A 57,671-nucleotide genomic window follows, 5' to 3' on the forward strand; every position below is an offset into this window, starting at 1 on the left:
GCTCAATCTGGGCTTACAGCAGGACTGCATACTTTTACTGTAACCGATGCCAACAATTGTTCTACAACAGTTGAGGTAACTATCAATGAACCGGATGCATTAAGTGCAGCTGCTTCAAATCTGGTTGACGCAAAATGTAAAGGAGACAATAACGGATCGGTTACCATCACGCCAAACGGAGGAACTGCGCCTTATAACATAACTCCTGCTCAAACAAGTTTAGCGGCAGGGTCGTATACTTTTACAGTAACAGATGCCAATAATTGTAAAACAACGGTTCCTGTTACAATCAGTGAACCTGCTGCATTAGAGGTTCAAGTAACAGGGACTATCATGCCTGAATTCTGTAGTGGAGATAAAAATGGAGCTTTTACTCTTGAAATTTCAGGTGGAAGTAAACCTTACAGTTATAGTTTAAATAAACAAAACGGAACTTTTATTGAAGGTACCTCTGATCAATCTTTATTTGATTTTACAGATCTTACCGGAGGCAAGTATATTGTTTATATTAAAGATGCTATAGGCTGTAGTTCTCAATTAGAAGTTGTTATACCAGCAGGAATCGTAATCAACCCTGTTGCGGAGGTTAATTATTCTTGTATGAACAATACATCGGAAAATTCAGTTGTTATAAGCATTGATTCTAGTAATACAAATCCTGTAGATCTGGATTATTCTCTTGATGGAGCCGCTTTTCAATCGGACAATGTTTTTATAAACGTAGCGCCAGGAAACCATATCGTTACCGCGAGGCATACAAATGGTTGCGAACAATCAACAAGCTCATTTGTTGTTAATCAAATTGATCCGCTGTCCTTAACCTTAGCTGATGGTGAACTAAACGAAATTGTTGCTACCACCACTGGCGGTATTAGAGGATATGAATACACATTTGAAGGACAGTCTTACAATTCAACGAACAAATTTATCATTTATAAATCAGGAACTTATACCGTTACTGTAACAGATAAAAAAGGATGTACAGCTACTGTATCAAAATACTTTGAATATATCGATGTCTGCATTCCAAATTACTTTACACCAAATGGTGATGGTATTAGCGACGAGTGGGGTCCCGATTGTACCATAAATTACAAAAATCTAACCTATACCATCTTTGATCGATACGGCCGCATAATTGGCAAATATAAATTAGGCCAAAAATGGGACGGAAAATACAATGGTGTAGAGTTGACATCTGGTGACTATTGGTACGTATTAAAACTTAATGATCCTAAAGACAACAGAGAATTTGTTGGACATTTCACTCTTTACAGATAAACTCTAAAGAGATAATTATGACATTTAAAATATATAATCTCATGAAAAAAATTATCATATCATTTCTACTCTTAGCTGTAACTTCAGGTTACAGCCAAGAGTTAAATTTGCCCGTTTTTACACAATATTTAGCAGATAATCCTTTTGTTATTTCCCCTACCTATGCCGGTATTGGAGACAACTTAAGAATACGAGCAAATGGTTTAACCCAATGGGTTGGCATCAAAGACGCACCCAACAACCAATCTCTTTACGCTGATTTTAGAATCTTTGATCGCTCAGGGGTGGGAATTTCTCTTTATAACGACAGTAATGGAAACACAAGCCAAACCGGTGCTAAAGTTTCTTTTGCCCATCATTTAATACTGGACTATTATTCAAAACAATATTTATCATTTGGAATCTCATACAATATCAATAATTTTAAAATTGATATCAATAAATTTAACTCTGCAACTGGTATGCCAAGTTCATCAGATCCTGGAATTACTAATAATAGATCTATATCTAATAGTAATTTTGATGTGGGGCTTTTATACCGAAACAATGATTTTTATTTAAGCTTAAATGTCGGCAATCTTTTAAACAAGAATATTGATAAATTTTATGGAATAGAACCTAATTTACTTCGAAATTATCAAGTATACACAGGTTACGTTTTCAGAGGAGCTGAAAACGATAGAGTCGAATTTGAGCCTTCTGTTTATTTCCAGCAATTTGCAAGTGACAAGCGTTCAAGTACTGACCTTAATTTTAAATATCGTCAATATAATAAATATGAGGATTATTTCTGGGTAGGTGCTTCGTATCGTTTCCTAAACGATCAGTTTTTAGAGCCTTTAATGATTGGTCCAATGGCTGGATTTAAAAAATCTAATTTTTACTTTGGGTACTCCTATCAGGCATCATTAAATCAGATTGGAGCCTATAACTCAGGAACTCATGTTGTTACTATTGGGCTTGATTTTCTTAGAGGAATCAGTAATTGTCCTTGTACACAAAGTCCAATCCGTCATTAAATAAAAAATTTTTATGTTTCCTTTACTGTGATAATTTTCACGGGACAAGCCTTTGCTGCTAATTCAAAACTTTCAACAATAGCATGATTTGGAGATTTTAAAGTAAAAAAACCCTTTGCATTTACGGAATGAATCAAAACCGATTTTCCATCTTTTTTAGACATTTGAAAATGCACCGGATCCATTTCTACACAGTAGTTACAGCCGATGCATTTGTCTCTTTGTAAAGTTATAATAACCATTATACCTCAACAATTTTATATAGTTTATCTGACATTCTTATTCTGAAGGGTAATTTAAAGGTGCAGTCGTCACCTTTTGTTGCTTTTTCAGAAACCATATCATTAACAAACATTTCATCGATTATCATTTCTTGGGCACCAGTACTAGGACCCGTTACCAAAATTCTATCTCCAATTTTGATATCGTAAGCTTCGATTTTAAATTGTCCAACTTCTGCTTTAGGGAAATAATGCGTTCCTTTACCAACGTAAACTTTCTTTTGTGTTGCAGCAGAACCTGGAATATCACTCCACTCACCTAATTCCTGACCAAGATAATACCCAGACCAAAAACCACGATTGTAAACTGTATTCAAAGCTTCCATCCAAACAGTAACTTTTTCTTTCGAAAATGAACTTTCATAATAAGCATCAATAGCTTCCCGATATGTTTTTATTACTGTTGCCACATATTCCGGTGCACGGCCGCGACCTTCGATTTTCAATACCTGAATTCCAGAATCAATTACCTGATTCAGAAAATCAATCGTACATAAATCTTTAGGTGACATCATATATTCATTATCCAATTCGATTTCAAAACCCGTTTCCTGATCGATAACCGTATATTTTTTACGACAATTTTGTTTGCAGGCACCACGATTTGCAGATGAATTATGTGAATGTAAACTCAAATAACATTTTCCCGAAACTGCCATACACAAAGCACCATGTCCAAAAATCTCGATTTCTACTAAATTTCCATTTGGACCTTTTATTTGTTCTTTCGCAATTTGATCTGTAATGTTTTTTACCTGCCGTAAACTTAGTTCCCTGCTCAAAACCATAGTATCAGCAAATAAACTGTAGAATTTTATGGTTTCAATATTCGTTACATTTAACTGAGTTGAAATATGCACCTCCATACCAATTGCTCTTGCCATTGCAATTACAGCTTGATCAGAGGCTATTACTGCAGTAATATTAGCTTCTTTAGCTTTGTTCAACAACGTCTTTACAACAGATAAATCGTGATCGTAAATAATTGTGTTTAAAGTCAGGTAACTACGAACATACTTAGCCTCACATCGATTGGCGATTTCCTGTAAATCGTCCATAGTGAAATTAACTGTCGAACGTGCACGCATGTTAAGTTGTTCTACACCAAAATAGATAGAATCTGCGCCATTATCAAGAGCAGCCTGAAGTGACTCAAAACTCCCGGCAGGAGCCATAAGTTCAATTTTATTATTTGTTGTCATTTTTATTTGTATTGACTCCTAACGGTCGAAACCATTGGTAATGTTGTTTTTGAATTGTATTATCTAATCATATCGTCACCCAAGGTTGAAACCTTGGGATACGCAACGTTAAGGATTTTGGTTTACTACCAACATTTGAAACCGTTGACAATTTTTGTGGTATTCTGTATAAATTCAGTTTCTAATACAGCCCAAGGTTGAAACCTTGGGAAACTTGGAGAATATTCTTAATCATTGATCATTCCCCAACCGATGCAATTTTACAAATTCGTCAAATTCCTCTTGTCCGTTTTTCTTAAGGTGATGTTGCTTTTGATTTTTTATATAATTATAAACAACCGCTAATTGAGACTCACTAACAGAGAAAGACGCATAGCCTGTTTGCCAGGCAAATTTTTCAAGGATAAGTTCTTCTCTATTCATAAAATGAGAAGAACTTCCTTTTATTTGCTTTATTAAGTCTGAGATAGATTTTTGTGGATTTTGTAAAAATAAAACATGCACATGATCAGGCATTCCATTAATAATTCTAACGGGGACATCCTAGTTCATTTAGTTCCTCTCGAATACAATCATACAATTGCTTCTCAATTGCATAATCAATTAATTCCTGACGATTTTTGGTTTCCAAAATTGTATGAATCCATAATTTGGTAAAGGAATGTGACATATGTAAATTAGCATAAAATTTCCGCTAATTTACAATTTTATACAACTTATCTGACAAACGAATACGAAACGGAACTTCAAAAGTAACTTTATCTCCAATTTTTGCTGTAGTAGTTTCAGCTCCGTCGACAACCATTTTATCTAAAATTAATTCCTGATTACCTGTAGTTGGTCCCGAAATTAAGATTTTATCACCAATGGTTAACTCTTGGTTTTCGATAGTAAATTGCCCAACTTGTGCTTTCACATAATAATGTTCTGCTTTTCCAAGAAGTACTTTTTTTACTTTTATTTTTTGGCGAATATCCGCAGGTTTTTCGGAAGTAGCTAAAGCAGTATTTGGCAAGTCTCCTGAGTGTTTGAATTTTAAATTTTCAGATTTTCCTTTTCTAAAAACTTTATTTCCAACTTGTTTTCCGGTTCTCAAACGAACTTGGTCAACTAAAGGCATGTGAACAATTTCAAGACATTCTGCAGAACAACAGTTTTCCATTGCTGTTTTACATTCATCACATTGAATAAATAATAAATGGCAACCATCATTTTCGCAGTTTGTGTGATTGTCGCAAGGTTTTCCACATTGGTGACATTGAGAGATAATATCATCCGTGATTCTTTCACCAAGACGATTATCAAACACAAAGTTTTTTCCAATGAATTTACTTTCTAAACCTTCTGCTTCAATTTGTTTAGCATAATTGATAATTCCGCCTTCTAATTGATAAACATTTTTGAAACCCTGGTGTTTAAAATACGCACTTGCTTTCTCACAACGAATTCCTCCGGTGCAATACATAACAAGGTTTTTATCTTCTTTGTGATTTTGAAGCTGATCATTGATGATCGGTAAACTTTCTCTAAAAGTTTCAACATCCGGAGTAATTGCACCTTTAAAATGTCCGACTTCACTTTCGTAATGATTTCTAAAATCAACTACAATAGTATTTGGATTGTCAAGAATTTCGTTGAATTCCTTGGCTTTCAAGTGAACGCCTATGTTGGTAACATCAAAAGTTTCGTCGTTAAGACCGTCGGCAACGATTTTATCACGAACTTTAATGGTTAATTTTAAAAATGAATGGTCATCATGTTCTACAGCTTCATTCAATCGTATGCCTTTCATGAAATCATAAACTTCAAGAGTTGCTCTAAAAACCTCCAGATTTTCTTCAGGAATACTCATTTGAGCATTTATTCCTTCGGTGGCAACATAAATTCGGCCTAAAGCATCGAGCTTATTCCAGGCTAAAAATAAATCATCACGAAATTTTTTGGGATCTTGAATTTTGGCATACGCATAGAAAGACAACGTTAGTCGTTGTTTACCGGCATCATCTATCATGATGGCTCTTTCTTCTGCGCTTAAAGTGTTGTACAGTTGCATGCTATAAACTAATTTAAGTTGAGAAATAAATATGTAGTGAATTCTATTTTCCTAGTGAATTCGGGCGCAAAGGTAAGCCTTTATATTCAATTTTAAAACAGACAAAAGTTAAACTCTGTTAATTATGTAAGAAAATGAATCTAAATATGACTTTATCTCTCACAAATTCACAAGAATGGTTAAAACTGAACCTACACCACTTAAAACAACAATAAAACCTTACAAAATCAAAAAACAATACCTGTTTAACAGACTGTTACAAAAATTCAGTATATTTATGTTAACTAATTTTAACATTTATGCTTATGAATGCTTTAAAACTACCAAAATTCCTCCTTCCCCTTATCTTAGTTTTGACAACTTTTATTTCCTGCAAAAAAGAACAAAAGCAAGCACCTCCACCCATACAGGCGCCTTTTGTTGTGGTTAAAACTGAAGATGTCCCTATCTATAAAGACTTTGCGGGACAGACTTTTGGAGATTTAGACATTGAGTTAATCGCCCGAGTAGACGGAATATTGACCGGAGTGTATTTTAAAGAAGGTCAAAAAGTCAAAAAAGGACAACTACTTTATACCATTGATCCATTGGAATATGAAACGAAAGTCGAGCAGGCACGAGGACAAGTTGCGGTAGCTCAAAGTAGTTTAGTAAATGCTAATGAAGAATTAAAAAGGATTCGACCACTTGCTGATATGAATGCTGTGAGTAAAAGAGAATTAGATGCCGCTGTTGCGAAAGACAAAGCCGCAAGATCTAATTATGCCAGCATGCAGGCGAGTTTAAAAAATCAGGAAATCGAAAGAAGTTATTGCAATATAAAATCACCAATAGATGGCGTCATCGGACTTTCGAATGCAAGATTAGGAGATTATATCACCAAAATAGGCAATGCTTCAAGATTAAACATGGTTTCGAAACTCGAAAAAGTACGCGTACAATTTACAGTGAGTGAATCTGATTTTCTAAAATACCAGAAAAGCACTAAACAAGGTGAAAAAATTACAGATCTTCAATTAATATTATCCGACGGAAGTATTCATCCTCAAAAAGGGACTCTTAATTTTTCTGATACTAAAATAGACCCCACAACCGGGACCGTAACAATTGAAGCACAATTTCCAAATCCTGACGGGACTTTACGCTCAGGACAATTTGGAAAAGTTCGCGTTCTTATCCGTACAGCAAAAAATGCAATCGTAATTCCCCAAAAAGCTGTTACCGAAATTCAGGGACTTTTTCAAGTTTCTATAATTGACGATAAAAACACGATTCAAAACCGAATGGTAGAAGTGGGCCAGAAAACAGGTGTTGACTGGATTATTACAAAAGGATTAAAACCTAATGAGAAAGTAGCCATAATTGGTAATCAGTTTATTCAGCCCGGATCAACTGTCGCTCCCGTTCCTTATGTAGCCGATAAAAAACAGATTGCATCATCTCAAAACGACTAAATTATGGATAATTTTTTTGTAAGAAGACCGATAGTCGCCATCGTGCTATCTGTATTTATCGTTATTATTGGAGGACTTTCTATACTTGGAACTCCTATTGCGCAATATCCCGAAATTGCTCCACCTCTCGTACAAGTTTCAACCAGTTATAGAGGTGCTAACGCTTTAAATGTGGAACAAGCTGTTGCTACACCAATCGAACAAAAGGTAAACGGGGTCGAAAACATGCTCTACATGCAATCGACTAATACTGGTGATGGAAGTATGACGCTTAATATTACATTCGATATGGGAACTGATTTGGATATTGCAACAATGCTAACCCAAAACAGAGTAAACGAAGCCACTAATAAACTCCCAAACGATGTTAAAACTACGGGGGTTACGACCAAAAAGTCACTTTCGATGCCTTTGCTGATTTTGTCTTTGTATTCTCCCAACAAAACATTCGATAATAACTTCCTGACCAATTATGCCAACATCAATATTGTCGATGCATTGGCCCGTATTAAAGGAGTTGGAGAAGTTACGCTCTATGGAGGAAGTAATTATGCAATGCGAATTTGGGTCAAGCCCGATATCATGTCCAAGTACAACTTGACGGTTCCCGATATTATTCAGGCGATTAAAGAACAAAATGCGATTTCGCCCGGAGGAAAATTTGGAGCACCACCCGCAACAGACAACAACGAGTTTACGTATAATGTAACCCTAAAAGATCGCCTCGTAAATCCAGAAGATTTTGAAAACATCATTCTAAAATCAAACATCAACAACCAACAAGTTCGCTTGAAAGATGTTGGAACCGTAACTTTAGGAACAGAAAGTTATGCTTCAGTTGCACGACTAAACGGAAGTCCTGCAGGAACCATCGGGATTAAACAAATGCCAGGTTCTAATGCTTTGGAAGTTGCTGATAATGTCAAAAAAACCATTGCACAGTTAAGCAAACGTTTCCCTCAGGATTTAAAATACAGTGTTTCATTAGATACCACTTTAGCCATTTCTGAAGGAATTAATGAAATCATGCACACACTATTCGAAGCGATTATACTGGTAATTATAGTAGTTTTTATCTTTTTGCAAAACTGGCGTGCAACGCTTATTCCGTTAGTAACCGTTCCCGTTTCTTTAATTGGAGTTTTCATGCTTTTCCCATTACTGGGCTTTTCAGTAAACGTACTTTCACTTTTAGGATTAGTACTTGCCATTGGTATTGTGGTCGATGATGCCATTGTCGTCGTCGAGGCCGTAATGCATCATATCGAGCAAGGCATGTCACCAAAAGAAGCCACGAATCAAGCGATGAAAGAAGTGTCTGGTCCCGTAATTGCCATCGCTATTGTACTGACCGCCGTATTTATTCCGGTTGCCTTAACGCCCGGAATTACAGGACGACTCTATCAACAATTTGCCATTACGATCGCCATCTCGGTAATATTCTCCGCTTTAAGCGCCTTAACTTTAAGTCCCGCTTTATGTTCGTTATTATTAAAACCGAATCAGGAAGCAAAAGGCTGGCTGGGAAAATTCTTTGCCGCCTTTAACCGAAAATTTTCTGCCTTTACAGATAAATACACCGGGTTTTCAGGTTATTTAATCAAGAAAATGGCGCGAAGTTTTATTTTCATCGGAATTCTGATTGGAGCTATTATTCTCTTGGGAGGAAAAATTCCGGGTGGATTCGTTCCCGAAGAAGATCAGGGTTATATGTTTGTGAATATCGAATTGCCCGGTGCTTCATCGTTAGAACGAACCAACAAAGTCATCCAGAAAATCGAGCATATTTTAGCTAAAAATGATGGAGTTGAATATTATACCTCTGTCGCCGGATTTAGTTTGATTAAAAACTCAGTGGCAACCAATAACGGATTTTTCTTTGTCGCCTTAAAAGAGTGGAAAGAACGCAAACAAGATGTTTTTCAGATTCTAAAGGAAGTAAACGGAAAAGTAGTTTTTGGGATTCCCGAAGCTACCGTCTTTGCTTTTGGTCCTCCGCCAATTACCGGAATTGGTAACGCCGCCGGATTCTCGATGATGCTTCAGGACAAAGAAGGAAATACGCCTCAATATCTTTTCGAAAACGCACAACGATTTATGGCCGAAGCCAAAAAGAGACCAGAAATAGGAACCATCCGAACGACCTTTAATCCTAATGTGCCTCAAATTAGTTTAGATATTGATAGGGAAAAAGTCACCGAACTTGGGCTTTCCTTATCAGATGTAAATCTTGCTATTGGTGCCAGTTTGGGAGGTCAATACATTAATGAGTTTAACAAATTTGGACGTCAATACATTGTATTACTTCAGGCAGATCCAAATTTTACGGTAAATCCCGAAGACATTAATAAGATTTTTGTTCGAAGTAAAAGCAACAAAATGATTCCGATTTCGAGTATTGCCACTATTCGAAAAGAAAGCGGTCCGGAATTTACGACCCGATTCAATTTGTATCGCGCTGCCGAAATTGGAGGAACACCCGCTCCCGGATTTACTTCGGCGCAAGCCATGAATGCTTTACAGGAAACTGCCGAAAAAACTTTACCGGCAGCAATGAGCTACGAATGGGCAAATATGAGCTATCAGGAAAAACAAGCCGAAGGAAAAGGAAACACAGTATTCTTAATGGCTTTGCTTTTTGTGTTCTTAATTCTTGCCGCACAATACGAAAGTTGGAAACTTCCCTTTAGTGTACTACTAGGAACGCCTTTTGCCGTTTTTGGTGCTTTCTTAGGACTATACATCTGTCGATTCTTTAGTCCGGATTATGTCAACAATGTCTTCGCACAAATTGGGCTTGTAATGCTTATTGGTCTTGCCGCCAAAAATGCCATTCTGATTGTAGAATTTGCCAAAGAACAATATGAAAAAGGGATGCCGGTTAAAGAAGCCGCTTTATACGCTGCCAAACTTCGTTTCCGCCCTATTTTAATGACTGCTTTTGCTTTTATCCTCGGAGTTGTACCGCTTTTAACCGCAAGCGGAGCCGGAGCACAAGCCAGAAAAGTTATGGGATTAACCGTTTTTAGCGGTATGCTCGTCGCCACCATTTTAGGAGTATGTTTGATTCCGGTGTTATTTGTATTTATCGAAAGTTTTGGGAAAAAACCTTCAGAGGAAATTGATGAAACTAAAAAGGAGGAACCATGAAAAATCTAAAATTAGCCGTAGCAGTACTTTTGATAGCCATTTTTCCTTTTGGATGTATGGTTGGACCAAAATACGTGCAGCCAGAACAGCCTAAACCGGAAAGTTTTCTGCATGGAGATCATACTACTGACACAACAAATACAGTACGAACCATAAAGTGGTCAACGATATTTAATGATCCTGTTTTAATTGGATTAATAGAAAAAGGGCTTCAAAACAACTTCGATTTAAAGATCGCTATTGCGCGATTAGAGCAGGCACGTGCTAATCTTGGAATTGCTAAAGCCGATTTATATCCTGCATTTCAATATTCTGGACAAGTAAATAGTGCTGAAACGTTTGCACAGCCAAATTCTGCATTTGCAAATATGTCATGGGAGTTGGATTTTTGGGGGAAATACCGCCATCAGAATAAAGCACTTCAAAACGAACTTTTGGCAACAGATGAAGCCCGAAAAGTGGTGCTTTCAAACATTGTCAGTAATATTGCCACTTCGTATTTTGAATTGCGAGATTTTGACAATCAGTTAGAAATAACCATTCATACATTAGAAACCAGACAAAAGGCATACGACATTATAAACGAACGTTTTAAAAGTGGTTATGTTGCCGAATTAGATAAAGTTCAAATCGAACAGCAAGTTGCCATTGCCGAGGCCAATATTCCGGCTATTAAAAGGCAAATTACTGCCCTCGAAAACTCAATTTCTATTTTAATCGGACAAGTTCCACAACCTATAGAAAGAGGAAAAACCAATAGTGAGTTATTGATTCTAGCGACTTTTCCAACCTCGGTTCCATCTGCCTTACTTGAAAACCGACCTGATGTAAAAGCCACTGAGCTTTTGTACCGATCAGCAAACGAAAGAATTGGTGTTGCTCAAGCCATGCGTTATCCATCTTTTAATATTGCAGCGCTTGCAGGTTTTACAAGTATTATGGTAGCAGATTTATTTAACGATGCTTCTTATTTGCAAAACGTTGGTGCCGGAGTAACGGGTCCAATTTTCAATTTCGGAAAAAACAAACGTCGTGTTGAAGTCAATCGTCAAATCGCCGAAGAGCGCAAACTAAACTTCCAAAAAACTTATTTAACAGCAATTTCTGAAGTAGAAAATTCACTTCAAAATGTTGCGATGTATAAAGAAGAATGGATAGCCAGAAACAAACAAGTTGTAGCCGCTCAAACCAATTATGATTTATCAAACGCCAGATATTATAATGGTTACGTTTCGTATCTGGAAGTTCTTGATGCACAAAGATCTTTATTTGAAGCGCAACTTAGCCTTTCTCAATTAACTCAAAAACAATTAACCTCAATGATCCAATTGTATAAAGCGCTTGGCGGAGGGTGGAATTAGTCTTTTTTGAGGTTCAAAGATTCAGAGTTACAAAGGTTCAAAGGCTTTAATAACAAACTAAAGTAAAAACAAAAAAGCACTATTTTCATAGCGCTTTTTTAATCTTTGTACCTCTGTACCTTTGCTTCTTTGAATCTAATTAGCAGAATTCATTAAACGCATCTTGCAAGTTCTCAGCAATTAGTTCCGCTGGACGACCTTCGATATGGTGACGCTCTAACATGTGAACCAATTCTCCGTTTTTGAACAAAGCCATAGATGGCGATGATGGAGGAAAAGGAAACATGTGTTGTCTTGCAGCATCAACAGCTTCTTTGTCAACACCTGCAAAAACAGTGATTAAGTGATCTGGCTTTTTAGCTCCTTCTAAACTCATTTTTGCTCCCGGACGTGCATTTCTTGCAGCACAACCACAAACAGAGTTTACAACAACTAAAGTGGTACCTTCGGCTTTGATAGCATTCTCTACAGCTTCGGCACTATGTAAATCTTGAAAACCTGCAGCAGTAAGTTCTGCTTGCATTGGTTTTACCATTTCTTCTGGATACATATTTTTATTTTTTAAATTTTACTTTCGAACTGCAAAGTTACAAAGTTTACTCGCAACTACTTAATTTGAAGTATAAAGTTTTATTATAGTACCATAAAAGGTTTTAAATAGAACATAATAGTCTAAAATTATGTCCTTTTACTATTTTAATAAATAGAATTCTCAATAATTAAAGCGCTTGTTTTATTCTTCTATCCGGAAATTGATAATTGTATTGTTTCAAATGGTTTTTTCTTCCTATCAATTTGTGCCTAGTTGCTGAAACTGTTGACTTACTTTGTTCCGGAATTTCGATTGTCGAAAGGTAACTGCTCAAATATTTTTTAAGCATTTGAATATTGTCAACTTCAATAGAATAGATCGTTTTCTTTCCGATGTTTTCAATATTTACCAAATTTGCTTTTTTTAACTCCAGTAAATGCTTTGATATAGTTGATTGTGCCAATGGAATTAACTCCACAATTTCACCACAAGTTCTATTGTTTCTTTTCCACAACAGCGTCATAATCTGAATTCGCGTTGGATGCCCGAGGGCTTTGCAAATTTTTCCTATTGCTTTCGTTTCTATATCAAAATTCAAGTATTTTGTAACTCCCATAATTTTGCTCATTAATTCATTATCGTAAATCGACGATTACACAAGATTTACATTGTTTTCAATCGGCAAATCTAGATGTTAAATGACTTTTCAATCACCTCTAGAAGTTCTTAAAACAAAAATATAAGACATTTTTATACAGACAAATTTAGATTTTAAAGGTATCCACTATTTTTTACGATAATAGAATTTTCTCTTATCAAAGCACATATAAAAGCTTCAAGAGTTTGAGAAAATTGCACGCAGATTTTACAGATTTAAGCGGATAAACACAGATTTTATTTAAGTTTCTATAAATAAAACAGATCCGAACAAATCTGCTTAAATCTGTAAAATCTGCGTGAAAAAACTTTTTATCTCAATATTACTCGAAACAAAGCTTTGATAAATGGAATTTTAGGGCATTTTAAAATCACTCTAAAATCCTCAATTAAAGTAGTTTCTTCATTCAAAAACTTAAAGATCAAAGCTGGTTTTCCTTTTCTGAATAGAGAAGAGAAAATAGTACTTCCCAATTCATTATGACAGTACAAAATATCCAAAAGCAGTAAATCATAAAACCAAAATCTGCTTTTCTGATAAAAAGAAGACATTTTAAAAGTATCTTTCTGAAGAAATTCTACTAATTGAGATGTTTTTTTATCGGAATTTCTAAATGTAAATCCTGTACTTGCTTTTGTCCATCCGCCTGCGGTTCCAATATTCAAGACTCTTTTGGTGTTTTTCTTCCAAAAAGGATAAGACGTCATTGGGATACTTCCCTGCTCCTTTTCCTGAATTTCAAATTTCTGTATTCCAAGTTTTTCTAAGTAAAGCTGAATCTCATTTTCGTATTCTTCTTTTGGAAGAAGACTTTCAGAAAACAAAGTATATTCGACCAAAGCTTCGGTTTTAGAAGTTGGCAAAACATACATGAAACGGGTATTTCCTTTTTGTTTTACCGAAAAATCCATGAAAGTAGCTTCTTCTGGATTGAAGACTTCGCTTTCAGTTTTCACAAACCAACCTACAAAATGTTGTTGCAAAACCGGATATTTAGTCTGGCTTAAAGCAAAAACTTTAGTATAAATACTGTTGAATAAATGATTGCAAGTATATCTGTTCTCTTCCGTTCCAACAAAAACATGCGTTTCAAGTTCATTAATATCCGTTACTTTTTCCTTTAGAAACGTAATATTTGAATGTTTAGAAAACGCTTCAAAAACAAAATTATAAAAGTCTAAACCTCGAATTTGGCTGTATTGATAAGGTTTAAACGCCAAATCACGTTTAAAATCTTTATTGGCAAATAAAGCTAAATCCCATTTTTTGGAGATAATAGAATTCCAGATTGTTTCCTCTTCGGCCCAAAAACACCATGTTCTGTCGTTAGTTTTCTTTGCATCCTGATCTAAAAGTAAAATTGTCTTATCTTTAAATTTTCCAGACAATACCATTTTATAAACAGTCATCAAAGCAGATAAACCTGTTCCGGTAAAAATGTAGTTGAAGTGTTTTATTTGCGAAGAAGTCATTTTCAAAAATAAGAAATTTTATTCTTTCAATTTTTCTAAAAGCACTTTAAAATCTTTCGGATTGAGATAATTGTTGTACTGCAGAATGATTTCGTTTTTCTCATTCAAAACACATAAAACAGGATAAACAATTTGGTTATTCACGGTTCCTAATTGCAAAGCCAGTTCATGAACACCAACATTATTTCCCGTAGGCTGGTATTTAAAAACCTGATTATTAAACGATATATTTCGTTTTTCTTCGGCATTGAAATCAATAAAATAAAAATTGGAGTTCAGACTCTCGATAATGTCTTGATTTTTGAAAGTTGTATTTTTCATTCTTTGGCAAAACTGACACCAATCAGTATGAATAAAAACGACTGTTTTTCGCTTTTGAAGTTGCTGCAAACTATCAATCGCCTCAAAAGTTCTGCTCTGTAGTTGACAGAAACCTGTTGAAGTAATTCCAAGAAAGAAGATAATTAATGCTAGCTTTTTCATTTGTTTTTATTTTTTAACCACTCCCGATAGCTATCGGGATTCACAGATTAAAAGGATTATTTTAAAAGATGGTTTGCCACGAATTTCACTAATTTACACAAATTAAATTCGAGACAATTCGTGCAATTCGTGGCGAAAAAATCTTTTTAATCTGCAGCATACAATTTTACCTCAAAGTATATCGCAATCCAAAAAATCCGCGGATTGTCTGATTTTGTCCGTAAACATAAGTCGTGTCAAATGTCAAACCATAAGGATTATCTAGTGTATCTAATATCTGACCTTTTGGAACTACTTTACCATGAATACCGACTGCGGTTCCATCTGAAGTTTGCACATTTTTATCAAAAGGATCATTGGTTCTCGAAATCAAAAACGGATTATTCTGCTTTGGTGTAAAGTTGAGTAAATTTTTGATTCCGCCATAAAGTTCAAAATTCTTCCAGCCCGTAAAAGTAAATTGAATATTCTGAATGCTATACCAAGGCGATTTCGGACTTCTTGGATCGTATTCGCTTAGCAAAGGCAGATTCATTGGGCTGTAAACATTTCCTGTATAATCAAGTAATAAATTCCAAGGCTCTATTTTATACGAAACGCTCCAGGTTGCCGTGAAATTCTCTGTTAAAAATGGTCTTTCCGAAACTCCGTTTTCTACATTTTTGTTGTCTAAAATAGTTGCTCCCAAAATCATTTTTAATCCTGTTGGAAAATTAACATCAATATTGGTACTGATTCCCTGGCTTATCGCATATCCGTTAATGTTATCGTAGATGATTTTATTTGGATCAGTTTCATAATCCGAGATGATTTTATTACTGAATCGAGTATAAAAAGCAGTAGTTTCAATCCCGATAAAAGTTCCGTTTCCAAAATTTATTTTCTGGATATAATTCAGATTTGCATTTATTGATTGTTCCGGTTTCAGATTGCTTTTCAGCACAACGTCTCTAGAACCGGTAAGCGCAGCATGATCTTCGGTAAATAAATTCACCACACGAAAACCTGTTCCTGCATTGAATCTAAAAATAGTGTTATCACTTTTCTTCCATCGATAAGCAACTCTTGGTGTAAAAATAGAACCGTGAATGGAGTTGTAATCGTATCGCATTCCTAATAAAACCTGACTCTTTTGCGAAAGCGTAATTTCGTCCTGCACAAAAATTCCGGGTAACCACGTACTTTCTGCTTCCTTTGTAGCCGTGGTATTATCATCATAATACGAATAACGGTTCGCAATTCCCGCAAGGAAATCATTTCTACCTATTTTTTTATCCCAAGTCAATTGCAAAAACCCAATTTTCTGATTGGCAATAAACGATGTTGTTCCGTAACGGCTATCTTGATAATGCACATTTCCGGAAAACGAAAGCATCAGTTTTTCTTCAAAAGGCAACTGATAACTTCCAATCAATTCCCCTCTTTTAGTATAAATACTTTCGCCGTAAATTTCGTCGCCGCCACGGTATTTTTTCTCCCAACGCACATCTCCGCCCCAACGATCTTCATACATTCCACGTGCTGCGATCGTAAACAAGCGATTATCATTTCTCAAAAAACTCCATTTATTAAATACTGAAATTCTCTTAGACAAAGTCACATCTGTAAAATTGTCTTTGTCTTTATCGATAACCTGATTGTAGTCAAAATAATTAATTCCTAAAAGCGTCGTCGATTTCTTTGTCGGATTAAATTTCATTCCCAAATCGACATTCGTTTCTAAGTAAGTCGTTGTAAAAACATCTGCCGAAAACAATGGCGCATTCGTTGGATTTTTAGTAATAATATTGATTAAACCTCCAACTGCCTCACTTCCGTATAAGGACGAAGCCGGTCCTTTTACAATTTCTATTCGCTCAACCAATGAATTCGGAATTCCGGATAAACCATAAACTGTCGAAAGACTACTTACAATTGGCATTCCGTCAATCAAAACCAAGGTATAAGGTCCTTCTAAACCATTAATATGAATATCTCCCGTGTTACAAACGCCACAATTAAGCTGAGGCCGAACGCCGTTGATATTTTGAAGCGCTTCATAAATACTTGGAGTTGGATTTTTCTTGAAGAAAACCGGGGAATAAACCTCAACAGGAACAGCACTTTCTAATCGTTTTACAGGTTTTAAAGTTCCCGAAACTACAACTTCGTTAAGTTGATTTTCATTATCAGTTAATTCAAAATCATAAGACTGAATTGAATCTTTCACAACTTCAATTTTCTTCTTTAAAGTCTGGAAACCCATTTGAGAAATCTGAATGGTATAATTTCCAACTGCCACATTTTCTAACTTATAATATCCTAAACTATCCGTAACCGTTTTATGTTTTGTTCCCAATAAGTGAACGTTTACCAACTGTAATTTCTGCCCTTCGCCTGATATAAATCCGGATACAGAAGTGGTTTCCTGCGCAAACGAGAATTGTAAACTAAACAAAAGTAATATCAAAAATAGTTTTTTCATTATTATAAAATTAATTTTAGGCAAAACTAAAAATTAAATTTGACAAATATAGATTCTGAGCTTAAAAAAATTTAACTCTATTTAATACAATATGTTATATTTTTCTAAACACATAGAAACGATGAACGTTTCAGGTTTTAAATTAAGATTAAGCACTATACCATTTAACCGCAGAATGTGCTAAGATTTAGTTTTACTACGCATAGAAAACACAAAGTTCACAAAGCTAGATCAGCACAAAGCTTTGCGAACTTTTTGTTTTTACAAAACCTCGCTTATAAAAAAACTTTGTGCACTTGTGGTAAAAAATGATTAAGCAAACGACTCCTCTATAAATTCTTTATTAATAGATGCTCCGGCAAAAGACCCCGAAGAAACTGCCATTGCAACAGATCTTGCCTGAATAACACTATCGCCACTCGCGAAAACTCCCGGAATATTGGTTTTCTGAAAAGCATCTATCTTTATCAAACCTTGTTGAGTCAATTCGCAGCCTAAAGCTTCCGGTAAATGGCAATGCTGCTCAAAAGGTGGTCTGGCGTAAATAGCTTTTACGGAAATCTTTGATTGATTTTTAAAGATAATATTCTGAATATTTCCGTTTTCATGTTCAAAAGAATCAATTTCATCTTCAAGAATCTCGATTTTATGTTGCTGTAAGATCTTTATTTCTTCTTCGGTTAAAGTAGATTTTCCATTGGTCAGTAATCTTAAATCTTTGGTCCAATTAGAGATTAGTTTAGCAAATTCAAATCCCATTTCTCCATTGGCAATAATCGCTGTTTTCTCTTTTTTGACTTCATAACCATGACAATACGGGCAATGCAAAACCGAAATTCCCCAACATTCTGCAAAACCTTTTATATCCGGAAGCAGATCTTTTACTCCAGTCGCAAACAATACTTTCCTTGAAGTAAAAGTTAATCCGGACTCTGTTTTAATTTCAAATCCGTTTTCCGTTTTAATAGCACTTATTGCTAATCCGTTATAAAACTGAACTGTAGTATAAAAGTCAACTTGCAGTTTGGCTTTCGCCGAAATAACAGCGGGTTTTTCACCATCGTGCGTGATGAAATTATGAGAATGTGGTGTTTGTCTGTTGCAAGGCACACCACTATCAATAACCAAAACTTGTCGTAAAGAACGACCTAAACTCATTGCAGCCGAAAGTCCGCTATAACTTCCGCCAACAATAATAACTTCGAAGTCTTTTTGTTCTGTCATAACTATACTATTTTAATGATTTTGTTTCATATGTGATTTATAATTTAAAAGATGTCCGATGATCATTCCGGTTCCTCCAATGAATATCAGGTCGAGATGAATGTCCAGAAAAAGCTCGCTCAAAACGCTAATCCAAATCAAAGACATTGAAACAATAAGAATACTTGCCACTAAAAGATTTGAATTATTTATAATTTTAAAAATGGCAAAAAGCCCAATCACGGCAAAAAACAAATCGATAAAAGGATTATGACTCAACCCTAAAGGCAGAATCGTTAAAAGCGGAAAAATCAAACAATGCACCAAACAAACGGTGGCGCTCGAGATTCCTAAAATATCGTAAATAGATGTTGTAGTTTTCTTCATTTTCTGTACATTTGCTTAATGCAATTTTGTTGCAAATATACACATAAAAATCAATTGCAACATTGTTGCGTTATTTTTTTTAATCCCATATAAAATGAAAACAACACGTAATACCGCAGCAAAGACGGCCGTTTTAGAGATTTTTGGAAAATCTAAGACTGCGCTGTCACACACCGAAATTCAAAAACAAATAGGAGATTTATGCGATCGCGTCACGATTTACAGAATCTTAGATCGCCTGGTAAATGATGATATTGTGCATAAAATTGTCAATCTTGACGGAACGGTAAAGTATGCAAAATGCCATCATAATGCACAGCGGGTACACATTCATAATCACGCTCACTTTAGTTGTGAAAAATGTTTGGAGGTAACTTGTCTCGAAAATGTGAAGCCGAGTTACATCCTTCCGCACAATTATAAAGTCAACGATATAAACTTTACATTATCAGGATTATGCCCAAAATGTTTGAATTCTAACATTTAAGTTTTAGACAAGCCTAAAAATATTGTTACGCGAATATGATTTTTGTATATATTTGCTAAAACAACATTTTTACAATGGGTAAATCCTTAGAAGAAGTTCATCAATCGGTTGCGACACAGCATAAAAAAACAGGATTCAGGAAAATATTAGCCTTTTTAGGTCCGGCATATTTAGTAAGCGTAGGTTATATGGACCCGGGAAACTGGGCGACAGACATTGCCGGAGGTAGTCAGTTTGGATACTCATTGCTTTGGGTTTTGTTAATGAGCAACTTAATGGCTTTGCTGCTTCAAAGCTTAAGTGCAAGACTCGGAATCGTAACGCAACGCGATTTGGCGCAAGCCTCACGAGAAACATACTCGAGATTTATCAACTACATTCTATACTTTTTGGCCGAAATTGCCATCGCGGCTTGTGATTTGGCCGAAGTTCTGGGAATGGCAATTGGAATCAATTTACTTTTTGATATTCCATTAATTGAGGGTGTTTTGATTACCGTTTTAGATACTTTCCTACTGTTGTTTTTGATAAATAAAGGTATCCGAAAAATGGAGGCTTTTATTATAGTTTTGGTTGCAATCATCGGGTTTTCTTTCATTTTCGAAATGATTTTTGCCGAACCAGAGCTAGACAAAGTAATCTACGGATTGGTTCCTTCAATTCCAAGTTCAGCAGCTTTATACATCGCAATCGGGATTATTGGTGCTACAGTAATGCCACACAACTTGTATTTACACTCCTCTTTAGTGCAAACCCGTAAATTCGACAGAACTCCAGCAGGAATTAAACAAGCTCTGAAATATAACTTCATCGATTCGACAATTGCTTTAAACTTAGCCTTTTTTGTAAACGCCGCCATTTTAATTTTGGCTGCAGCCACATTTTACAAAAACGGAATGTTTGAAGTTGCCGAAATTCAGGATGCCCATAAATTTCTGGAACCTTTATTAGGAACTAAATGGGCACCTATACTATTTGCCGTTGCATTGATTGCTGCCGGGCAAAGTTCCACTGTAACAGGAACTTTAGCCGGACAAATCGTAATGGAAGGTTATCTGAATTTACGTATTCAGCCTTGGGTTCGTCGTATTATCACACGTTTAATTGCCATTGTTCCCGCGGTTATCGTGATCTTAATTTATGGCGAAAGCGTAACGGGAAAACTTTTAATCCTGAGTCAGGTTATTTTGAGTTTACAATTAGGTTTCGCGATTATTCCGCTGATTCATTTTGTGAGTGATAAAACCAAAATGAAAGGGTTTCATATCTCGCGAACCACTCAAATTGCGGCCTGGATAATTGCTACGATCATTGTTTCTCTTAATGCCAAATTGGTTTACGATGAAATCAGTTCTTGGTTAGAAACCTCAAGTAATCCAACTGTGCTTTGGCTGACAGTTGTTCCGCTTGCTTTTAGCTTCCTTGCTTTATTGTTATACATCATTGCAAAACCTTTTATTGCAAGAGCAAAATCGAATATCGAAAACCACTCTCCTCATCATTTAAAACTGCAATACACTCCAAAGGAAAGTTACAGCAAGAAAAATATAGCGATTTCTGTAGATTTCTCTAAAGCCGACGAAGCTGCGCTAAACAATGCCTTAGAACTTGGCGGAATCGACGCGCAATACACCTTAATTCACATTGTAGAAACTGTTGGCGCATTAGTCTACGGAGAGAATATTGAAGACCATGAAACTACAATCGACGAAAAATTATTATTAGAATATAAAAATATGCTTTCGCAGAAGGGCTTCAAAATCGAAACTGAACTTGGTTTTGGAAAACCTAACACAGTGATTCCGAAGATTATCAATCTTGGAAATTTTGATATTCTCGTAATGGGAACTCACGGTCACACGGGCTTAAAAGATATTTTGTTTGGTACAACAGTTGACAAATTGAGACATAAAATTTCAATACCTTTGTTGATTGTTAAATAAAGGCTCTTTTAGAGGGGCAAAGGTTCAGAGGTGCAAAGCGACAAAGGTTTGAAAACTCTGAAGCTTTGTGACTTTGTAGCTTTGAGCCTCAAAAATAAAAAAAATGACTTTCTCAGAAGAAAATTATCTAAAATCAATATATCACCTTACGGCATCGAATGATGCTGAAGTGAGCACCAATGCTATTGCCGAAATGATGGAAACTAAAGCTTCATCGGTTACAGATATGCTTAAAAAGCTATCGGAAAAAGATTTGGTGAATTATAAAAAATACCAAGGTGTTTCTTTGACCGAAAATGGCAAACTAGCGGCTAAAATGATTGTTAGAAAACATCGTTTATGGGAAGTATTTTTGGTTGAAAAATTGAATTTTAGCTGGGATGAAGTTCACGATATTGCTGAGCAATTAGAACACATCAAATCAGAACAATTGATTAATCGTCTGGATGATTTTCTTGGAAATCCTACGGAAGATCCGCATGGAGATCCAATTCCGGATGCAAATGGAAGAATCGTTAAAATCGAAAAACACTTGCTTTCTGAATTAATCGAAAATCAAACTGGTGTTTGCGTGGGTGTAAAAGACACTTCATCAGAATTCCTGAAATATCTCGACAAACAAGAAATTGCTTTAGGTTCTAAAATCGAGTTTTTGTCTAAAGAAAGCTTCGATTTATCTGTCAAGATTAAAGTTGATGGAAGAGAATTGTCTATTTCTAATAAGATTGCCTCGAATTTGTTTGTGAAGCTCGTTTAGAGGGTTATTCCGCAGAGATTCACGAAGAATTTCACAGAGGTTCACGAAAGTTTTTATAAAGTTCCGAAGGAACGAACCATAATGTAGCAACGGATTTTAATCCGTTGAACGCAAAGGATATAAGATATTGCAAATCTATCTTTTTGGATGGATTAAAATCCATCTCTACAATATCTATAGGTCGATGCCTCTTTTGAAACCGAAAGCCCTAGCCCCGATAGTGAAAATCCTTTTGTGCCGGGGTTCGGCACAAAAGATTGTAACGATAGCGGGATTAGCTCCCAAAAAACCTAAAAGCTATTATTATACAATCCCCTTCTCTATCATTTCCAGCATAACTGGTGAAGCATTCTTAAAAGTCGGTTCTTGTTCAATGATACTTCCTGCGTTCTTTTTGTTTACTTTAAATGTCACATCATTGTCTGTTGTGAATAAAAGTGCTGTCAAAAACGGATTTTTAATATAAGTTCCTAAAACCATCAAAGCTTCATCCAAAGTATGAATACTTTCTATTTCTTCGGTTTTATATCGTGTTGTTAGCGAAATCGAATAGGTATTATCTTCGTTTAAAACTAAACGGAAATAAATGTTCTTGATCTCGGTATCCCCCATGGTTTTCGCCAGGGTTAATTTGGCAAAAGTGCCTGCATGAATACTTTCTTTAACGCGTTCGCAAAAAAGAGCAAATATTGGTTCGTACATTTTTTTTAGATGCTAAGGTTCTGAGATGCTAAGGTTCTAAGTTTTTAAAACCTTTGTCTATTATTTAACCGCAAAGTTCGCTAAGATTTACACAAAGGACACAAGAAAATTAAAAAAAAATTGTGAACCTAGCGTAATTCCTTACGAACTTTGCGGTTAAGAAAAATTATTTTCCTGTAAACTCTGCTTTTCTTTTTTCTAAAAATGCAGTTGTTCCTTCTTTAAAATCCTGAGTTCCGAAACATTTTCCGAATGATTTTATCTCGGTATCAAAACCGTTTTTACCGTCAGTATAATTGGCATTAATTGCTTTTATCGCTTTGCTTATTGCAAAAGGAGCATTTTTGATGATTTTTTGAGCAATTCCGTTTGCAAATTCAAGAAGTTCAGCCTGAGGCACAACATGATTTACCAAACCGAATTGTTTTGCTTCATCGGCAGAAATCATCGCTGCAGTCATAATCATTTCCATTGCGCGGCCTTTACCTACTAATTGTGGTAAACGCTGAGTTCCTCCGTAACCCGGAATCAATCCTAAAGTTACTTCCGGCAATCCCATTTTTGCATTATCTGACGCTACTCTAAAATGACACGCCATTGCCAACTCTAACCCTCCGCCAAGTGCGAAACCATTTACGGCAGCAATTACGGGTTTCTTTAAATTTTCGATAAAATCAAATAAGCTTTCTTGTCCTTCAGCGGCTAATTGTGCGCCTTCGACAATAGTATAATTTGCAAATTCCGAAATATCAGCTCCGGCAACAAATGCTTTTTCGCCGCTTCCGGTAATTATAATAACACGAACATCATCATTTTTGCCTAATAATTTAACTGCTTTACTCAAGTCGCTGATCGTAGCTTTGTTTAAAGCATTTAATTTTGTAGGACGATTAATGGTTACGGTTGCAATTTTTTCTTCAATTGAAATTAAAAGATTTTCGTAGTTCATGACGCTGGTTTTATGAGTTTGTGATAGGTAAAGAAACTCTAAAAGTGGTTCCTTTTCCGTAAGTTGATTCAAAGGTAATTGTTCCTTTGTAATTTTCTATGATGTTTTTTATAATTCCGAGTCCAAGTCCCATTCCACTTGTTTTAGTGGTGAATTTTGGCTCGAATATTCTACTAATATCGAGTTTCTGAATTCCAATTCCGTTGTCTTTTACCGCAATTTCGACATTGTTATTCCTACGTTTTACTGTAACCACGATAGATTTGTGAAATTGACTTTCCGGAATCGCCTGAGTTGCATTTTTAACCAAATTGGTAATCACACGAATCAGTTGCGTACGATCCATTTTTGAGATGATTTCTTCTTCTTCACTTTCGAAAACAATATAATCTTCGTTGAAAATATCCAAAGCAAGCTCCACAACCTCAACCACATTTAAGGTTTCGTTTTGCTGTGCCGGCATCGATGCAAAATTCGAAAATGCCGAAGCTACTGCCGTCATTGTATCAATTTGCTGAATTAGAGTTTCAGAGTAATCGTTTAATTTCTGCTTTACGTCCGGAGCTGTCGGGTCAAACTTTCGCTGAAAACTCTGAACCGTTAACCTCATCGGCGTAAGCGGATTTTTAATTTCGTGTGCTACCTGTTTCGCCATTTCACGCCAGGCTTCTTCACGTTCACTTTGGGCTAGTTTTATGGCACTGGTTTCCAATTTATCCACCATTCCGTTGTAAGCTTTTATCAGGAAGTTCACTTCCTTACTATTAGCTTCTAATACGATTTTCTCGTTTTTCTGATCTAAATTGGTTTCTTCTAATCTGTCTGAAATGGTTTTCAGTGATTTTGTGATATAAGTCGAAAGGAAATAGGCTAATGCAAAAGCCACAACCAACATAAACGAATACACCTGACTAAGACGAATCAGGAAAGTATTCAACTCGTTGTCATAATAACCGTCGTCTTCTAAATATGGAAGATTCAAAATCCCAAGTGGCTTGAATTTTTCGTCTTTGATCAAACTATATGAAGATCTGTTTTTGACACCATCAATGGTTTTAATATCTACAAAACGCTTCTCGATTGAAGAACGCACCAGTTTCAAGATATAATCCGGAACCGGTGGCGCTACTTTATCAACCGCAAAAGATTCTTTGGATGATTTTAATAGTTTTCCGTCAAGGCTGTAAATATTGATTTCGATTTTGTGAATCTGCGCTAATTCATGGATTTTATCTTTAAAAATCAAATCTAAATTGGCAGTTTTTAAAGGATACGTTGTAGTAGAAAGCACGTAATTGATGTGTTCTTTTACCGCATTTTCTTTTCGTTCGAGACGTTCCTGATGGTATTCTTTGGCTTCATTCTTAAACTGAATAATCGAAATAGAAGCCAATAAAAAAGATGCCACAACAATCAATACAATCATCGAAAGGAATATCCTAACACGAAGAGAAAGCATCGACATTTTGAAGTTGTTAAACATAGTTTTTGTTTTGTTTGTTTTGCCACGAATTGCACGAATCAACCCAAATTAATCATCATTTATAATGCCACAGATTAAGAGGATTATCAAGATTTTATCCTTCCTGAAAGAAATCATTAAAATCCTCTTAATCTGTGGCAAAAAAAATTTGTGTCAATTCGTGGCAACTTTTCTTATTTTCTTTCGCGTATTCTTTTGTAAAATTTAAAACCCAGCATAAGTAAAGCCGAGAATAAAATGATTCCAACTACACCAAAGATCCAATTAAAAGCACTTTTTAAAACTACTAAAAAAACAATGGCAAACAATATAATAGTTGCGCCTTCGTTCCATAAACGCATGTAATTGCTTGAATATTTTACCTCATCATTTTGTAATTGCTTAAAAATTTGATGACATCTTAAATGATACAAATACAATAGAAAAACGAAACCCAATTTAATATGCATCCAGGGCATTTTCAGCCAGGCGTTTCCTAAATCGGTAAAAAACAACATCCAAAAAGCAAAAATACTTGCTAAAATTGCCGAAGGCCATGTAATAATGTACCACAAACGGTAGCTCATTATTTTGAATTGCGCCTGTAAAATTTCCTTTTCAGGAGATGGTTTATCGTTTGCTTCAATTTGATAAACAAACAAACGCACTATATTGAATAATCCCACAAACCAAGTTAGTACGAAAATGATATGTAACGATTTTAAGTAGTTATAATATTCCATTGATAAAGTCTTTGTTCTTTATTCTTTACTCTATTTTTTATCTATTTAGCCCAATCATTAATCCAATTCCCAACAGTTTCACACCATTCATCATCGTCATTCAAACACGGAATCGCTAAGAAATTCTCACCGCCTTTTGCTTCGAAATCTTCTTTGGCGCGCATTGCGATTTCTTCCAGAGTTTCTAAACAATCCGAAACGAAAGCTGGCGTTACAACTGCAAGATTCTTGATTCCTTTTGCTGGCATTTTGTCGATTTCAACATCTGTATAAGGTTCCAACCATTTATCGCCTGCTAAACGTGACTGAAAAGTCAGACTGTATTTATCGGCAGGAAGTCCTAATAATTTTACGACTTGTCTGGTTGTTTCATAACATTGGTGACGGTAACAGAAATCATGTGCCGGCGAAGGTGTATTACAACAAGAACCATCAATTTTACAATGTGATTTCGTTACATCGGTTTTGCGAATGTGACGTTCCGGGATTCCGTGATACGAGAACAATAAATGATCATAATTAAATCCAACTAAATGTTTCTGAATTGAATCGGCCAAATTCTTGATGTAATCCGGTTTGTTGTAAAACGCAGGAACATCAGTAAAAGTCATTTGTGGAAATTTCTTTTTACGGATTTCTTCTGCTTTCACTAAAATAGTCAAAGTCGAAGCCATTGCGTATTGCGGATACAAAGGGAAAAGCAATACTTCGGTAACGCCTTTATCATGCAATTCCTGAAGTCCTTTTTCGATTGTCATACTTCCGTAACGCATAGAAAGTGCTACCGGAACATTTACCAGAGGTTGTACTTTTTTCTGCATTCTTTCTGAAAGTACTACCAAAGGAGAACCTTCTTCCCACCAGATTTTTTTATAAGCGTGCGCTGATTCTTCCGGTCTTTTTCTTAAAATAATACCACGAACTAAAAAGGCTCTTAACAAATACGGAACATCAATTACGTATTTATCCATTAAAAATTCGTCTAAATACGGTTTTACATCTTTTGGTTCAGGACTTTCTGGAGATCCTAAGTTTACTAATAATACGCCTTTCATTTATTCTTTGCTTTAGGCTTTAAGCTCTAGGCTTTAAGCATTTAATTTGTTTTTAAAAATTTCGTCAAAAGTATTACTTGTAACTTTTTAGAAATATGATAAATGTTACTTTTTATTTATTGTTGAATATCGAAAATTGATTTCTAGATATTGGCACACTGATTTAACGGGTTTAACAGATTTTCGCAGATAATTAATTGGTGCAAATTCGTGAAATTCGTGGCAAACTATACATTCGTATTAATCGACATCAAATATTTTTTAGGAGTTGTGGCAAACTTCTTTTTGAATGCCGCGATAAAATGACTTCCGGTGCTGTAACCAATTTTCAGCCCTACTTCGTTTACATTATAAGATCCGCTGTCAAGAAGTTTTCGGGCGAAATCCATTTTATAATCAAATAGAAAACCGTAAACTGTGTCGCCGTAGATTTGTTTGAAACCCATTTTGAGTTTCTTCAAATTCAAACCAATTTCATCTGCCAGCTCTTGCAATCCGGGCGGTTCAGCCATATTGGCGATGATAATTTCTTTGGCTTTTCTGATCTTCAAAACGTTATCTTCATCAATCAAAAACGGACATTGTTCTGCATTTGGATCTTCGGTTCTGTTAAAATACAAACTCAACAATTCGTATCCTTTTCCTTTATAATAAAGGTTTTTTATGGACGGATGTAAGTTATAATGAAACAGTTGACTCAAAACAATTGCCATCGACGGACTAATATTTCCTTCGTTATAATACTTTTTATCCTTATTGTCCGGACTTAAGAAAGTGATATAATCTGCTTCCGCAGAAAACAACGCGTGAAATTTCTTGATCGAAACAATTACTGAAATCACCCACGAGTTTGGAGCCAACTCTAAATTGAGTGGTAATTCTTTCTGCGGATTATACAAAAGCAACGATTTTTCTTCTTTCAAATCTAAAGCGTAACTGCCTTGATTGAACAAGAATTTTGCATTCCCTTTTATCCCGAAGTGAAACTGTATCAGACCACTACCAACTTCATGCTGTCCAAAAAAAGGTTCAGAACTATCGTTCTGAAAACGGATTAGCGTAAAGTCATCTTCAATTTTTATAATTTCCTGAGAACTCATAGCGATATTTTTTTTAGATAAAAATCAAAGCAAAAGCGAAATGTTATTTAGAATGACTCTAAACAAATAGATTCTAACAACTTGATTTTGCTACAAAAATAATCCTTTTTGCATAAAAACAGTCGTTTAGAAACAAAAAAACATGTAGCGACACAAATAGTACTTTGAGCGTTACTTTTGTAAACAGTATAATGATAATTTTGTTGCACTTTTATGAAAGTGAATTTATGGAAAACAATATCGTACCGAAACACCTATATTTTTATTCAGTTGGTCTGAGTTATAAAAAAGCTGATGCTGAGGTCAGAGGTCAATTTAGTTTGGATGCAGTTGCCAAAACGCGTTTACTGGAACAAGCTAAAACAGAAGGAATAGAAAGTCTAATTGTTACTTCGACTTGTAACAGAACCGAGATCTACGGTTTTGCCGAACACCCTTTTCAATTAATAAAGCTAATTTGCGATAATAGCAACGGATCTGTGGATGCTTTTCAGAAAGTAGGATTCGTTTATAAAAATCAGGAAGCCATTAATCATATGTTTCGCGTAGGAACTGGTTTAGACAGTCAGATCTTAGGCGATTTTGAAATTATATCTCAAATTAAAACCAGTTTTGCTCATTCTAAATCTATGAATTTAGCGAATGCTTTCTTAGAAAGATTAGTAAACGCGGTGATTCAGGCAAGTAAAAAAATAAAAAACGAAACAGAAATCAGCTCTGGAGCGACTTCGGTTTCTTTTGCATCGGTACAATACATTATTAAAAATGTAGAAGATATCGGTAATAAAAACATTCTACTTTTCGGAACAGGAAAAATCGGAAGAAATACTTGCGAGAATCTTGTAAAACATACCAAAAACGAACATATTACTTTAATCAACCGAACTAAGGATAAAGCTGAGAAATTGGCCGGAAAACTAAATTTGATTGTTAAAGATTATTCGGAACTTCATTTAGAACTTCAAAAAGCTGATGTTGTTGTAGTTGCTACAGGCGCACAAAACCCAACAGTTGACAAAGCAATCTTGAATCTTAAGAAACCTTTATTGATTTTAGATTTGTCTATTCCGAAAAACGTAAACGAAAACGTTGAGGAATTAGAAGGTGTAACGTTGATTCACATGGATTATTTGTCTCAATTGACAGATGAAACTCTTGAAAACAGAAAATTACACATTCCGGCAGCCGAAGCAATTATCGAAGAAGTTAAGGAAGAATTTGTTACCTGGACTAAAGGAAGAAAATTTGCTCCAACTATAAATGCTTTGAAAGAAAAACTGAATGAGATTAAAGTTTCTGAATTAGATTTTCAAAGCCGAAAAATTGCTGATTTTAATGAAGCTCAGGCTGAAATCATCAGCAACAGAATCATCCAGAAAATCACTACTCATTTTGCCAATCACTTAAAAGACGATGATACCATGGTTGATGAAAGCATCGAATGGATCGAAAAAGTCTTCAAAATAAAAGCATCTTAATTTTTTAACCATTAAGATATTAAGAAAGTTAAGCTTTCTGGGTAAAAAATCATGAAAGGGAATCATTAATATTTAAGATAAATTAAGCTTTGTGTTTACAAACTCAACCTTAATGATACTTAATATCTTAATGGTTCAAAAGAAAAAAACCTTGGTTTTAAAAAATAAAAATGGCTGAAAAAACAATCAGAATTGGAACTCGCGATAGCGAATTAGCACTTTGGCAAGCGCATACTGTAGAGAAAAAACTAAACGATTTAGGGTATAAAACCTCAATTGTTGCAGTAAAATCACAAGGTGATATTATTCTTGACAAACCTCTATACGAACTTGGAATCACTGGAATTTTTACGAAAACATTAGACATTGCCATGATTAATGGCGATTGTGATATCGCAGTACATTCCATGAAAGATGTTCCGACAGCTTTACCAAAAGGAATTGTTCAGGCAGCAGTTTTAGAAAGAGCCAATGTTCTTGATATTTTGGTTCATAAAGGAAATCCTGATTTTACGAATCCAAGTACTATTGCAACTGGAAGCTTACGTCGTCAGGCGCAATGGTTTAATAAATATCCAAATCATACGGTCGTTGATTTACGTGGAAACGTAAACACTCGTATGCAAAAATTACAAGACAATAACTGGGACGGAGCTGTTTTTGCTGCTGCAGGATTGGAGCGTATTAACCTAAAACCAGGAAACTTTATAGATTTAGATTGGATGATTCCCGCGCCGGCACAAGGAGCAATGCTAGTTGTGGCAATGGAAAATGACAATTATACACTGGATGCACTTTCGCAATTAAACCACATTGAAACTGAAATTTGTACGTATATCGAACGTCAATTTTTAAGAACGCTGGAAGGCGGTTGTACCGCGCCAATCGGGGCTTTGGTAAAATATAATGAAGATGAAGACACTTTACATTTTCAAGGTGTTTTACTTTCTGTTGATGGAAAGCAAAAGCTGGAAATTGAAAAAACAGTTGACATTTCAGAATGGAAAAAACTAGGATTCTTTGCCGCTCAGGAAATTATAAACAATGGCGGAGCCGAATTAATGGCATCTATTAAAGAATCTTTAAAAAAATAATGAGTAAATCAATTCAAATATTATCTACAAAAAAGCTGTCGGGCGAACAAAAACAAGCATTGGTAAAAGCCAATATTGAAGTTCTCGAAGCTGATTTTATTCAAACACAAAACAAACCTTTCGAATTAAAAGACCTCAACGAAAACCTGATTTTTACGAGTCAAAATGCCGTTCACAGTATTTTAGGACATCCAAAAGCTGAGGAATTAAAAAGCAAAAATGTCTTTTGCGTTGGTCTAAAAACCAAAATTCTTTTGTCTGAAAGTGGCTTTAATGTTGTAGCTTATACGGGTTATGCTTCTGATTTATCCGAAATTATCACTTTGATTTACCGTAATGAAAGCTATACTTTTTTTAGCGGAAATCTCCGTAGAGAAACTTTACCGAAAGCTTTAAAGGAAGCGGATATAAAATTCAATGAAATTCAGGTTTATGATACGTCATTAACACCTCAGAAAATAAAAACAACCGTTGATGCTATTCTTTTTTTCAGTCCCTCTGGCGTTGAAAGTTATTTAAAAGAGAATACTATCAAGAAAGAAACCTGCTTTTGTATTGGAGAAACCACTGCAGAAGCTTTAGAAAAAATCACCAAAAACATCATTATTGCAGATCAGCCAACAGTTGAAGATGTAATTGAAGATGTTTTACAAGAATATAAATAAACCTTTGCAACTCTGTCACTTTGTGCCTTTGCACCTAAAATAAAAAAACAATGTTAAAAAACGACCTATTTTTAAAAGCACTAAAAGGAGAAACTGTTCAACGTCCGCCAGTATGGATGATGCGTCAGGCCGGAAGATATTTACCCGAATTTAGAGCTTTACGTGACAAATATGATTTTTTCACAAGATGTGAAACTCCGGAATTGGCTGCCGAAATTACGGTTCAACCAATCCGCAGAATTGCTCCGGATGCTGCGATTTTATTTTCAGATATTCTGGTAGTTCCTCGCGCTATGGGTATTCACGTAGAATTGAAAGACAATTTGGGACCAATTATTCCGGACCCAATCCGTACAATGGAACAGGTAAATCAAGTTTTTGTTCCAGATGTGAATGAAACTTTAGGTTATGTTTTTGACGCTATTAAATTGACTAAAGAAATGCTGAACGACGAAGTGCCACTAATTGGTTTCGCTGGTTCGCCTTGGACAATTTTCTGCTATGCGGTTGAAGGAAAAGGTTCTAAAAGCTTTGATACTGCAAAAGGATTCTGTTTCTCAAACCCTGTTGCAGCACATACATTATTACAAAAAATCACAGATACTACCATTTTATACTTAAAAGAAAAAGTAAAAGCTGGAGTTGATGCCGTTCAGATTTTTGATTCTTGGGGAGGAATGCTTTCTCCTGTAGATTATCAGGAATTTTCATGGAAATACATCAACCAAATTATTGATGCTTTGGCTGAAGTTACACCGGTTATTGTTTTCGGAAAAGGATGTTGGTTTGCTCTTGGCGAAATGGGTAAAAGTAAAGCCTCTGCACTTGGAGTAGACTGGACTTGTTCGGCTAGAAATGCACGTTATTTGTCTGGTGGAAACATCACTTTACAAGGGAATTTTGATCCGTCAAGATTATTTTCTCCAATTCCGACTATCAAAAAGATGGTTCACGAAATGATCGACGAATTCGGAAAAGATAAATATATTGTAAATTTAGGTCACGGAATTTTACCAAATATTCCTGTAGATCACGCTAAAGCGTTTATTGACGCGGTTAAGGAATACGGTCAATAGTATACAGATTTCAGTTTTCATTAGCGTTTTGCTTTCCTGCAAGGTTTTCAAAACCTTGTAGGTATGATGAAGTCTTTCCTTTGATTATGAATGAAGACCTACAAAGTTTTGAAAACCTTGCAGGAAATGAAAAAGAGATGCAATATGAAGTTAGAGGCTCTAGAGAAAGATTGTTATTATCATATTTATAATCGTGGTAATAATGGGATAAATATTTTTGAAAGTGATGACAATAAGATTTATTTCTTAAAACAGTTTTCAAAGTATTTATCTGGTAAAATTTCAGTTTTTGCTTATTGTCTAATGAATAATCATTTTCATTTAGTAATTCGACTTAATTCTGAAGAAAAAGAAGTTACTCAAGCATTTTCGAACTTGTTTAATTCGTATGCAAAAGCATTTAATAAGCAAACAAACAGAACTGGAAGTTTATTTGAGAAACATTTTAAAAGAATAAAATTAAAAAACGAAAATTATCTAAAACATCTGATCGTATATATTCATCTAAATCCTAAACATCATCTTAATATAGATTTTAAAGGTTTTAGATTTTCATCCTATCAAGCTTATATGTCTAATAGAGAAACTAAAATTGAAAGAGAAGAAACGTTGAATTTGTTTGGAGATTTTGAAAATTTCATTTTTTGTCATAAACAAAAGAATGAACTTTTAAACGAAACTTATACTTTTGAGTGATTCGGTTTTGTTCGTCCTGCAAGGTTTCCAAAACCTTGTAGGTCTGAAATATAAAAAGGATCTAGCTTTCCTAATATAGAATACCTACAAGGTTTTGGAAACCTTGCAGGAAATCGGTAAAAAACATATGTTAAACAAAGGCCTAAGAGACGAAGAAAGCATTAGAATTGAGAATACTCTCAGGACTTTGCATGCACTTATTTTTGTGCCTAAATTTTGGAATGCTGAAGACACAAGTCTTATAGATGAACAACTTAAAAGTTTTGGTTTAAGTCTGCAACGAACAATTGAAATACCCGAAGAAGAATTAATTATTCTACTTCAAAGATGTCATTTAGATTGGAACCAACAGGAGCAATTTGCAGATATTCTAGTTGGCTTATCACAAGAAAAACAATTTGATTTTTTAGGAAAAGCACTTGCTATTTACCAATACATACAGCAGGAAAGCAAAGTTTTCTCCTTTGGAATAAATACTAAAATTGCTTCGGCTAAAAACAAATAAAGATGAGTTTTACAGATTGGAAAACAGAAACAATTAACAGTATTCTTCCGGAAGAGTTTTACTACCTCATCGAAAAGAACAAAAGTCACATTGAAAAAACTTTCCCGGTCACGCTTTCACATTGCCCGGATCTTGAAAAAACAAGCCAATTTATCGCTTTTAACCAAGACAAAGAAAATCACAAAGAAGGATACTTTTTTTATCCGAGAGATATAAAAACCAACACTTTAATTGGTTATTTATGTATCAAAAGCATTGACAATCAAAAAGCAAAATGCGAATTAGGCTATTTTGTTGATGAAGATTTTCAAGGAAAAGGAATTACCTCAAGGTTAGTTTCAGAAACCTTAGATTTTTGTTTCAACACTTTGAACATGAACAAGGTTTTTATCTGTACTTCAAAAATCAATAAAGCAAGTCAACAAATTGCTTTAAAACATTACTTTAAACAAGAAGGAATATTGAGAGAAGAGTTCAAAAGCAGCGACGGAACATTAGAAGATGTTGTTTATTTTGGATTACTCAAATCAGAATACAATACAAATGAAAGATAAATTTTACGCTTACATACAAAAGTTACAAGACCAGATTTGCGCTGGATTAGAAGCTGTTGATGGAACGGCAAAATTCCGTGAGGATTTATGGAAACGTCCTGAAGGCGGCGGCGGAAGAACTCGTGTTATTGAAAACGGAAATGTTTTTGAAAAAGGCGGTGTAAACATTTCTGCCGTTCACGGAAAATTACCAGAAGCGATGCAAAAGATGTTTGGCGTTGGCGAAGCAGATTTCTTTGCTTGTGGATTAAGTCTGGTTTTACATCCCAAAAACCCTATGGTTCCTACTGTCCACGCCAATTGGCGATATTTTGAGATGTATGATGAATCTGGAAAAGTGATCGAACAATGGTTTGGTGGCGGACAGGATTTAACCCCTTATTATTTGTTTGAAGAAGATGCAAAACACTTTCATCAAACGTGTAAAACGGCTTGTGACAAACACAATCCGGAGTTTTATCCAAAATATAAAAAACAATGTGATGCTTATTTCTGGAATGCACACAGAAACGAAGCCCGCGGAATTGGCGGTTTATTCTTTGATTATTGCAAAGCAAATGAACAAATGTCAATGGAAGACTGGTACAATTTCGTAACTGAAGTTGGTAATAGCTTCCTTGAAGCATACGTTCCGATTGTGGAAAGAAGAAAAGATCTGGAATATACTCCAGAAAACAGAAATTGGCAGGAAATCCGCCGTGGTCGTTATGTTGAGTTTAATTTGGTTCATGACAAAGGCACTTTATTCGGTTTGAGAACCAACGGAAGAATTGAAAGTATTTTGATGAGTTTACCGCCACACGTGCAATGGGTTTACGATCATCATGCAGAAGCAGGAAGCATTGAAGAAAAATTGATAAATGTATTAGAGAATCCTGTTGACTGGATTTAATCTATTCAACTCAATATTAATTTTACCCATAGAGACATACAATTAAATTGTAAATTTAGAGGTGTTTCTAAAAATTAAAAAAATGAATCTAAAACTGATTTATATAGTGTTTTTGGGAAGTGTTTTTGGGTGTTTTGCCCAAAATGATACGCTTCATAACCCCTATTTTAAATCTTATGATGATAAAATCACTACTAGTGTTTACTATTTAGACACTTCAAATAGTTTTCAGATTGGTTTTGATTCTGAAGGAAAGAAAAAATACCTTGCATTAACTCCAAATCGAAGAGAGCAGCTTGGTGTAAGTTTGAGCTATCAGTTTGCTGATATAAGTTTTGGTTTTTCACCGAAATTCTTTAGTCAAAACAAAGACAATTCAGACTCTAAGCTTTTTAGTTTTAATACTCGTTTTTATTATAAAAAGTGGATGCAATCTTTCACTTTTATCAATCAAAAAGGGTTTTATGTTAGTGAAGAAAACATTCAGGCCGCTTTTCCACGAATGCGTACCACAAAAATTGGCGGATCTACCTCGTATATTTTTAACGACAAATTCTCGTATAAAACATTAGTAAATCAGAACGAATGGCAAACCAAAAGTTCAGGAAGTTTTATTCCGAGTTTTTCATTTTACTACACAAATCTTAATTTAAACGATGTTCCTAATTCATCAAATGGTGACTTTTATGTTTTTTCAGTAGCTCCCTCCTATTTTTACAATTTTGTGATTAGTGATCGATTCTTAATAGGTTCCGGAATTGCTCTTGGAGCAGGAATTAATGACATTGATAAAGTAACCTCAGCTTTGCTTCAATTAGACTTTAATTTTAAGCTTGCCTACAATACAGATCATCTTTTTGCTTTTGCGAGTTTAAACACCGTTAGTTTCGTTCAGAACGGTGATGCCGAAGCCCGATTGAATGATAATATATCAACTTTGAAATTCAGTATAGGATATCGTTTTGATCCTCCAAATAAAGTAAAAGAAATTTATGAGAAGGTAAATCAAAAAACAGGCTTGTAAATAGTTATAGTAATCCAAAATCTTCAGTCTAAAATCTAAAATTTAAAGTATTATGGAAAAGAGAGAGATGAACACGGCACAATTAAATCGCATGCATTCCGGAAAAGGATTTATCGCTGCATTAGATCAAAGTGGTGGCAGTACACCAAAAGCTTTATCGCAATATGGCGTTGAAGAAAGCAGCTATACAAATGACGAGGAAATGTACACTCTTGTGCATGAAATGAGAACCCGCATTATTAAAAGTCCTGCATTTGACAGCGAATATATCCTTGGAGCTATTTTGTTTGAAAATACTATGGATCGCAAAATTGACGGAGACTGGACTGCTGATTATTTATGGGAGAAAAAAAACATTGTCCCTTTTTTAAAGGTTGACAAAGGACTTGCTGATCTCGCAAATGGAGTGCAGTTGATGAAACCTATTTCAAATCTGGACGAATTACTGACAAGAGCTGTAGAACGAAATGTTTTTGGAACTAAAATGCGCTCTGTTATTAAAGAGGCAAATGCTGAAGGAATTCGACAAGTAGTTGAACAACAATTTGAAGTAGGCTTACAAATCTTTGCAAAAGGACTTGTACCAATTATTGAACCTGAGGTAGATATCTATAGCACTGACAAGGAAAAATCAGAAGAAATTCTAAAAGAAGAAATCAAGAAACAACTTAGTTTATTAGGCAAAGATGTAAAGGTGATGCTGAAATTGTCTATTCCAACGGTGAATGATTTTTACACTGATCTTATATCTGATCCACATGTTGTGCGTGTTGTGGCATTGTCTGGGGGATATGCCCAACAGGAAGCCAATGATAAACTTGCCCAAAACCACGGATTGATCGCAAGTTTTTCAAGAGCATTGTCTGAAGGGCTTTTTGCCAATCAGTCTGATGATGAGTTTAACACCAAGCTCGGCAAAACTATTAAAGAAATTTACCAAGCTTCCATTACATAAAATAATATACAGACAGGATTTAGTCTTCTCAAAAAGATAAAAAACTTACAATAAACAATTTATAATTTCAGCGTAAAACCTGAAACATGAAACTTTAAACAAAAAAAAATGTTCCCATTACAAAGAAACCGCCGTTTAAGAACCAATGAATCAATTCGTTCGTTAGTTCGTGAAACTAGTTTAAGCCCGCAAGACTTTATGCTTCCAATGTTTGTTGCGGAAGGAAAAGACGTAAAAGTTGCGATTCCGTCAATGCCGGGAATTTACCGTCATTCGTTAGACAATACTATTAAAGAAGTAAAAGAAGCTTGGGATTTAGGGATCAAAGCAGTAAATATTTACGTAAAAGTAAGCGATAGCTTAAAAGACAATAAAGGTGTTGAAGCCTGGAATAAAGATGGTTTAATGCAACAAACTATTCGCGCTATAAAAGATGCCGTTCCTGAAATGATTGTAATGCCGGATGTGGCTCTTGATCCGTATTCGATTTATGGTCATGACGGAATCATCGAAAACGGTCAATTAATCAATGACGCAACGGTTGATGCTTTAACCCGAATGAGTTTAAGTCATGCTGAGGCTGGAGCCGATTTTGTAGCTCCAAGTGATATGATGGACGGAAGAGTTTTGGCGATTAGAAAAGCATTGGAAGAAAACGGACATCACAATGTTGGAATCATGAGTTATAGTGCTAAATATGCTTCGGCATTTTACGGACCATTTCGTGATGCATTAGATTCTGCTCCGGTAGATTCTCAAAATATTCCAAAAGATAAAAAGACGTATCAAATGGATTATGCTAACAGAATCGAAGGAATTCGTGAAGCATTATTGGATGTTGAAGAAGGGGCTGACATTGTTATGGTAAAACCAGGAATAGCCTATTTAGATATCGTTCGTGAGGTAAAAAATGCCGTTCATGTGCCTGTTGCAGTTTACCAAGTATCTGGTGAGTACGCTATGGTAAAGGCCGCAGCCGAAAGAGGATGGTTAGATCACGATAAAATTATGATAGAGCAACTTTATTGCATTAAGCGTGCAGGAGCAAGTATTATCTCTACTTATTTTGCAAAAGAAGCTGCTGTAATTTTAAATAAATAATCAATGAAAAAAATCTTATTCTTATCTGCCGTTTTAGCTTTAGCATCTTGTAAAAAAGAAAATCAGGAACCTTTTGGAAAAGCAACCGAGAACTCAACCGAATCCTATTCAGAAGGAGAATCGGCGAAAGCCAAAACACCGGAAGCATTTGGAAAAGACATTTTTGAAGGAAAAGGAAATTGTGTTTCGTGTCATCAGGTAGATCAAAAAGTAATTGGTCCAAGTATTCAGGAAATCGCTAAAATTTATAAAGATAAAAACGGCGATATTGTAACATTCCTAAAAGGAAATACAGATCCAATTGTAGATCCAAGTCAGTTTGCGGTTATGAAAACTAATATTCCGATAACTCAGGCAATGTCTGACGAAGAATTGAAAGCAATTGAAGCTTATATTTACAGCAATTTAAAATAGCTCTTTAAATTATCTTTTTTGATTTACTGCTGACATACTGTTGTCACCACTTAATTATAAATTTGGATACAAATAAAAAAATTAAGTAAAATGGATATTCAAAAATTCAACGTCATCGGGATTTCAGTTAGAACTACTAACGAAAATGGACAATCAGGACAAGATATTCCTGCACTTTTAAAGAAGTTTATAGGTGGAGGAATTGCTGAAAAGATTCCGAATAAAGTAAGCAACGATATTATTTTCGTTTATACGGATTATGAAAAGGATCATACAAAACCTTATACAACCATTTTAGGATGTCCAGTAGAAAGTTTAGATTCAATTCCCGAAGAAATGACGGGTAAAACAATTGAAGGCATTCATTACGATAAATTCACTGCAAAAGGCAATCTTGCTGAAGGTGTTGTTTATAAGGAATGGATGAAAATCTGGAATTCAGATTTAGACAGAAGCTTTACTTCTGATTTTGAAATTTACGGTGAAAAAGCACAAAATCCTGAAAATGCAGAAGTTGACATTTTCATTGCAATAAACAGATAAAAACAAAAACGGCGCTAGATTAGCGCCGTTTTTTATGGGATTTGATATTACCAGATTTTAACTCTCTTTTCAGGATCAACATACATTGCATCTCCTTTTTTGATTCCGAAAGCCTGATAAAAAGCATCTACATTCTGAATTGGAACAACAGCTCTATACATTCCCGGTGAATGCGGATCTGTTTTTACCTGACTTTTAATAGCCTCGTCTCTTGATTTAGTTCTCCAAACGGTAGCCCAAGAAATAAAGAAACGTTGTTCTGGCGTGAATCCGTCAATTAAACCTGGATTTCCATTAGCTTTCAAATACAATTGTAATCCATCATAAGCAGCATTGATTCCGCCTAAATCTCCAATGTTTTCACCTAAAGTAAATTTACCATCTACGTGAATTCCCGGTAAAGGCTCTAAAGCGCTGTATTGTGCCGCAAGCGCTGCTCCAAGTGCCGTAAATTGTTTTAAATCATCAGCAGTCCACCAATCAACAAGATTTCCATCTGCGTTATAGCGTGCACCAGAATCATCAAATCCGTGAGAAATCTCGTGTCCTATTACCGCTCCAATTCCTCCATAATTTACAGCTTCATCAGCTTGATAATTGTAGAAAGGTGGTTGTAAAATTGCCGCAGGAAAAACAATCTCATTATAAGATGGATTGAAGTAAGCATTTACAGTTTGTGGCGACATACCCCATTCCGTTTTATCAACTGGTTTAGCCAATTTAGCTAAATTTTCTGCATAAGCCCATTTTGCTATACTTCTCGAATTATCAAAATAAGTTCCGCCTTCACTAACATTTTTAAGTTCTAAAGCTGAATAATCTTTCCATTTATCAGGATATCCAATTTTAATGGTTAGTTTCTTCAACTTTTCAATTGCCTTTGCTTTTGTTGCCGCAGACATCCAAGGCAATGCATTGATTCTGTTTTCGTATGCTAACATTACATTAGCAATCATTTTCTTTGCTTTATCTTTTGCTTCAGCCGGAAATAACTTTTCTACATATAATTTTCCTAAAGCTTCTCCAGTTGCACCGTTTATTACTTGTAAAGCTACTTCTTCGCGCGGACGTTGTTTTAACGCTCCCGTAAGTGTTTTTCCGTAGAAATCGAAATTAGCATTTTCTATATCAGTCGACAATGTTGAAGCTGATTTGTTTAATAAAGACCATTTTAGATACTCTTTCCAAGCTTCTACTTTCTTCTCAGAAAATGTTTTTTCCAGAGCAATCATATATCTTGGCTGCGCTACATTGACTGTATCTAATTTTGACATACCAATTCCGGTGAAATATTTATCCCATTGAATTGAAGGTGTGTTCTTTTTTAAATCTGCAACAGCAGTTGGATTGTATTGTTTTCTACGATCTCTGCGCTCAACACGGTCTAACCTTGGAGCAGACAATTCAATTTCTAATGCCAAGATTTGCTTAGCGCTTTCTTTTGCTTTTGCCGGAGATTCGCCAATAAACTGCATCATTCTGGCAACGTGTACTTCGTATTTTTCACGTTTTTCTTTTGAATCCTTATCGTCAGAGTTGTAGTAATCTTTATCAGATAATCCTAAACTTCCCGGGCTTAAGTTAACGGAATTTTTGTTACTATTTTTTGCATCAGCTCCAACATAAACTCCAAAGAAACCAATACCCCCCTGAGGCTGCATTTCGATAAAGAAGTTTTGTAAATCATTTACATTTTTGATTGCATCGATTTTCTTTAAGTAAGGCTGAAGTGGCGTAACACCTATTTTATTGCGCCCAATAGTATCCATAATAGTGTTGAACAAAGCAATTGCTTTACCCTGATCTGTATTCGACTTATATTTAGGATCTTTTGAAGCTTCTTTTAAAATTGCAAGTGCATCGTTATCTGTCTTTTGACGTAATTCATTAAAACTTCCCCATGAATTTCTATCGCTTGGAATTTCGGTTTTGTCCAGCCAGGTTCCATTTACATAACGGAAAAAATCCTGTCCCGGGCTAACTTTAGTATCCATATTAGAAAGATTGATACCTGGTTCTTTCTTTTTTGAATCTTGAGCGTTTACTGCAGTAATTGTAATCATTGCAGAAACAACACAAAATATAGGTTTTCGTAGTTGTTTAATCATTTTTGTTTATAGATTTTAGTATATACACAAACATATTGCAATTATTTCAAACTCTATGTTAATTTTATTTAATAATTGATTGAAACATAGGATCAGAAATCAAATAGTATAAACGAAAAACGGCGCTAAAATTAGCGCCGTTTTTTATACTTAATTTAGATTACCAGATTTTAACTCGTTTATCTGGACTTACATACATTTTATCTCCGTTTTTAATTCCGAAAGCATCATAAAACGCATCAACATTCTGAAGAGGTACATAAGCTCTGTACATTCCCGGAGAATGTGGATCTGTTTTTACCTGATTTTTAATCGCTTCATCTCTTGATTTAGTTCTCCAAACCGTAGCCCAAGAAATAAAGAAACGTTGCTCAGGAGTAAATCCGTCGATTAAAGCTGGTCTTCCGTGTGCTTTTAAGTACAATTGCAAACCATCAAAAGCAGCATTTATTCCACCTAAATCACCAATGTTTTCACCTAAAGTAAATTTACCATCTACGTGAATTCCTGGTAAAGGCTCTAAAGCACTATATTGATCTGCAAGGGCTGTACCTAAAGCTGTAAATTGTTTCAAATCATCAGCTGTCCACCAGTCTATAAGATTTCCTTCAGCATTGTAACGTGCTCCTGAATCATCAAAACCATGTGAAATCTCATGTCCGATTACAGCTCCAATTCCACCATAATTTACAGCTTCGTCAGCTTGGTAATTATAGAATGGAGATTGTAGAATCGCTGCAGGAAAAACAATTTCGTTATAAGATGGGTTGTAATAAGCGTTTACAGTTTGTGGTGACATTCCCCATTCTGTTTTATCAACCGGTTTTTTCAATTTCTCGATATCTTCCTTGAAAGTCCATTTTGATAAATTGCGTAAATTTTCAAAATAACTTCCGCCTTCAGCTACACTTTTAATTTCAAGAGCTGAATAATCTTTCCATTTATCAGGATAACCTACTTTAATGGTGATTTTATTTAATTTCTCGATTGCTTTTACTTTTGTAGCATCAGACATCCAGGTTAAATTATTGATACGGTTTTGGTAAGCCAAAATCACGTTGTGAATCATATCAAGCGCTTTAGTTTTTGCCTCAGCAGGAAATACCTTCTCTACATACAATTTACCAAGAGCTTCACCAATACCACGATTTACAACAGACAAAGCATTTTCTTCACGAGGTAATTGCTTAATTGCTCCTCTTAAAGTTTTGCTGTAAAAGTCAAAATTTGCGGTTTCGATATCCGTTGTTAATTGTGATGTCGATCTGTTTAGTAAAGTCCATTTCAAATATTCTTTCCATTGTGCAACCTTATTTTCAGTAAAAACAGTTTGTACTGCTTTCATGTAACGTGGTTCTGTTACAATAACGCTGTCTAATTTTGCCAGACCAAGTCCTGTAAAATAAGCATTCCAGTTAATTGCCGGAGTCAACTTTTGAAGATCAGCAATTGTCATTGGGTTGTATTGCAAACGACTGTCTCTACTCTCAACACGATCCAGTCTTGGAGCTGACAAAGCAGTTTCTAAAGCTAGAATTTCAGCAGCACTTTGTTTTGCTTTAGCTGGAGTTTCTCCAATAAACTGCATCATTCTTGCTACGTGAAGCTCATATTTTGCACGTTTTTCTTTAGAATCTTTATCGTCTGAGTTGTAATAATCTTTATCAGATAATCCTAATCTGCTTACGCCTAAACTTACAGAGTTCTTAGAACTGTTTTTGTCATCGGCACCAATGTAAATTCCAAAGAAGTCATTTCCTCCTTCAGACTCCATTTCGATCAAATATTTTTGAAGATCCGCTACGTTTTTGATCGCATCGATTTTCTTTAAATAAGGCTGAAGTGGTGCAACTCCTCTTTTGTTTCTTCCAACTGTATCTAAAACAGTATTGAACAAATTCACAGCTTTACCTTGATCTGTGTTTGATTTATACTTTGGATTTTTTGAAGCATCCTTCAAAATTGCCATCGCATCTTTGTCCGTTTTTTTGATTAATTCGTTAAAACTTCCCCAAGTTGTTCTATCACTTGGAATTTTAGTTTCATCCAGCCAGGTTCCATTTACGTATTGGAAAAAATCCTGGCTTGGGCTAATTTTCGTATTCATATACGAAACATTAATCCCTGGCTCTTTTGGAGCTGTGTTTTGAGCTTGAACTGCAGTAAATGAAAGTATTGCAGAAAAAGCACAAAACAAAGGTTTAGTAAGCTGTTTGTTCATTTTCGAGTGTGATTTTTGTGTACATACAAACTTATTGTTAATATTCTAAAAAATGTGTTAAAATCACGCAATAATATTTTGCCTTTTTTAATGAAAATACCTCATTTAAATCAGCTAAAATTTTCATGAATATATCTTAGGGTTTTTCTTTTTAATTGGATTTGTTTTTAGAATATTTGTTAAAAAAAAACAACAACGTGAGAACTAGGATACAAACTGCCTTTTCGGGAAAAATTGAAGCGATCGGACTTCCGATTCTGGCTTTATTTTGGGTGAGCTTTTTTTGGGGAACAACCTGGCTGGCTTCAAAAGAAGGTGTGAAACATATGCCGGCTTTGCAATTAGCAACCATTCGTCAGTTTTTGGGCGGTATAATGTATGTTGGTTATTTTATCATCAAGAAAGAACCTTGGCCAAAAGGCAAACAATGGCGTACAATTTTGGTTTTGGCAATTTTGAATTTCTGCTGTAGTAATGGTTTAAGCACTTGGGGCGTAAAATATATCAGTTCAGGATTAGGCGCTATTATTGGAGCAATTTTTCCGATCTGGATCGTGATTATTTGTTTCTTTAAAGGTGAACGTATTGCAAAATTGGCAGTGACAGGACTTTTAATCTGTTTTGGCGGAATCTGTATTATTTTTGCGGATCATCTTGGTGATTTCCTTCGACCTGATTTTCAATTTGGTATTTTCCTTTCTGTGGCTTCAACAATTACCTGGGCTTTTGGAATTTTACATACGAAGAAAAAAGCAGCAAGTTTCAATCCCTATTTTAGTTTGGGATTACAAATGTTGCTTTCGAGTTTTATCCTTTTCGGAATTACCGAAACCGCAGGAATGAATATTTCGTTAACTGAGATTCCATTAACGTCTTGGTGGGCAATTGGATATTTGGTAATTATTGGTTCAATCCTGACTTTTATTGCTTTTATTTATACGTTGCAACATCTTCCAACAGAAGTTAGCAGTATTTATGCTTATATGAATCCGATCGTAGCAATTGTTCTTGCCTTTTTTATCTTCGGAGAACCGCTTACACAAGCTATTGTTGTTGGAGTTGCCGTAACCTTAATGGGATTGTATCTGGTGAATAAATCCATTCGAAAGATTAAAAAATAGTAATAAAAAAGTTTGCCACGAATTTCACGAATTTTCGCTAATTACTTTGTCGATTTGCAAATATCACGCTATCCAACAATTAGCGAAAATTCGTGAAATTCGTGGCTATTTAAAATCACATCAAAACTCTGTTAAAAAGCGTTATAATTACAGCTTTTAAAAACCTCTTTTTGTATTTTTGCGACACAAATTGCATTTATGAAATCCTTTCTATATAAATACCGAAAATTCTTTATTGTTTTAATTGTATTTTCAGCTGTTACTATATCCTTATTTTATTTGGCGTTAAAGCCACAAAAAACATTACCAATTTACAATCCTGCCGATGTAAATCCTGAATTGGTTGACAGTACCATTCAATACAAAAGCAAATACCATACAATTGCCGATTTTAAGTTTGTAAATCAAAATGGCGATACCATTACTCAAAAAAACTACGAAGGAAAGATTTATGTTGCTGATTTTTTCTTTACGACTTGTGGATCAATTTGTCCAAAAATGACAACGAATCTTGAGGATGTTCAAAAAGCAATTTTGAACAATCCTAAAGTAATGTTACTTTCTCACACTGTATTTCCTGAGGTTGACAGTATTCCGGTTCTTAAAGAATATGCTATAAAACATCATGTTGTTGACAGCAAATGGAATCTGGTTACAGGTGATAAAAAAGAAATCTATACTATGGCGAGAAAATCTTATCTAGCCGTAAAATTAGGTCGCCCAGATCAGTTGTATGATATGGTTCATACAGAGAATTTTGTATTGGTAGATCAAAAAAGACGTGTTCGCGGTTTTTATGACGGAACAAATAAAGAAGAAATTCAACGTCTTATAGAAGACATAAATTTCTTGTGTCAGGAGTAAAATCCCTTATTTTTAGAAAGATTTAGCATTTCCCTAAGTGTTAAATGCCTTGAAATAAAGAATAATTGTCTATTTTTGCAATCTAAATTCAATCTAAATAAGCTTGCAAAATACAATCCATACCCTCAAAAAAGGCGAAAAAGCCATTATCAAAGATTTTGATATCGATTTGATTCCTTTAAAACTACTAGAGATGGGTTGTTTGCCGGGTAATTTAGTCGAATTACTTCAGATTGCTCCTTTTGGAGATCCGTTATATTTAGATATTAATGGTTCGCATGTCGCCATTCGTATTGAAACTGCTCGTGAAATTGAAGTTGAACTTATCAAAACCGATTTGTAATGAGCATTCAAAATATAAATGTTGCCCTTATTGGGAATCCAAACACCGGAAAAACTTCAGTCTTCAATCAGCTTACAGGTTTAAATCAACAAGTTGGGAATTATCCCGGAATTACTGTTGAGAAAAAAATGGGGTTCTGTAAATTACCGCACAATATTAAAGCTAATATTCTGGATTTACCCGGAACTTATAGTTTGAACGCCAGTTCGATGGACGAAAGTGTTGTTATTGAACTTTTACTAAACAAAAATGACAAATTATATCCTGATGTTGCGGTAGTTGTAACCGATGTTGAAAATCTGAAACGAAATCTACTGATTTACACTCAAATAAAAGACCTTGAAATTCCTACTATTTTAGTCATTAATATGTCTGATCGTATGGAACGTAAAGGAATTACGCTTGATATTCCTTTCTTGGAAGAAAAATTAAAAACCAAAATTGCTTTAGTAAGTTCACGTAAAGGTTTAGGAATCGATGAGTTGAAAGAGCTAATTGTCTCTTATAAAACAATTCCACATGAGCCATGTTTAAACGCTTCGGTTATTGATACAGAGTATTTTGAAAAATTACAACATGCATTTCCAAATCAATTATTGTATAAATTATGGTTGGTGATTACGCAAGATGTAAACTTTTTGAATTTAGAACGAAATGAAATCAGAAGCACTTTTACTAAATCGCACTCAGAATTAAAACGCTTACAGCAAAAGGAAACCATAAAACGTTATCAATTTATAAATGATGTTCTAAAACAAGGTTTACAAGTTGATGAATCAATGGCAAAAGACATCAGAGCTAAACTGGATCGTGTTTTAACACACAAAGTTTGGGGTTATGTTATTTTCTTAGCGATTTTATTTTTGATTTTTCAATCCATTTTCAGCTGGTCAACTATCCCTATGGATTTCATTGACAGCACTTTTGCGTCTTTAAGCAGTTGGACCGCTCAGGAATTACCAAGCGGAATTTTGACTGATTTACTTTCGCAGGGAATCATTCCGGGAATTGGCGGTGTTATTATTTTTATTCCTCAAATTGCCTTTCTGTTTTTGTTTATTTCTATTCTGGAAGAAAGCGGTTATATGAGTCGTGTTGTATTTTTGATGGATAAAGTCATGCGTAAGTTTGGACTTTCCGGAAAAAGCGTTGTGCCATTAATTTCAGGAACTGCCTGTGCAATTCCGGCAATTATGGCAACTCGAAACATCGAAAACTGGAAAGAACGTTTAATCACAATTCTTGTAACTCCTTTTACAACCTGCTCTGCGAGATTACCAGTTTATACGATCATTATCTCTTTGGTAATACCGGATGAACGCCTTTTTGGGATATTAAATATGCAGGGATTAGCCTTGATGTTATTGTACTTATTAGGTTTTGGAACTGCTATTCTTTCGGCTTATATCCTGAACAAAATATTAAAGATAAGCGCAAAAACATATTTCGTTGTTGAAATGCCAAGCTATAAAATGCCACTTTTTAAAAATGTTGGAATTAATGTGGTTGAAAAAACGAAAGCTTTCGTTGTTGGAGCAGGAAAAATAATCTTAGCAATATCAGTTATACTATGGTTTTTGGCCTCTTTTGGACCTGGAGAAAATTTTAATGAAGCAGAAACAATTGTAAAAGAACGTTTTGCAGACAAACATTTAACAGAAATAGAATTTGAAAATGAAGTTGCTTCTCAAAAGTTAGAGAACTCTTACATAGGAATCATGGGTCATGTAATTGAACCTGCAATTGCTCCATTAGGTTACGATTGGAAAATAGGAATTGCAATTATTAGTTCGTTTGCTGCACGTGAAGTTTTTGTTGGAACTCTTGCAACAATCTATAGTGTTGGAAACAGCGAGAATGAAGCCACCATAAAAAGTAAAATGCAGGAAGAAATAAATCCGGAAACGGGTAAGAAGATCTTCAATTTTGCTTCAGGAATTTCATTACTACTCTTTTACGCTTTTGCAATGCAATGTGCGAGTACACTTGCCATCACTAAAAAAGAAACTAATTCCTGGAAATGGCCAGCCTTGCAACTCGTTCTTATGAGCGGACTAGCCTATTTTGTAGCGCTTTTAGCCTACCAACTTTTAAAATAAACAGCCATGATACAAGAAATTATAGCTTTTGCCATTTTACTTATTGCAGTCGGTTTTTTGATAAAAAAGATCTTTTGGAAATCTAAAAAGAAAAAAGATTGCGGCGACAGAAACTGTGGATGTTCTTAGAGGAAAGGTTCTGAGTTGCTGAAGCTTTAAGTTGCAAAGATTTCAAAAAAAGACAATTTCACAGAGATACATAGGGTTAAAACTGAAAGCTTCACAGGGATTTAAATTTCTTTGTGAAGCTTTCTGCTTTCTTAATGTGTCTTTGCAGAATAAAATTTGTCTTTTTATGTTACTAAAAAAACTTTTACTTCCTGTTTTTAAATTTTTCGCAAACTATTTTTGAGTAATTTAATTTCATCTAAAAATGTCAGAAGAAGATAAAATAGAGATAATAAGAGATAATAGAGTAGCAAGAATGTTGTGGTTTTTTCTTGGATTTATATGTGCGGTTATAATAACATACTTCACGATGAAACATCATTCATAAATAAACCTGACAAAACCAAAATCTACTTTCAGTTCAATTTAGCTTAATCCGTTATATCGAATAATGGATTGTTATTATTTACTTCACTCCCTCCCACTCGGCATAAAACTGCGCCAGAAAGGTTTCCATAAATTTATGCCTTTCAGAAGCAATTTGTTTTCCGGTTTCGGTATTCATCTTATCTTTTAATAGTAAAAGCTTTTCGTAAAAGTGATTTATCGTTGGCGCACTATTCTTTTTGTATTCCTCTTTGGTCATAGTGGTTATTGGAGCAATTTCAGGATTATGTAAGGCACGATTTTTAAATCCGCCATAATTGAACGCTCTTGCCACTCCAATCGCCCCTATTGCATCTAAACGATCCGCATCCTGAACGATATCTAATTCTACAGAATGGAAACTCTTTTCAAAATTTCCGCCTTTATATGAGATGTTTTCGATGATATTGACCACATGCTGAATAATTTCTTCAGAAACATTCTCAGATTCCAGAAACAAACGTGCTGTTTTTGGTCCAATGGTTTCATCTCCATTATGAAATTTACTATCGGCAATATCATGAAGCAAAGCGCCTAATTGTACTACAACCAAATCGCAGTTGGTGCCTTTTGCAATTAAAAGTGCATTTTTATAAACACGTTCGATATGAAACCAATCGTGTCCGCCTTCGGCATCATTGAGTTTTTCTTTTACAAAAGCAATTGTTTTATTTATTAAATCGGGATTATTCATAGTAGTATTTTCGTGGGATAATAATGGCACGCAGATGACACGGATTTAAACGGATTAGCGCAGATTTTTTAATTGTATTCTGTAAATAAAAAAGTTGATTGTCAAAGTTACTAAACTTCAACAATCAACAATGTTTTTTCAATATCAATATCAATTGCAGAAATTAATTTTAAATCTAAAATCAGAAATCTGCAATCTAAAATTTAATTTACAATTTAGCAGGTTCAACCCATTTAAAGATGTGTGATTCTTGCGGAATTACTAATCTTTCAGAAATTCTAGCCATACGAGCTGGTAATTTCATTAAATAATCACGTGCTTTTTCAGCTTCGTCTGTTAAACCAGACATTTTATCAATTTCCCACTTATCCATTAATTTCTGCATGATATCTACATAATCGCTTGCGGTGTAAACCCCGATACGTTGAGCAGAATCAGAAAATTGTTCGAAAGCTGAACTGATTTTTTGTCCAGATTCTCTTAAGAAATGTGCCGGCATAACGATTTTTTGTTTCATCATGTATTGAAACGCCAACATCATTTCGCTAGGATCCACTGCAAAAATACGTGTTACAAATTCGCTGTATGCATGGTGATGACGCATTTCGTCGCCTGCAATCATTTTACACATTTTAGACAACTTGTTATCACCAAATTTTTTAGCCATTTGTGCTACTCTATTGTGCGAAACGTAAGTTGCTAATTCCTGGAAACTAGTGTATACAAAGTTTTTGTACGGGTCAGATCCAGTTCCAATATCAAAACCGTCGTTAATTAAATGCTGTGTTGTCATTTCGATTTCACGCATGTTCACACGACCAGACAAATACAAGTATTTATTTAGTAAATCACCATGGCGGTTTTCTTCTCCAGTCCATTGCCTGATCCATTTAGACCAGCCGTTTCCACCATTTTCTATCTGATTTATTCCTTCCACGTCCATTAACCATGATTCGTATGTTGGCAAAGCTTCTTCAGTGATTGTATCACCAACAAGCGTTACCCAAAAATCGTATGGTAATTCTTTAGCAATTTCACGTAACTCTTTTACCTCCTCAAAGAAATTATCTCCTTCAGAATTAGGTAAAAAGTCTGACGGCTGCCAAATTTTTTCCACTGGAATTAAATACTGTTCTACGAAGCTATCCACGTTTTTTTCCAAAAACTGCATTACTTCTAATCTAATGTTTTTTATAGACATTACTTATTTAAGATTGGGATTTCTATTTCAGATTATTTCTGAATCAAAAATCTATTTATACTCGTTTACTCCTTCTACAACAGCCTTTTCTGTCAATCTCATTAACTCGGCAAAATCATAATCTTTTACTGCCATGGCCTCATGAACGGTAAAGGTAAGGCGATTTCCTAAGGTTACCGGGAAAAGACCATATTTTACCATTTTCCATGAATTATTAATACTCACAGGCACAACATATGCCGAAGGCGCATATTTGCATAGGATTTTTAAACCACTTTGAGCAAATTCTTTAGGTTTTCCTGTTTTACTTCTTGTTCCTTCAGGAAAAATAACAGCAGATCTTGTGTTTTTTTCGATATATTCAGACAAGCTTTTGATTACCGGAATCGCTTGTTTAGGGTCTTTACGGTCAATTAGTACAGATCCTCCGTGACGTAAATTATAAGATACACTTGGGATTCCTTTTCCTAACTCCTTCTTACTTACAAATTTACAATGAAATCGTCTAAAATACCAAATCATTGTTATAATATCGTACATGCTTTGGTGATTTGAAACAAAAATCAAGGGAACTCCGGTTGGAATTGTTTCTCTGTTTTCGATTTTATATGTTGTTCCTACCAGATTTGTACATCTTAAAAGGAAGTAATTTAAATAATCAACGCTCTTTTTATGCGCTTGATAACCAAAAACATTTAGGCAAAACCATTGTATTGGATGAAATACCAATAAAACCGAACTAAAGAACAAATAGTAAATTACGGATATGGGATACGAAATTATTTTTTGCATGCTTTAAAAATTAATGCGCAAAAGTAATAAATAAATTTTTAGCGGTATAAAAATTGAAAACAATAACTGTTTTTATGGTTTAATTGTACCTTTGTCCTTGAAATTGCAAATTTTTTCTGAATTAAATGAACTTTACTTACCCTAAAAATGAACGCTTAAAGAGCAATACTACAATTAGTTTACTGTTTTCTGAAGGAAAATCGGTTTCTAAATATCCATTGCGTTTGGTTTACCGTCAAGCGGAAGTTGACTCAGCAGAAAAGATCAAAATTGGAGTTTCGGTTTCTAAAAAATACTTTAAAAAAGCCGTTGATCGCAATTACTTCAAACGTGTTTTGAGAGAAACATATCGTTTAAACAAACATTTGCTTCTGGATAACATTCAACATCCCTATTCTTTGATGTTTTTTTATCAGACCAAAGACAGATTATCGTATGAAGAAATCAATACCAAAACGATTCAGTTATTTGAGAAATTCTTACTTCAGGTGAATAAAATACCCGATTCTGAAAATAAAACCGAGTCGTAGATCTCCAAAAGCAACTTTATTTATCAAATTATACGAAAAATTATAAAAAAATTGTAGTTTTAGCTTTAATTTGAAATATTTATGCGACAATTTTTCTTTTTATTCTTTGCTGTTTTGACTTTTTCAAGTTGCGAAAAACATGCCGAACCTGCTTATTCTGCCGACGAGAAAATGATGACCGTAAATGCTCCGGCACCAAGGGAATCAAATGGAAATGAAAGCCCCATAATTTCTCAAAAAATAATCAAAGAAGCTTTTCTTAAATTCGAAACTAACGATTTAGAGAACACTTACAATCAAATTAAAACTGCAATTGCAGCCAATAAAGCAAGTATTCAAAATGATTCTCAGGAAAAAGATTATGGAACTGTCACCAGAAGACTTACGGTACGAATTCCTAGTCAAAACTTTGATCCTTTTTTAGAATCTATATCCAAAGGGGTTTCTTATTTTGACGAAAAGAACATTTCATCTCAGAATGTTACAGAAGAATATATCGACTTAACTTCGAGATTAAACACAAAACGTAAACTCGAAGAGCGTTACATCGAAATATTAAAAAAAGCCACTAAAGTAAGTGAGATTCTGGAAATCGAAAAGCAAATCTCAGCAATTAGAGAAGAAATTGAAGCGAAACAAGGTCAACTTAAATATTTAGAAAGTCGTGTATCTGAAAGTACCGTTACAATTGAATTCTATAAAACTATTGCTCAAAAAGAAGGCGTTAAAATTTCGTACGGATCAAAAATTTGGAACTCAATTCAGTCGGGATTCTTTAGTTTGTCAGATTTTTTACTCTCGCTTATTAGTGTTTGGCCGTTTATTATTCTAATTTGCGTACTTGCCTATTTTATTAGAAAAAGATTTAAAAGAAAAAAAATATAATCATGTATCCTTATTTCAAAAAGAAGTTCATTATTCCAACCGTTGCAGCTGGATTTTTATTTATTGGAACCAGTTTCAAAGATGATTTCTTTGAGATTGCAAAGCAAATAGAAATCTTCACGACATTATTCAAAGCGGTAAACACCAATTATGTCGACGAGACTAATCCGGGCGATTTAATGGATAAGGCGATTAAAAGTATGTTGGGAAGTTTAGATCCTTATACGGTTTATTTTAATGAGCAGGATGTTGTAAACTTCAAGATCAATAATACTGGTGAATACACCGGAATTGGTGCTATGATCGCCAGAAAGAAAGATCGTTTAATCGTTCGCGAACCTTATAAAAATTATCCTGCCGACAAAGCCGGACTAAAAGCGGGTGACGAAATTATTCAGATTGGAGATGTATTGATTGCTGATTTTAAAGATGATGCCTCGCAATTACTGAAGGGAACAAAAAATACTAAGATTACCATAAAATACATTCGTCAGGGTAAAACCATGACAACCGAATTGGTTCTGGACGAAGTTGATATTAAATCTGTTCCTTTCTACGGAAAAATAGACGAAAAAACGGGTTATATCGTTTTGGCACATTTTAGCCGAAAAGCATCAAATGAAGTAAAAGATGCTCTTGAAAAACTAAAAGCTGACGGAGCTACTCAAATTGTTCTGGATTTAAGAGGAAATCCGGGTGGTTTGCTAAATGAAGCTATTGATATTTGTAATTTGTTTGTACCTAAAAATGAGGTTATTGTAACTACAAAATCAAGAATCGAAAAACACAACAATACTTATAAAACGACCAAAGAGCCTGTAGATACACAAATTCCGTTGGCAATTTTAGTGAACGGACGAAGTGCCTCTGCATCAGAAATTGTTTCGGGAGCTTTACAGGATTTAGATCGTGCCGTAGTTTTAGGAAGCCGTAGTTTTGGTAAAGGTCTGGTTCAGCGTTCTGTTGATTTGACTTATGGAACTCAGCTTAAAGTAACTATTTCTCGTTATTACACGCCTTCCGGTCGTTGTATTCAGGCTTTGGATTATGCACATAAAGACAAAAATGGTGTTGCTCAAAAAACGGATGCCAAAAACTTTAATGCTTTTAAAACCAGAAAAGGAAGAACAGTTTATGATGGTGGCGGAGTTTTACCGGATATTGAACTGGACGAAACTAAAATGAGCCCGATTACAACTGCTTTATTAAAAAACGACGGGATCTTTGATTATGCAACTTCGTATTATTACAAAAATCCAAATTTAGGAGAAAAGATTCCAACGGTTACAGATGCTGATTATACAAGCTTTAAACAATATTTAAAAACCAACAAAATCACTTTTGATACGGAGACTGAGCTAGCTTTGAAAAATACTTTGGCTGCAGCCAAAACTGAAAAAATCGACGAAACTATTGCTCCGGAATATCAGCAATTGCTAAACGCTCTTGAAAAAAGCGAAACGACTTTGTTAGATAAAAATCAAAAGGAAATTAGAAACCTGATTCAGGAAGAGCTTATAAAAAGATACCAATATCAAGAAGGTTTGTATCAATTTTACATTAAAAATAATTCAGAAATTAAGAAAGCAGTGAGCGTTTTAAATAATCAGACTGAATATAAAACGATTTTAAAAATGTAACAACGAATGAAGATTTGTAGAGCCCTATTTCTGTTTATTATTTACAATTTATCGGCACAGCAAAAACCTATCGAAACTATCTATTTTGATTTCGACAAGTATGATCTTACAGACAAACAAACCGAGGTCGTAACTAATTTTATTAAAACCATTGACACTTCAAAAGTGGAGTCAATACAGATTTATGGCTACTGCGATGATCGTGGTAATGACGAATATAATTTTCGCTTATCAAATAACCGCGTTAATACCATTCAGGAATTATTAATTTCAAAAGGCTTTAATCAAAGTAGAATTGTGATTCTGGAAGGAAAAGGACGTGTGGTTGTGCGACCTGACACTATCGAAAATCTTCATGAAACAAGATCCAGAAATCGTCGTGTAGATTTGATTGTTGTAAAACGAAATAGTTTTGGCAAAGGAATCTACAATTCCCTTAGAAATGATTTGAAGGTTGGCGATAAAATCTATCTGGATAACATTTTATTTGATCTTGGAAGCTCAAAACTTACCAATAATTCAAAGAAAGAATTAGATAAAATCGCAGAAAAACTTCTTCAGAAAAGAAGCTATCAATTTGAAATTCGAGGTCATGTTTGCTGTACTCCTGAAATATACAGTGACGCAATTGACAGAGATACCAAAGAAAGAAGACTTTCCTGGAACCGTGCCAAAACGGTTTTCAATTATCTGATTTCCAAAAAAGTCTCCAAAAGCAGAATGACGTATTTGGGTTGTGGCAATAAATATCCACTAAAAAAAGGCGATGCTTTAGATCGCCGTGTTGAATTTGTGATTACGAAAATTTAGGTTATTTGCCACAAAATCGCAAGACATTAAGTTTTTTTACTTAAAGTTTTACTCTAAACATAACTAGTAATCAATTATATTTAAAGGTATTATAAGTAAAAACAAAAAACGCTTATTTTTATTGCAACATTGTAACATTACAAATCAGCTAGTAATCTTGAAAATATTCCTTGTACTATTAATCCATAAATACTTATTTAAAAGTTGGCATTCCAGGCCTATTTGAAACCCTGTTATCAGATTTCAAAATTTCTTTTCCTTCGAGAAATTTATTGATTATATTAAACTATTAATATGGATTTTTTGGTTTCTAAAACCAATACTATCTTTTAAAAATATTTCTAAATTGATAGAGTAATCTTTCGATCAGCCTTAAGTCTTCGGTAATAATTTCGGCAGTTCCTGACATCTCCTGCTGGAAAGGGATTATTTTATCATAGGATGTTTCTAACTCTTTAGGCAAAGCTACATCAATCCACAAACTACCATCTTTATCAGGGGTCAATGAAATGTTCTTGATTTTACCTTTTAACATGCCAAATTGGCTATCTGGGAAATTTGTCAATCTTATATTAACATCTTGTCCCTCTTTTATTTTTCCAGAGTTCAATGCTGGCGCTTTTAATTTTCCAATATAACCTTTTTCTAAAACAGGACTTATTGAAAAAATTGTTTCTCCAGCAATAATAGTTTGATTGGCTGTCCAAATTTGCAAAAAGGACACTTTTCCTGTAACAGATGACTTCAATACATATGCTAATTCCCAATCTTTTATGACCTTTTTCAATTGATAAAAAGCTTGTGTTTTTGCACTTTTTAAATTGACTTCTTCTTTCGTTCCATTAATTTTTGTGCTTTTACTATTTCTGGAATTATCGTTCAAAGTAGATTTTAGTTGAGAAATGTTGCTTAACAAACTTCTGTAACTCTTCTCAGCTTGAATATATCCCAATTTCTTGTTCTCAAAATCCTGAGTTGAAACAATTCCCTTATTAAACAAAGTTTCATATCGATTGAGGTCACTTTTCTGCAATTGCAATTCATTCACATTCAGGGTTTTCTGCTGTTGCAAAAGACCCAATCTTGCCAAAATCTGAACTGTTTCTACATTTTGAGCGTTTCCCTCAACTTGAAAAGGCTTTAAATCGGCATTTAATTCATTGGCAATATAGGCGGCTTGAAAAAGAGCATAAGTACTTTCTATGTCTCCCAGCTCGGTATTTTCTAATGCTTTAAAATTAAATCCATTTCCCTGAGAATGAGATTTTATTTGGTTTTCTAATAAAAAGACATCTTTATAATTTGCTGAATTTTGTATGATTGCCAAGGGAGTGTTTTGCTTAACAATAGCCTTGTCTTGTACCAAAATAGTTTCGATTTTTCCTGAGGTTTTTGCAACTGTTTTTTCAGGTGGAATATAAGTTGTAATTACAATTTGAGTTGATACAATATCAGGGTATTTGACTATCCAAGATAATAGCAGCAAAACAAGAACAAAACCCATCAATATAGAGTTTCCCCATCTTAGTATTGAACTGGGAGGTTCAGACAATACATCCCTTACTTCTTCACTATATATTTTTAATCCGTCGTTTGATTCTTCCATGTTATCTTAAACTTAAAAACGCTAATCTATACTCAAAAATCTAATTCCCTAATTCCAATTGATTCTTGACCAATTCATAATATTTCCCTTTTATTTCTGTCAGGTTCTCGTGAGTTCCCTGCTCTACAACTGTTCCATTTTCGAGTACAATAATGTTGTCGGCATTTTTCACTGTACTTAAACGATGGGCTACAACAATTGCAGTTTTTCCTTTCAAAAAGGCATCAAGGTTTTGCATTATTACTTTTTCGTTATTTGCATCCAAAGCTGATGTTGCTTCATCAAAAAAAACATAAAAAGGATTTTTATAAACTGCTCTGGCAATCATAAGTCGTTGTTCCTGCCCTCCACTTAAGCGTATTCCAGATGTGCCTAATTCAGTGTTATATTTATTAGGTAGTTTTTCGATAAAATCTTCTATGTTAGCAACAAAAGCAGCATTATTTAATTTATCTCTATCGATAATTTCATTTTGTTCAGATTCGGAGATATTACCGGCAATAGTATCATTAAACATAAAAGTATCTTGCATTACTGCCCCACAATTCAAACGCCAATAATCATTATTAATAGTGGTTAAATCTATTGAGCCTACAGTAATATTTCCTTTTGTAGGTTCATGAAATTTCAACAACAGTTTCATTAATGTTGTCTTACCGCTACCGCTTGCGCCAACAATCGCTGTTGTTTTCCCTTCGGGAATACTACAATTCAAATTTTTAAGAACAAAGGGAGTAGATTTTCCACCGTATCTATACGATAAATCTTTTATTTCAATTGTTTTATTATTTGGTAATTCACTAATTTTATTTGCAGAAACTAAATCCTCATCATCTCTAGTATGTACTTGGGACAATCTTTCTAAACTTATTTTTGCATCCTGCCAAGATTGAATAAAAGAGACAAAATTCCCTAATGGTAAATTTAGCTGCCCAACAATGTATTGAATGGTCATCATCATACCAATAGTTAATTGACCATCTACTACTGCTTTGGCAGAAAGAAAAGTGATAATAATATTTTTTATC

General features: G+C 34.7%; 54 protein-coding genes (1 of these 54 running past the window's edge). 30 read left to right on the forward strand and 24 right to left on the reverse strand.

The window, feature by feature from the left end; genetic code table 11:
- The coding region (locus tag CHB81_RS22265) for a T9SS type B sorting domain-containing protein (protein WP_141130445.1) at positions 1 to 1,281 on the forward strand (1,281 nt) is incomplete at its 5' end.
- A gap of 41 nt (positions 1,282 to 1,322) precedes the next feature.
- Entirely contained in the window at positions 1,323 to 2,300 is a 978-nt protein-coding gene (locus CHB81_RS22270; RefSeq protein WP_089354041.1) for a type IX secretion system membrane protein PorP/SprF, read from the forward strand.
- 11 nt (positions 2,301 to 2,311) lie between these two features.
- On the opposite strand, the gene CHB81_RS22275 is transcribed toward CHB81_RS22270, so the two are convergent.
- The 4 genes from CHB81_RS22275 to CHB81_RS22290 all read right to left on the reverse strand — a co-directional run bounded on the left by CHB81_RS22275 (position 2,312) and on the right by CHB81_RS22290 (position 5,836).
- On the reverse strand, positions 2,312 to 2,542 hold the full coding sequence (locus CHB81_RS22275; protein WP_089354042.1) for a ferredoxin: 231 nt from the start codon (positions 2,540 to 2,542) through the stop codon (positions 2,312 to 2,314).
- Entirely contained in the window at positions 2,542 to 3,783 is a 1,242-nt protein-coding gene (locus tag CHB81_RS22280) for a peptidase U32 family protein (RefSeq protein ID WP_089354043.1), read from the reverse strand. The genes CHB81_RS22275 and CHB81_RS22280 overlap by 1 nt, the downstream gene beginning before the upstream one ends.
- Positions 3,784 to 4,014: 231 nt before the next feature.
- A complete protein-coding gene (locus CHB81_RS27205) occupies positions 4,015 to 4,299 on the reverse strand; it encodes a transposase (RefSeq protein ID WP_254921243.1) in 285 nt (94 codons plus the stop codon).
- Between the two features lie 178 nt (positions 4,300 to 4,477).
- On the reverse strand, positions 4,478 to 5,836 hold the full coding sequence (locus tag CHB81_RS22290; RefSeq protein ID WP_089354044.1) for a rhodanese-related sulfurtransferase: 1,359 nt from the start codon (positions 5,834 to 5,836) through the stop codon (positions 4,478 to 4,480).
- A 305-nt stretch (positions 5,837 to 6,141) separates the two neighbouring features.
- On the opposite strand from CHB81_RS22290, the gene CHB81_RS22295 reads away from it, so the two are divergent.
- The 3 genes from CHB81_RS22295 to CHB81_RS22305 are packed head-to-tail and all read left to right on the forward strand — an operon-like array spanning position 6,142 to position 11,801.
- Positions 6,142 to 7,290, forward strand: a complete 1,149-nt coding sequence (locus CHB81_RS22295; protein ID WP_176427571.1) for an efflux RND transporter periplasmic adaptor subunit — start codon at positions 6,142 to 6,144, stop codon at positions 7,288 to 7,290.
- A 3-nt stretch (positions 7,291 to 7,293) separates the two neighbouring features.
- Positions 7,294 to 10,440: an efflux RND transporter permease subunit gene (locus CHB81_RS22300; RefSeq protein ID WP_089354046.1), complete on the forward strand. Its 3,147-nt coding sequence runs from the start codon at positions 7,294 to 7,296 to the stop codon at positions 10,438 to 10,440.
- On the forward strand, positions 10,437 to 11,801 hold the full coding sequence (locus CHB81_RS22305) for an efflux transporter outer membrane subunit (RefSeq protein WP_089354047.1): 1,365 nt from the start codon (positions 10,437 to 10,439) through the stop codon (positions 11,799 to 11,801). The genes CHB81_RS22300 and CHB81_RS22305 overlap by 4 nt, the downstream gene beginning before the upstream one ends.
- 139 nt (positions 11,802 to 11,940) lie before the next feature.
- On the opposite strand, the gene CHB81_RS22310 is transcribed toward CHB81_RS22305, so the two are convergent.
- The 7 genes from CHB81_RS22310 to CHB81_RS22340 all read right to left on the reverse strand — a co-directional run bounded on the left by CHB81_RS22310 (position 11,941) and on the right by CHB81_RS22340 (position 19,000).
- Entirely contained in the window at positions 11,941 to 12,351 is a 411-nt protein-coding gene (locus CHB81_RS22310) for a BrxA/BrxB family bacilliredoxin (RefSeq protein WP_056207398.1), read from the reverse strand.
- A gap of 169 nt (positions 12,352 to 12,520) precedes the next feature.
- On the reverse strand, positions 12,521 to 12,949 hold the full coding sequence (locus CHB81_RS22315; protein WP_110837227.1) for a helix-turn-helix transcriptional regulator: 429 nt from the start codon (positions 12,947 to 12,949) through the stop codon (positions 12,521 to 12,523).
- A 353-nt stretch (positions 12,950 to 13,302) separates the two neighbouring features.
- Positions 13,303 to 14,463 (reverse strand): lycopene cyclase family protein, encoded by a 1,161-nt coding sequence (locus CHB81_RS22320; RefSeq protein WP_089354049.1) that lies wholly within the window; start codon positions 14,461 to 14,463, stop codon positions 13,303 to 13,305.
- 18 nt (positions 14,464 to 14,481) lie between these two features.
- Positions 14,482 to 14,946 carry a thioredoxin family protein gene (locus CHB81_RS22325; RefSeq protein WP_089354050.1) on the reverse strand — a complete coding sequence of 155 codons (465 nt, stop codon included), beginning with the start codon at positions 14,944 to 14,946 and terminating at the stop codon, positions 14,482 to 14,484.
- Between the two features lie 166 nt (positions 14,947 to 15,112).
- Complete coding sequence (locus CHB81_RS22330; protein WP_089354051.1) at positions 15,113 to 17,410, reverse strand: TonB-dependent receptor; 2,298 nt, start codon at positions 17,408 to 17,410, stop codon at positions 15,113 to 15,115.
- Between the two features lie 312 nt (positions 17,411 to 17,722).
- A complete protein-coding gene (locus tag CHB81_RS22335) occupies positions 17,723 to 18,634 on the reverse strand; it encodes an NAD(P)/FAD-dependent oxidoreductase (protein ID WP_089354052.1) in 912 nt (303 codons plus the stop codon).
- A 12-nt stretch (positions 18,635 to 18,646) separates the two neighbouring features.
- Positions 18,647 to 19,000 carry a MerC domain-containing protein gene (locus tag CHB81_RS22340; RefSeq protein WP_089354053.1) on the reverse strand — a complete coding sequence of 118 codons (354 nt, stop codon included), beginning with the start codon at positions 18,998 to 19,000 and terminating at the stop codon, positions 18,647 to 18,649.
- Between the two features lie 94 nt (positions 19,001 to 19,094).
- On the opposite strand from CHB81_RS22340, the gene CHB81_RS22345 reads away from it, so the two are divergent.
- The 3 genes from CHB81_RS22345 (at position 19,095) to CHB81_RS22355 (ending at position 22,187) form a co-directional block, all read left to right on the forward strand.
- Complete coding sequence (locus CHB81_RS22345) at positions 19,095 to 19,487, forward strand: Fur family transcriptional regulator (protein WP_089354054.1); 393 nt, start codon at positions 19,095 to 19,097, stop codon at positions 19,485 to 19,487.
- A 74-nt stretch (positions 19,488 to 19,561) separates the two neighbouring features.
- A complete protein-coding gene (locus CHB81_RS22350; RefSeq protein WP_089354055.1) occupies positions 19,562 to 21,430 on the forward strand; it encodes an Nramp family divalent metal transporter in 1,869 nt (622 codons plus the stop codon).
- A 103-nt stretch (positions 21,431 to 21,533) separates the two neighbouring features.
- A complete protein-coding gene (locus CHB81_RS22355) occupies positions 21,534 to 22,187 on the forward strand; it encodes a metal-dependent transcriptional regulator (RefSeq protein ID WP_089354056.1) in 654 nt (217 codons plus the stop codon).
- Between the two features lie 303 nt (positions 22,188 to 22,490).
- On the opposite strand, the gene CHB81_RS22360 is transcribed toward CHB81_RS22355, so the two are convergent.
- From CHB81_RS22360 to CHB81_RS22385, 6 genes are all read right to left on the reverse strand, one after another.
- Positions 22,491 to 22,889: a hypothetical protein gene (locus tag CHB81_RS22360; protein WP_089354057.1), complete on the reverse strand. Its 399-nt coding sequence runs from the start codon at positions 22,887 to 22,889 to the stop codon at positions 22,491 to 22,493.
- Between the two features lie 166 nt (positions 22,890 to 23,055).
- Positions 23,056 to 23,838 (reverse strand): enoyl-CoA hydratase/isomerase family protein, encoded by a 783-nt coding sequence (locus CHB81_RS22365; RefSeq protein WP_089354058.1) that lies wholly within the window; start codon positions 23,836 to 23,838, stop codon positions 23,056 to 23,058.
- A gap of 10 nt (positions 23,839 to 23,848) precedes the next feature.
- On the reverse strand, positions 23,849 to 25,264 hold the full coding sequence (locus CHB81_RS22370) for an ATP-binding protein (protein WP_089354059.1): 1,416 nt from the start codon (positions 25,262 to 25,264) through the stop codon (positions 23,849 to 23,851).
- A 230-nt stretch (positions 25,265 to 25,494) separates the two neighbouring features.
- Positions 25,495 to 26,043: a CopD family protein gene (locus CHB81_RS22375; protein WP_089354060.1), complete on the reverse strand. Its 549-nt coding sequence runs from the start codon at positions 26,041 to 26,043 to the stop codon at positions 25,495 to 25,497.
- A gap of 41 nt (positions 26,044 to 26,084) precedes the next feature.
- Positions 26,085 to 27,098, reverse strand: coding sequence for a ferrochelatase (gene hemH, locus CHB81_RS22380; RefSeq protein WP_089354061.1), 1,014 nt, complete (start codon positions 27,096 to 27,098; stop codon positions 26,085 to 26,087).
- A gap of 227 nt (positions 27,099 to 27,325) precedes the next feature.
- Complete coding sequence (locus tag CHB81_RS22385; RefSeq protein WP_056247889.1) at positions 27,326 to 28,198, reverse strand: AraC family transcriptional regulator; 873 nt, start codon at positions 28,196 to 28,198, stop codon at positions 27,326 to 27,328.
- 227 nt (positions 28,199 to 28,425) lie between these two features.
- Here CHB81_RS22385 and hemA point away from each other — a divergent pair, with 227 nt between their 5' ends.
- The 13 genes from hemA to CHB81_RS22450 all read left to right on the forward strand — a co-directional run bounded on the left by hemA (position 28,426) and on the right by CHB81_RS22450 (position 39,195).
- Complete coding sequence (gene hemA / locus CHB81_RS22390; protein ID WP_089354098.1) at positions 28,426 to 29,676, forward strand: glutamyl-tRNA reductase; 1,251 nt, start codon at positions 28,426 to 28,428, stop codon at positions 29,674 to 29,676.
- Between the two features lie 170 nt (positions 29,677 to 29,846).
- Entirely contained in the window at positions 29,847 to 30,770 is a 924-nt protein-coding gene (gene hemC, locus CHB81_RS22395) for a hydroxymethylbilane synthase (protein ID WP_089354062.1), read from the forward strand.
- Complete coding sequence (locus CHB81_RS22400) at positions 30,770 to 31,435, forward strand: uroporphyrinogen-III synthase (protein ID WP_089354063.1); 666 nt, start codon at positions 30,770 to 30,772, stop codon at positions 31,433 to 31,435. Before hemC ends, CHB81_RS22400 begins: the two co-directional genes overlap by 1 nt.
- A gap of 50 nt (positions 31,436 to 31,485) precedes the next feature.
- Positions 31,486 to 32,511, forward strand: coding sequence for a uroporphyrinogen decarboxylase (hemE, locus tag CHB81_RS22405; RefSeq protein WP_089354064.1), 1,026 nt, complete (start codon positions 31,486 to 31,488; stop codon positions 32,509 to 32,511).
- Positions 32,512 to 32,637: 126 nt separating this feature from the next.
- Positions 32,638 to 33,207, forward strand: a complete 570-nt coding sequence (locus tag CHB81_RS22410) for a transposase (protein WP_254921244.1) — start codon at positions 32,638 to 32,640, stop codon at positions 33,205 to 33,207.
- Between the two features lie 127 nt (positions 33,208 to 33,334).
- Complete coding sequence (locus CHB81_RS22415; RefSeq protein WP_089354066.1) at positions 33,335 to 33,712, forward strand: hypothetical protein; 378 nt, start codon at positions 33,335 to 33,337, stop codon at positions 33,710 to 33,712.
- A gap of 2 nt (positions 33,713 to 33,714) precedes the next feature.
- Positions 33,715 to 34,266, forward strand: a complete 552-nt coding sequence (locus CHB81_RS22420) for a GNAT family N-acetyltransferase (protein WP_089354067.1) — start codon at positions 33,715 to 33,717, stop codon at positions 34,264 to 34,266.
- Positions 34,256 to 35,158, forward strand: coding sequence for an oxygen-dependent coproporphyrinogen oxidase (gene hemF, locus CHB81_RS22425; protein ID WP_089354068.1), 903 nt, complete (start codon positions 34,256 to 34,258; stop codon positions 35,156 to 35,158). The genes CHB81_RS22420 and hemF overlap by 11 nt, the downstream gene beginning before the upstream one ends.
- 82 nt (positions 35,159 to 35,240) lie before the next feature.
- Positions 35,241 to 36,182 carry a DUF4421 family protein gene (locus CHB81_RS22430; RefSeq protein ID WP_089354069.1) on the forward strand — a complete coding sequence of 314 codons (942 nt, stop codon included), beginning with the start codon at positions 35,241 to 35,243 and terminating at the stop codon, positions 36,180 to 36,182.
- A 67-nt stretch (positions 36,183 to 36,249) separates the two neighbouring features.
- On the forward strand, positions 36,250 to 37,137 hold the full coding sequence (locus tag CHB81_RS22435; protein ID WP_089354099.1) for a fructose bisphosphate aldolase: 888 nt from the start codon (positions 36,250 to 36,252) through the stop codon (positions 37,135 to 37,137).
- A 108-nt stretch (positions 37,138 to 37,245) separates the two neighbouring features.
- Positions 37,246 to 38,238: a porphobilinogen synthase gene (hemB, locus tag CHB81_RS22440; protein ID WP_089354070.1), complete on the forward strand. Its 993-nt coding sequence runs from the start codon at positions 37,246 to 37,248 to the stop codon at positions 38,236 to 38,238.
- A 3-nt stretch (positions 38,239 to 38,241) separates the two neighbouring features.
- A complete protein-coding gene (locus CHB81_RS22445; protein WP_089354071.1) occupies positions 38,242 to 38,652 on the forward strand; it encodes a c-type cytochrome in 411 nt (136 codons plus the stop codon).
- A gap of 90 nt (positions 38,653 to 38,742) precedes the next feature.
- On the forward strand, positions 38,743 to 39,195 hold the full coding sequence (locus tag CHB81_RS22450; RefSeq protein WP_089354072.1) for a GyrI-like domain-containing protein: 453 nt from the start codon (positions 38,743 to 38,745) through the stop codon (positions 39,193 to 39,195).
- Between the two features lie 47 nt (positions 39,196 to 39,242).
- Here CHB81_RS22450 and CHB81_RS22455 read toward each other — a convergent pair whose 3' ends face one another.
- Both CHB81_RS22455 and CHB81_RS22460 read right to left on the reverse strand, forming a co-directional pair.
- Positions 39,243 to 41,303, reverse strand: a complete 2,061-nt coding sequence (locus tag CHB81_RS22455; protein WP_089354073.1) for a M13 family metallopeptidase — start codon at positions 41,301 to 41,303, stop codon at positions 39,243 to 39,245.
- Positions 41,304 to 41,463: 160 nt separating this feature from the next.
- Positions 41,464 to 43,524, reverse strand: a complete 2,061-nt coding sequence (locus CHB81_RS22460) for a M13 family metallopeptidase (protein WP_089354074.1) — start codon at positions 43,522 to 43,524, stop codon at positions 41,464 to 41,466.
- 197 nt (positions 43,525 to 43,721) lie between these two features.
- On the opposite strand from CHB81_RS22460, the gene CHB81_RS22465 reads away from it, so the two are divergent.
- The 5 genes from CHB81_RS22465 to CHB81_RS22485 all read left to right on the forward strand — a co-directional run bounded on the left by CHB81_RS22465 (position 43,722) and on the right by CHB81_RS22485 (position 48,080).
- Positions 43,722 to 44,645 carry a DMT family transporter gene (locus CHB81_RS22465; protein WP_089354100.1) on the forward strand — a complete coding sequence of 308 codons (924 nt, stop codon included), beginning with the start codon at positions 43,722 to 43,724 and terminating at the stop codon, positions 44,643 to 44,645.
- A gap of 198 nt (positions 44,646 to 44,843) precedes the next feature.
- On the forward strand, positions 44,844 to 45,509 hold the full coding sequence (locus CHB81_RS22470; RefSeq protein ID WP_089354075.1) for an SCO family protein: 666 nt from the start codon (positions 44,844 to 44,846) through the stop codon (positions 45,507 to 45,509).
- 103 nt (positions 45,510 to 45,612) lie between these two features.
- Positions 45,613 to 45,852 (forward strand): FeoA family protein, encoded by a 240-nt coding sequence (locus CHB81_RS22475; RefSeq protein ID WP_089354076.1) that lies wholly within the window; start codon positions 45,613 to 45,615, stop codon positions 45,850 to 45,852.
- Complete coding sequence (gene feoB, locus CHB81_RS22480) at positions 45,852 to 47,951, forward strand: ferrous iron transport protein B (protein WP_089354077.1); 2,100 nt, start codon at positions 45,852 to 45,854, stop codon at positions 47,949 to 47,951. Before CHB81_RS22475 ends, feoB begins: the two co-directional genes overlap by 1 nt.
- Before the next feature lie 6 nt (positions 47,952 to 47,957).
- Complete coding sequence (locus tag CHB81_RS22485; protein ID WP_089354078.1) at positions 47,958 to 48,080, forward strand: FeoB-associated Cys-rich membrane protein; 123 nt, start codon at positions 47,958 to 47,960, stop codon at positions 48,078 to 48,080.
- 445 nt (positions 48,081 to 48,525) lie between these two features.
- On the opposite strand, the gene CHB81_RS22490 is transcribed toward CHB81_RS22485, so the two are convergent.
- The 3 genes from CHB81_RS22490 to CHB81_RS22500 form a co-directional block, all read right to left on the reverse strand.
- Positions 48,526 to 49,179 carry an HD domain-containing protein gene (locus CHB81_RS22490; protein WP_089354079.1) on the reverse strand — a complete coding sequence of 218 codons (654 nt, stop codon included), beginning with the start codon at positions 49,177 to 49,179 and terminating at the stop codon, positions 48,526 to 48,528.
- Positions 49,180 to 49,387: 208 nt separating this feature from the next.
- Positions 49,388 to 50,380 (reverse strand): acyl-ACP desaturase, encoded by a 993-nt coding sequence (locus CHB81_RS22495; RefSeq protein WP_089354080.1) that lies wholly within the window; start codon positions 50,378 to 50,380, stop codon positions 49,388 to 49,390.
- A 51-nt stretch (positions 50,381 to 50,431) separates the two neighbouring features.
- Positions 50,432 to 51,172, reverse strand: coding sequence for a 1-acyl-sn-glycerol-3-phosphate acyltransferase (locus CHB81_RS22500; RefSeq protein WP_089354081.1), 741 nt, complete (start codon positions 51,170 to 51,172; stop codon positions 50,432 to 50,434).
- 125 nt (positions 51,173 to 51,297) lie between these two features.
- Here CHB81_RS22500 and rnpA point away from each other — a divergent pair, with 125 nt between their 5' ends.
- The 4 genes from rnpA to CHB81_RS22520 all read left to right on the forward strand — a co-directional run bounded on the left by rnpA (position 51,298) and on the right by CHB81_RS22520 (position 55,037).
- Positions 51,298 to 51,702, forward strand: coding sequence for a ribonuclease P protein component (gene rnpA / locus CHB81_RS22505; RefSeq protein WP_089354082.1), 405 nt, complete (start codon positions 51,298 to 51,300; stop codon positions 51,700 to 51,702).
- Positions 51,703 to 51,783: 81 nt separating this feature from the next.
- Positions 51,784 to 52,587: a DUF4349 domain-containing protein gene (locus CHB81_RS22510; RefSeq protein WP_089354083.1), complete on the forward strand. Its 804-nt coding sequence runs from the start codon at positions 51,784 to 51,786 to the stop codon at positions 52,585 to 52,587.
- Positions 52,588 to 52,589: 2 nt separating this feature from the next.
- Entirely contained in the window at positions 52,590 to 54,227 is a 1,638-nt protein-coding gene (locus CHB81_RS22515) for a S41 family peptidase (protein ID WP_089354084.1), read from the forward strand.
- A gap of 6 nt (positions 54,228 to 54,233) precedes the next feature.
- On the forward strand, positions 54,234 to 55,037 hold the full coding sequence (locus CHB81_RS22520; protein ID WP_089354085.1) for an OmpA family protein: 804 nt from the start codon (positions 54,234 to 54,236) through the stop codon (positions 55,035 to 55,037).
- Positions 55,038 to 55,359: 322 nt separating this feature from the next.
- On the opposite strand, the gene CHB81_RS22525 is transcribed toward CHB81_RS22520, so the two are convergent.
- Both CHB81_RS22525 and CHB81_RS22530 read right to left on the reverse strand, forming a co-directional pair.
- Positions 55,360 to 56,643, reverse strand: coding sequence for an HlyD family secretion protein (locus CHB81_RS22525; RefSeq protein WP_089354086.1), 1,284 nt, complete (start codon positions 56,641 to 56,643; stop codon positions 55,360 to 55,362).
- Between the two features lie 40 nt (positions 56,644 to 56,683).
- Positions 56,684 to 57,671: the 3' end of a peptidase domain-containing ABC transporter gene (locus CHB81_RS22530; protein ID WP_089354087.1), read on the reverse strand. Its footprint extends 1,205 nt past the window's final position; 988 of the gene's 2,193 nt are visible here — the last part of the coding sequence; its start codon lies beyond the right edge, outside the window; its stop codon occupies positions 56,684 to 56,686.

The organism is Flavobacterium sp. ov086, assembly GCF_900187965.1.
Classification (GTDB): domain Bacteria; phylum Bacteroidota; class Bacteroidia; order Flavobacteriales; family Flavobacteriaceae; genus Flavobacterium.

Excerpts from the sequence above, each read along its gene's own strand:
- CHB81_RS22335 (WP_089354052.1), bottom strand. The coding sequence starts at position 18,634 with ATGACAGAACAAAAAGACTTCGAAGTTATTATTGTTGGCGGAAGTTAT.
- hemH (WP_089354061.1), bottom strand. The coding sequence starts at position 27,098 with ATGAAAGGCGTATTATTAGTAAACTTAGGATCTCCAGAAAGTCCTGAA.
- CHB81_RS22520 (WP_089354085.1), top strand. The coding sequence starts at position 54,234 with ATGAAGATTTGTAGAGCCCTATTTCTGTTTATTATTTACAATTTATCG.
- CHB81_RS22435 (WP_089354099.1), top strand. The coding sequence starts at position 36,250 with ATGAACACGGCACAATTAAATCGCATGCATTCCGGAAAAGGATTTATC.
- hemE (WP_089354064.1), top strand. The coding sequence starts at position 31,486 with ATGTTAAAAAACGACCTATTTTTAAAAGCACTAAAAGGAGAAACTGTT.
- CHB81_RS22490 (WP_089354079.1), bottom strand. The coding sequence starts at position 49,179 with ATGAATAATCCCGATTTAATAAATAAAACAATTGCTTTTGTAAAAGAA.
- CHB81_RS22340 (WP_089354053.1), bottom strand. The coding sequence starts at position 19,000 with ATGAAGAAAACTACAACATCTATTTACGATATTTTAGGAATCTCGAGC.
- CHB81_RS22515 (WP_089354084.1), top strand. The coding sequence starts at position 52,590 with ATGTATCCTTATTTCAAAAAGAAGTTCATTATTCCAACCGTTGCAGCT.
- CHB81_RS22330 (WP_089354051.1), bottom strand. The coding sequence starts at position 17,410 with ATGAAAAAACTATTTTTGATATTACTTTTGTTTAGTTTACAATTCTCG.
- CHB81_RS22280 (WP_089354043.1), bottom strand. The coding sequence starts at position 3,783 with ATGACAACAAATAATAAAATTGAACTTATGGCTCCTGCCGGGAGTTTT.
- CHB81_RS22525 (WP_089354086.1), bottom strand. The coding sequence starts at position 56,643 with ATGGAAGAATCAAACGACGGATTAAAAATATATAGTGAAGAAGTAAGG.
- CHB81_RS22450 (WP_089354072.1), top strand. The coding sequence starts at position 38,743 with ATGGATATTCAAAAATTCAACGTCATCGGGATTTCAGTTAGAACTACT.
- hemC (WP_089354062.1), top strand. The coding sequence starts at position 29,847 with ATGGCTGAAAAAACAATCAGAATTGGAACTCGCGATAGCGAATTAGCA.
- CHB81_RS22270 (WP_089354041.1), top strand. The coding sequence starts at position 1,323 with ATGAAAAAAATTATCATATCATTTCTACTCTTAGCTGTAACTTCAGGT.
- CHB81_RS22295 (WP_176427571.1), top strand. The coding sequence starts at position 6,142 with ATGAATGCTTTAAAACTACCAAAATTCCTCCTTCCCCTTATCTTAGTT.
- CHB81_RS22485 (WP_089354078.1), top strand. The coding sequence starts at position 47,958 with ATGATACAAGAAATTATAGCTTTTGCCATTTTACTTATTGCAGTCGGT.
- CHB81_RS22305 (WP_089354047.1), top strand. The coding sequence starts at position 10,437 with ATGAAAAATCTAAAATTAGCCGTAGCAGTACTTTTGATAGCCATTTTT.
- CHB81_RS22420 (WP_089354067.1), top strand. The coding sequence starts at position 33,715 with ATGAGTTTTACAGATTGGAAAACAGAAACAATTAACAGTATTCTTCCG.
- CHB81_RS22375 (WP_089354060.1), bottom strand. The coding sequence starts at position 26,043 with ATGGAATATTATAACTACTTAAAATCGTTACATATCATTTTCGTACTA.
- CHB81_RS22385 (WP_056247889.1), bottom strand. The coding sequence starts at position 28,198 with ATGAGTTCTCAGGAAATTATAAAAATTGAAGATGACTTTACGCTAATC.
- CHB81_RS22500 (WP_089354081.1), bottom strand. The coding sequence starts at position 51,172 with ATGCAAAAAATAATTTCGTATCCCATATCCGTAATTTACTATTTGTTC.
- hemA (WP_089354098.1), top strand. The coding sequence starts at position 28,426 with ATGGAAAACAATATCGTACCGAAACACCTATATTTTTATTCAGTTGGT.
- CHB81_RS22430 (WP_089354069.1), top strand. The coding sequence starts at position 35,241 with ATGAATCTAAAACTGATTTATATAGTGTTTTTGGGAAGTGTTTTTGGG.
- CHB81_RS22360 (WP_089354057.1), bottom strand. The coding sequence starts at position 22,889 with ATGTACGAACCAATATTTGCTCTTTTTTGCGAACGCGTTAAAGAAAGT.
- CHB81_RS22495 (WP_089354080.1), bottom strand. The coding sequence starts at position 50,380 with ATGTCTATAAAAAACATTAGATTAGAAGTAATGCAGTTTTTGGAAAAA.
- CHB81_RS22365 (WP_089354058.1), bottom strand. The coding sequence starts at position 23,838 with ATGAACTACGAAAATCTTTTAATTTCAATTGAAGAAAAAATTGCAACC.
- rnpA (WP_089354082.1), top strand. The coding sequence starts at position 51,298 with ATGAACTTTACTTACCCTAAAAATGAACGCTTAAAGAGCAATACTACA.
- CHB81_RS22455 (WP_089354073.1), bottom strand. The coding sequence starts at position 41,303 with ATGATTAAACAACTACGAAAACCTATATTTTGTGTTGTTTCTGCAATG.
- CHB81_RS22400 (WP_089354063.1), top strand. The coding sequence starts at position 30,770 with ATGAGTAAATCAATTCAAATATTATCTACAAAAAAGCTGTCGGGCGAA.
- CHB81_RS22470 (WP_089354075.1), top strand. The coding sequence starts at position 44,844 with ATGAAATCCTTTCTATATAAATACCGAAAATTCTTTATTGTTTTAATT.
- CHB81_RS22275 (WP_089354042.1), bottom strand. The coding sequence starts at position 2,542 with ATGGTTATTATAACTTTACAAAGAGACAAATGCATCGGCTGTAACTAC.
- feoB (WP_089354077.1), top strand. The coding sequence starts at position 45,852 with ATGAGCATTCAAAATATAAATGTTGCCCTTATTGGGAATCCAAACACC.
- CHB81_RS22325 (WP_089354050.1), bottom strand. The coding sequence starts at position 14,946 with ATGAAAAAGCTAGCATTAATTATCTTCTTTCTTGGAATTACTTCAACA.
- CHB81_RS22460 (WP_089354074.1), bottom strand. The coding sequence starts at position 43,524 with ATGAACAAACAGCTTACTAAACCTTTGTTTTGTGCTTTTTCTGCAATA.
- CHB81_RS22510 (WP_089354083.1), top strand. The coding sequence starts at position 51,784 with ATGCGACAATTTTTCTTTTTATTCTTTGCTGTTTTGACTTTTTCAAGT.
- CHB81_RS22310 (WP_056207398.1), bottom strand. The coding sequence starts at position 12,351 with ATGTATCCAGAAGAAATGGTAAAACCAATGCAAGCAGAACTTACTGCT.
- CHB81_RS22355 (WP_089354056.1), top strand. The coding sequence starts at position 21,534 with ATGACTTTCTCAGAAGAAAATTATCTAAAATCAATATATCACCTTACG.
- hemB (WP_089354070.1), top strand. The coding sequence starts at position 37,246 with ATGTTCCCATTACAAAGAAACCGCCGTTTAAGAACCAATGAATCAATT.
- CHB81_RS22415 (WP_089354066.1), top strand. The coding sequence starts at position 33,335 with ATGTTAAACAAAGGCCTAAGAGACGAAGAAAGCATTAGAATTGAGAAT.
- CHB81_RS22320 (WP_089354049.1), bottom strand. The coding sequence starts at position 14,463 with ATGACTTCTTCGCAAATAAAACACTTCAACTACATTTTTACCGGAACA.
- CHB81_RS22370 (WP_089354059.1), bottom strand. The coding sequence starts at position 25,264 with ATGATTGTATTGATTGTTGTGGCATCTTTTTTATTGGCTTCTATTTCG.
- CHB81_RS22445 (WP_089354071.1), top strand. The coding sequence starts at position 38,242 with ATGAAAAAAATCTTATTCTTATCTGCCGTTTTAGCTTTAGCATCTTGT.
- CHB81_RS22315 (WP_110837227.1), bottom strand. The coding sequence starts at position 12,949 with ATGGGAGTTACAAAATACTTGAATTTTGATATAGAAACGAAAGCAATA.
- hemF (WP_089354068.1), top strand. The coding sequence starts at position 34,256 with ATGAAAGATAAATTTTACGCTTACATACAAAAGTTACAAGACCAGATT.
- CHB81_RS22350 (WP_089354055.1), top strand. The coding sequence starts at position 19,562 with ATGGGTAAATCCTTAGAAGAAGTTCATCAATCGGTTGCGACACAGCAT.
- CHB81_RS22290 (WP_089354044.1), bottom strand. The coding sequence starts at position 5,836 with ATGCAACTGTACAACACTTTAAGCGCAGAAGAAAGAGCCATCATGATA.
- CHB81_RS22410 (WP_254921244.1), top strand. The coding sequence starts at position 32,638 with ATGAAAAAGAGATGCAATATGAAGTTAGAGGCTCTAGAGAAAGATTGT.
- CHB81_RS22345 (WP_089354054.1), top strand. The coding sequence starts at position 19,095 with ATGAAAACAACACGTAATACCGCAGCAAAGACGGCCGTTTTAGAGATT.
- CHB81_RS27205 (WP_254921243.1), bottom strand. The coding sequence starts at position 4,299 with ATGCCTGATCATGTGCATGTTTTATTTTTACAAAATCCACAAAAATCT.
- CHB81_RS22300 (WP_089354046.1), top strand. The coding sequence starts at position 7,294 with ATGGATAATTTTTTTGTAAGAAGACCGATAGTCGCCATCGTGCTATCT.